The 42,037-nt window shown below is 42.7% G+C and carries 30 protein-coding genes (1 of these 30 running past the window's edge); 21 read left to right on the forward strand and 9 right to left on the reverse strand.

Annotated elements, in window-relative coordinates:
• Window positions 1-730, forward strand: partial view of an N-acetylglucosamine-specific PTS transporter subunit IIBC gene (gene nagE, locus ACYP5M_RS24820; protein WP_459735647.1) — the final stretch only. Its footprint begins 1,181 nt before the window's first position; the window shows 730 of its 1,911 coding nt (coding positions 1,182-1,911); its start codon lies beyond the left edge, outside the window; the stop codon is at window positions 728-730.
• A gap of 320 nt (window positions 731-1,050) precedes the next feature.
• Here the strand turns inward: nagE and ACYP5M_RS24825 are convergent, their stop codons facing one another.
• Genes ACYP5M_RS24825 through ACYP5M_RS24840 form a run of 4 tightly spaced genes read right to left on the reverse strand, consistent with a single transcriptional unit; the run spans window position 1,051 to window position 4,907 of the window.
• Window positions 1,051-1,872: an ABC transporter ATP-binding protein gene (locus ACYP5M_RS24825; protein ID WP_434168282.1), complete on the reverse strand. Its 822-nt coding sequence runs from the start codon at window positions 1,870-1,872 to the stop codon at window positions 1,051-1,053.
• 15 nt (window positions 1,873-1,887) lie between these two features.
• Window positions 1,888-2,910, reverse strand: coding sequence for a FecCD family ABC transporter permease (locus ACYP5M_RS24830; protein ID WP_101225698.1), 1,023 nt, complete (start codon window positions 2,908-2,910; stop codon window positions 1,888-1,890).
• On the reverse strand, window positions 2,903-3,910 hold the full coding sequence (locus ACYP5M_RS24835) for a FecCD family ABC transporter permease (RefSeq protein ID WP_101225699.1): 1,008 nt from the start codon (window positions 3,908-3,910) through the stop codon (window positions 2,903-2,905). The genes ACYP5M_RS24830 and ACYP5M_RS24835 overlap by 8 nt, the downstream gene beginning before the upstream one ends.
• A 22-nt stretch (window positions 3,911-3,932) precedes the next feature.
• Window positions 3,933-4,907, reverse strand: a complete 975-nt coding sequence (locus ACYP5M_RS24840) for an iron-hydroxamate ABC transporter substrate-binding protein (protein WP_459735648.1) — start codon at window positions 4,905-4,907, stop codon at window positions 3,933-3,935.
• Between the two features lie 502 nt (window positions 4,908-5,409).
• On the opposite strand from ACYP5M_RS24840, the gene ACYP5M_RS24845 reads away from it, so the two are divergent.
• From ACYP5M_RS24845 to ACYP5M_RS24890, 10 genes are all read left to right on the forward strand, one after another.
• Complete coding sequence (locus tag ACYP5M_RS24845) at window positions 5,410-6,264, forward strand: alpha/beta hydrolase (RefSeq protein WP_459735663.1); 855 nt, start codon at window positions 5,410-5,412, stop codon at window positions 6,262-6,264.
• Between the two features lie 212 nt (window positions 6,265-6,476).
• Window positions 6,477-7,262 (forward strand): 2,3-dihydro-2,3-dihydroxybenzoate dehydrogenase, encoded by a 786-nt coding sequence (locus ACYP5M_RS24850; protein WP_452445297.1) that lies wholly within the window; start codon window positions 6,477-6,479, stop codon window positions 7,260-7,262.
• A gap of 52 nt (window positions 7,263-7,314) precedes the next feature.
• A complete protein-coding gene (dhbC, locus tag ACYP5M_RS24855) occupies window positions 7,315-8,538 on the forward strand; it encodes an isochorismate synthase DhbC (RefSeq protein WP_459735649.1) in 1,224 nt (407 codons plus the stop codon).
• A gap of 20 nt (window positions 8,539-8,558) precedes the next feature.
• The gene (locus tag ACYP5M_RS24860; protein ID WP_459735650.1) at window positions 8,559-10,184 is read left to right on the forward strand and encodes a (2,3-dihydroxybenzoyl)adenylate synthase; all 1,626 of its coding nucleotides are present in this window, start codon (window positions 8,559-8,561) and stop codon (window positions 10,182-10,184) included.
• 37 nt (window positions 10,185-10,221) lie between these two features.
• Complete coding sequence (locus ACYP5M_RS24865; RefSeq protein ID WP_459735651.1) at window positions 10,222-11,136, forward strand: isochorismatase; 915 nt, start codon at window positions 10,222-10,224, stop codon at window positions 11,134-11,136.
• A 30-nt stretch (window positions 11,137-11,166) separates the two neighbouring features.
• Complete coding sequence (locus ACYP5M_RS24870; RefSeq protein WP_459735652.1) at window positions 11,167-18,366, forward strand: amino acid adenylation domain-containing protein; 7,200 nt, start codon at window positions 11,167-11,169, stop codon at window positions 18,364-18,366.
• Complete coding sequence (locus ACYP5M_RS24875; protein ID WP_133352763.1) at window positions 18,366-18,587, forward strand: MbtH family protein; 222 nt, start codon at window positions 18,366-18,368, stop codon at window positions 18,585-18,587. Before ACYP5M_RS24870 ends, ACYP5M_RS24875 begins: the two co-directional genes overlap by 1 nt.
• A complete protein-coding gene (locus ACYP5M_RS24880) occupies window positions 18,584-20,032 on the forward strand; it encodes a DHA2 family efflux MFS transporter permease subunit (protein ID WP_459735653.1) in 1,449 nt (482 codons plus the stop codon). The genes ACYP5M_RS24875 and ACYP5M_RS24880 overlap by 4 nt, the downstream gene beginning before the upstream one ends.
• Before the next feature lie 102 nt (window positions 20,033-20,134).
• Complete coding sequence (locus ACYP5M_RS24885; protein ID WP_459735654.1) at window positions 20,135-20,845, forward strand: 4'-phosphopantetheinyl transferase family protein; 711 nt, start codon at window positions 20,135-20,137, stop codon at window positions 20,843-20,845.
• Between the two features lie 109 nt (window positions 20,846-20,954).
• A complete protein-coding gene (locus ACYP5M_RS24890) occupies window positions 20,955-22,298 on the forward strand; it encodes an MFS transporter (RefSeq protein ID WP_459735655.1) in 1,344 nt (447 codons plus the stop codon).
• Between the two features lie 380 nt (window positions 22,299-22,678).
• On the opposite strand, the gene ACYP5M_RS24895 is transcribed toward ACYP5M_RS24890, so the two are convergent.
• A complete protein-coding gene (locus ACYP5M_RS24895) occupies window positions 22,679-24,412 on the reverse strand; it encodes an AAA family ATPase (protein WP_101225704.1) in 1,734 nt (577 codons plus the stop codon).
• Between the two features lie 249 nt (window positions 24,413-24,661).
• Between ACYP5M_RS24895 and def the strand changes: the two genes are divergently transcribed.
• Window positions 24,662-25,240, forward strand: coding sequence for a peptide deformylase (def, locus tag ACYP5M_RS24900; RefSeq protein WP_101225705.1), 579 nt, complete (start codon window positions 24,662-24,664; stop codon window positions 25,238-25,240).
• A 271-nt stretch (window positions 25,241-25,511) separates the two neighbouring features.
• Here the strand turns inward: def and ACYP5M_RS24905 are convergent, their stop codons facing one another.
• A complete protein-coding gene (locus ACYP5M_RS24905; RefSeq protein ID WP_101225706.1) occupies window positions 25,512-27,026 on the reverse strand; it encodes an MDR family MFS transporter in 1,515 nt (504 codons plus the stop codon).
• Window positions 27,027-27,155: 129 nt separating this feature from the next.
• Here ACYP5M_RS24905 and ACYP5M_RS24910 point away from each other — a divergent pair, with 129 nt between their 5' ends.
• The 4 genes from ACYP5M_RS24910 (at window position 27,156) to ACYP5M_RS24925 (ending at window position 31,796) form a co-directional block, all read left to right on the forward strand.
• On the forward strand, window positions 27,156-27,635 hold the full coding sequence (locus ACYP5M_RS24910) for a MarR family transcriptional regulator (RefSeq protein ID WP_230178679.1): 480 nt from the start codon (window positions 27,156-27,158) through the stop codon (window positions 27,633-27,635).
• A 187-nt stretch (window positions 27,636-27,822) separates the two neighbouring features.
• Complete coding sequence (gene efeO / locus ACYP5M_RS24915; RefSeq protein WP_459735656.1) at window positions 27,823-28,668, forward strand: iron uptake system protein EfeO; 846 nt, start codon at window positions 27,823-27,825, stop codon at window positions 28,666-28,668.
• Window positions 28,669-29,961 (forward strand): iron uptake transporter deferrochelatase/peroxidase subunit, encoded by a 1,293-nt coding sequence (efeB, locus tag ACYP5M_RS24920; protein ID WP_459735657.1) that lies wholly within the window; start codon window positions 28,669-28,671, stop codon window positions 29,959-29,961. It abuts the gene before it with no gap.
• Window positions 29,962-30,041: 80 nt separating this feature from the next.
• Window positions 30,042-31,796, forward strand: coding sequence for an FTR1 family iron permease (locus ACYP5M_RS24925; RefSeq protein ID WP_459735658.1), 1,755 nt, complete (start codon window positions 30,042-30,044; stop codon window positions 31,794-31,796).
• 42 nt (window positions 31,797-31,838) lie between these two features.
• Here ACYP5M_RS24925 and ACYP5M_RS24930 read toward each other — a convergent pair whose 3' ends face one another.
• The gene (locus ACYP5M_RS24930) at window positions 31,839-32,264 is read right to left on the reverse strand and encodes a DUF4395 domain-containing protein (RefSeq protein WP_101225711.1); all 426 of its coding nucleotides are present in this window, start codon (window positions 32,262-32,264) and stop codon (window positions 31,839-31,841) included.
• Window positions 32,265-32,973: 709 nt separating this feature from the next.
• On the opposite strand from ACYP5M_RS24930, the gene ACYP5M_RS24935 reads away from it, so the two are divergent.
• From ACYP5M_RS24935 to ACYP5M_RS24955, 5 genes are all read left to right on the forward strand, one after another.
• Entirely contained in the window at window positions 32,974-33,420 is a 447-nt protein-coding gene (locus ACYP5M_RS24935) for a MerR family transcriptional regulator (RefSeq protein ID WP_459735659.1), read from the forward strand.
• Between the two features lie 189 nt (window positions 33,421-33,609).
• Window positions 33,610-34,908 (forward strand): hemolysin family protein, encoded by a 1,299-nt coding sequence (locus tag ACYP5M_RS24940; protein ID WP_459735664.1) that lies wholly within the window; start codon window positions 33,610-33,612, stop codon window positions 34,906-34,908.
• A 325-nt stretch (window positions 34,909-35,233) separates the two neighbouring features.
• On the forward strand, window positions 35,234-38,038 hold the full coding sequence (locus ACYP5M_RS24945; RefSeq protein WP_459735660.1) for a response regulator: 2,805 nt from the start codon (window positions 35,234-35,236) through the stop codon (window positions 38,036-38,038).
• 28 nt (window positions 38,039-38,066) lie between these two features.
• On the forward strand, window positions 38,067-38,900 hold the full coding sequence (locus tag ACYP5M_RS24950) for a CheR family methyltransferase (RefSeq protein ID WP_101225713.1): 834 nt from the start codon (window positions 38,067-38,069) through the stop codon (window positions 38,898-38,900).
• A 285-nt stretch (window positions 38,901-39,185) separates the two neighbouring features.
• The gene (locus tag ACYP5M_RS24955; RefSeq protein ID WP_101225714.1) at window positions 39,186-40,328 is read left to right on the forward strand and encodes a PP2C family protein-serine/threonine phosphatase; all 1,143 of its coding nucleotides are present in this window, start codon (window positions 39,186-39,188) and stop codon (window positions 40,326-40,328) included.
• 92 nt (window positions 40,329-40,420) lie between these two features.
• Here ACYP5M_RS24955 and ACYP5M_RS24960 read toward each other — a convergent pair whose 3' ends face one another.
• Window positions 40,421-40,591, reverse strand: coding sequence for a CsbD family protein (locus ACYP5M_RS24960; protein WP_098866101.1), 171 nt, complete (start codon window positions 40,589-40,591; stop codon window positions 40,421-40,423).
• An 82-nt stretch (window positions 40,592-40,673) separates the two neighbouring features.
• Window positions 40,674-41,432: an alpha/beta hydrolase gene (locus tag ACYP5M_RS24965; RefSeq protein WP_459735661.1), complete on the reverse strand. Its 759-nt coding sequence runs from the start codon at window positions 41,430-41,432 to the stop codon at window positions 40,674-40,676.
• Window positions 41,433-42,037 lie beyond the last annotated feature (605 nt).

Here is a 42,037-nt window from a genome sequence, read left to right on the forward strand (position 1 = left end):
TATAAAGCTAATTGATAACTGTGCAACACGCTTGCGTTTACAAGTGGCCGATTCAGGAAATGTGAATGAAGCAGCCTTAAAACGGCATGGTGCGCGCGGTGTCATGAAGTTGAATAAATCGAGTGTGCAGGTCATTGTTGGAACGAATGTTGAATTCGTTGCAAATGCAATGAAACAACTTGTCAAGAATGGCGTCGACCCAAGCCAAGTGAAAGCAGTTCCATCTGCACAAGTGGCAGAGGATATTGTAGAGGAAAACCAAGCTTTGGGTGCAAATGACTTTGTCCTTCCAATTGAAGGAACCGTTTTACCGATAGAACAAGTTCCCGATCAAGTGTTTGCTATGAAAATGATGGGGGATGGCTTTGCTATCGAGCCAGTCAACGGAAAACTAGTATCCCCAGTCGATGGGGAAGTGCTAAGTATCTTCCCGACAAATCATGCACTGGGATTGAAAATGGATAATGGTCTGGAAATTTTGATCCATGTTGGTTTAGATACGGTTAAATTAAATGGAGAAGGGTTTACATCTCTTGTACAAGAGGGTCAAAGAATAACAAAAGGAACACCTCTTTTGGAAATTGATTTAGATTTCATAAAACGGAATGCCCCATCAACGGTCACTCCTATTATATTCACTAACTTACCTGAAGGAACGGCAGTGAAATTGCAAAAGTCAGGGATCCAGAAACAAAATACACCAGATATCATCAAGTTGGAAAAACTATAAATTTATCGAAAAAGGGATGTCGACATTGTCGACATCCCTTTAGACTGTGGACAAACTCAAAGAAAAGCGAGTTTGCCTGCAGTTTTTTTTATGGCTTGTACATTTTGGATGTTGATTTCCGCTCAAGAAACTCGCTTTCCGCGGGCGATCGTGGAGCCTCCTTGGCTTGCGCCTGCTGAGTCTCACACATTCGCTCCAATCAACTATGTTTTTAAAATTCAGATGGAAACCAAACTTGAGGAGTTGGTTTGGGTCAGTTGATTAGGGATTATCATTTGATGAAATATACGTTTTCCGAACCACTTTTAGAAGCACAACTTTCAATTGGATGAAACGGCTTCTTTATATACTTCTTGCTGTGATAAATTGTCATAACCAAAGCAAACGGGTGCCCCATTGGCAGGATCTATCATGACCCTTGCATGAATACGAAAGACTTCTTCTAAAACGGGAGGTGTAATGATTTCGGTGGGGGTACCGATTTTAACGATTTCACCTTCCTTCATCGTTATGATTTCATGTGAAAACCGGGACGCATGGTTAATATCATGCAGCACCATGACAGTCGTTATTTTTTGTTCTTTATTAAGCTTTTCAACTATCTGCAAAACCTCCAGTTGATGAGCCATATCAAGGTAGGTGGTCGGTTCATCCAATAATAAAATCTCCGTTTTCTGTGCTAAAGCCATCGCTAGCCAAACTTTTTGTCTTTGACCACCGGAAAGATTTGTGATCTCCCGGTTTCTAAATGAAAGGGTTTTGGTGATATCCATGGCCCATTCAATCGTTTCTTTATCTTCTTTCGTTAATTTATTTACATTATTGCGGTGCGGATACCTTCCATATGAAATAAGCTCCTCTACCTTCAATTGGGCTGGAGCAACCGGGTTTTGGGGAAGTAGAGCCAAGTGCTTGGCAATCTGCTTCGTATGGATCTTATGTAAATCCTGACCTTGTAAAAAAACGCTTCCGCTCTTTTGCTTTAGAATGCGGCCTATCGTTTTCAGTAATGTGGATTTACCACAGCCATTAGGACCAATGATGGTAGTGACCAGGCCTTCTTTTATTTCCAAGTTCAAGTCTTTGAACACCGTGAATTTCTCGTAATTCGTTTCTAGATTTTCCATGCGGAGAATACTCACTGATCATCTCTCCTTCTACGCTTTAGCTTTAATTAGTAAATAAAGAAAATATGGGACACCAATAATTGAGATGACGATCCCAACTGGCAATTCAGCCGGTGCAAAAACGGTTTTTGCGATAAAGTCGGATGCGATCACCAGCAATGCACCAATTGCTCCCGATACTGGAATTACCTGATTGTGATGGATACCTACAAGGTGCTTTGCTATGTGGGGAGCCATTAAACCTACGAATCCGATATTTCCCGATACTGAAACGGAGGCGCCCACCAATCCGATGCTGCAGAGTAAAAGGATGATCGTTTCCTTTTCTACTGAAACCCCCAAACTTTTAACGCTCGATTCTTCCAACTGATACAAATCCAGTAAATACGCCTTTTTCTTAATAATCGGAATCAGGACTATCATCCATGGTAACATCGATGCGATGTATTTCCAGTTCGCATCATATATCGTTCCTGAAAGCCAAACCGTTGCCATTTCAAAATCGGTTGACTTCATTTTTAATGATAAATATAAGGAAAGGGCACCAAATGCCGAGCCTATGGCGATTCCGGTCAGTAAAAGGCGGCCCATGTCCAGGGTGCCATTCTTCCAAGAGAAAAGGAAAATCAATAGGGCTGCCAAAAGCCCGCCCACCAAACCGAATAGCGGAAAACTCATAATGGATAACCAGTCCGAGCCGCTGTTTTGACCTTGATAGAAAAACATGAAAATGACAATGGCCGTACCAGCACCGGCATTAATACCGAGAATACCGGAATCGGCTAAGCCATTTTTCGTAACCCCTTGAATGACAGTCCCTGCAATTCCTAAGCTCACTCCCACCAAACCGGCGATCACAATGCGGGGAAGCCTGAAATCAAAGATGACCAAATCAAAATCGGAAACTGGATTCACCCTGAATAATGTCTGAAGGACAGCTTTGACGGTCATGTCGAATGTACCGGAGATCAAACTAAAATAACTTGTAATAACGATTAAACATAAAATGATGGTCATCGTGATGGTGAAGCGCCACCGAGTATTCTTATCCATTCTTTTCTCCGCCTCTCGTTCTAATTAAGTACAGGAAGAAAGGAATGCCGATCAGGGAAGTAACGACTCCTATGGGGGTTTCGAATGGATAATTAACAAACCGGCTCAAGACATCGCAAAGAGCTAGAAAAACCGCACCGATTACCCCAGCACATGGAACGATCCACTTATAATCTATCCCAATTAAAAACCGGGTGATGTGGGGGATGATAAGTCCAACAAAACCGATTTTCCCTACAAGCGCCACTGCGATTCCCGTTAAGCAAATGACGGAAAGGAGGGCCACAGCTTTTACTATTTTTGTGCGCTGACCTAAATTGATGGAAATTTCTTCGCCTAAAGATAATATCGTAATGGATTTTGAGATGAATAGGGCGAGGATGATTCCCACCATTCCACACGGTATCGCCAATTTTAGTACATTGGGATCGATCTGGTGCAATCTCGAGTTATACCAAAAACTTACATTCTGGGAAATTTGGAAATAGGATGCTATGGCAGCAGAAATACTGCTTAAAAATGTCCCGATCACAGTTCCGATTATGGCTAATCGAACGGGTGATAATCCATTTGGAAGCAGCGACCCAAAACCAAAGACAATTCCGGCTCCCAATGCAGAACCTAACATGGAAAAGAGGATCATTTGGAATGAAGACATACCTGGAGCAAATACCATACAAAGTGTAATTACGAAAGCAGAGCCATCCGTCACTCCCATGATTGAAGGGGATGCAAGATAATTTCTTGTCATCCCCTGCATGAGTGCTCCTGATATGGCTAAAAATGCCCCGACGAGTAGGGCACCCAAAACTCTAGGCAAGCGAGAAGCCATAATGATCGTATGGTCAACGTTACTAGAGTCATAGTGGAAAATGGCATTCCATACCGTTATGGAATCTATATTTTTGGCACCATATAAAATCGATAATACGATGGAGAAGCAAATCAATAGAGGTGCCATACAAAGAATTATTATTGGTAATGAATTTGTTTTTGCCATATCAATCAACGCACCTTACTGTTTATTTAGCTAATTCTTCCGTTGCAGCCTTCAGGAAAGCTGTTTTACTCCAAGCCGTTCCACCTTGGGCAAGGGGGTCAACCGAGTTTACAAACACTTTATTGTCTTTTACTGCCGTGATGCTCTTCCAAATGGAGTTGTTTTCCAAATCTTTTAACGCTTCCGGTTTTTGTGCATTTTCACTTTCCGAGAATTGCAAAAAGACATAATCTGGGTCCAGTTCTGCAAATTTTTCTAATGAAATCATTTCTTGTGCTTTAATAGGCTTAATTTCTTCAGGGACAGTCAAGCCTAGATCTTTATAAATTACTGGGTTGAAATATACATCCTCAGGATATAGGAATAGGCTGCCGTTCCGGATTCTCACCACTAAAGCCTTTTTATCCTTCAGTTTTTCACCAATTTCCAGTTTTGCTTTTGCGGCGTCATCATTATAGGTTGTGATGATTTTTTCAGCTTGATCTTTTTTTCCGGCAAGGCTGGCCATTAACCGCAGGTTGTCTTCCCAATTTGTCGAAATATGTGAATAAGGGAATGTTGGCGCCACTTTTTCCAATTGTTCCGTCACATTAGCTGGGGATTTAGAAGACCACATGATCACATCAGGTTTCATCCCAAGAAGAGTTTCATAGTTCGGCTGCATTTTTTCACCGATCGACTTAGCACCTTCGAGGTCTTTAGCCAAATATTCAGGTATTTCTCCACCTACAGTAACAACACCAGAAGGTTTAATCCCTAATATGGCTGCATCCTCCATTGATTCTAAACTAGCAGTGGCGATACTGGTGACTTTGGCTGGGATTGTATACTCCTTATCCAGATATGTGACGGTTTGGGTCTTTGCTTCTTTTTTCGCCGTATCTGTCACCTTGCTCTTCTGTGAAGCATCCTCGGAAGTCTTTTCGGCATTACCGCAAGCTCCAAGTCCTAAACTGAATACTGTTGCCATTCCAAGTACGAATAATTGCTTTTTCATTAGTCGATTCCCCTTTTTGAATATATTAAATATAATTTATCGCTGCTTCATAGGATCGAAAACAAATCCTTATTGGTTGAATATCTATTTCACTTCCTTTGCCGGTTGAAATTAACAATAGCTTAACAAAATGACGTGTGTTAGTGATAACGATTATCATTATCAATTTAACATGCTATTAAATATATAATTAATTTTCAATTATTTCAAGAATAATTTTCCATAGTAATGTTTTTGGTATGTCAAAAAGGCTTTGAAAATCGGTGGGGAAAGGGGGTGGGAAAGCTCCTTTTTGTAAAATGATAGGGAAAAATTATCGGTGTATGGTTGATATATTCATTGAGAAAGATTATCATTATCGGTGTCATGGTAATCTTTCTCAATTACATTCTTTTAAATTAGGCTGATATTAAAAGAGCTTAAATTATTTGAGAAGTAAAACATTGAATAAGATTACGAGTATTAGAGGTTGGGGGAATTCATTTAGATGATGCATAAAAAAATGGACAAAAGCGTAATGGACAAAACTACTGCCAGTACAGAGGTTACGATCAAAGGAACTCAACACTTTCTCATGCATTCGAGTACCGGGGAACGTGAATACCAAATCTTTGTATCAAAGCCAATGGAAGAGCCGCCACCCTCGGGATATCCGGTCATTTATTTGCTGGATGCCAATTCCGTATTTGGAACGATGGTTGAGGCGGTACGATTGCAATCGCGCCGGCCGGAAAAGTCAGGCGTGGTTCCCGCCATCATTGTGGGTATTGGATATGCCACCAATGCACCATTTTCTTCTGAACGTTATTATGACTTCACTCTGCCCGTTGCGGTTAGCGAGTTACCAGTAAGACCAGACGGAAGTCCATGGCCTTCACATGGAGGGGCGGAAAACTTTCTGAAATTCATAGAAGACGATTTAAAACCGGAAATCGGTAAAAGGTATAAGGTCGATTACAATAGCCAAACGCTTTTCGGGCATTCCCTTGGCGGTCTTTTCGCTTTATATGTTCTTTTTGAAAATCCGTATGCTTTCCAAACATACATAGCTGGGAGCCCATCTCTCCATTGGAACAAAAAGTGGTTCCGTGAGGAGGAGGATAGGTTTCTTTCCCGATTGAATCAAGGAAATGGTGATATTTCCTTATTGCTTGGCGTGGGTGAACTGGAGGGCACCCATAAAAGCGGCATGAACGAAAATGCTTTGGAATTATCAAAACGATTATCCTTAAAAGATAGCGGAATGAATGTTCAATTCAAGGAGTTTGAAGAAGAGGGGCATCTTTCAGTTTTGCCGCCTTTGATTAACAGGGCCATACGTTTTGCTTTGAAGAGAAATGTGCCTGGTAAGAAATAGGTCTTTCTCAGTAAATAAGTGGGGGGCACTTGACCATTAAGTTATAAATATATATCATTACCTGTAGATTCCAATTGATAATGATTATCATTATTAATTGGAATTTTACTTTTTAAGCATTTGCTAAAGCCATGTACCGCCCCTGTTTGCCAAGGGGATTGTATTTGGCTTGCTATACATTGAATTATTTGATTTGGAAAGGGAGTGTCAAGGTGGACTTTTTGGAATGTAAAGGGAAGGTTGCCCTTGTAACGGGTGGTGCTCAAGGTATTGGAGGTGCCGTGGTTCAGGCTTTAGCCAAGCTTGGCCTTATAGTGGCGGCCATTGATTATAATGCCGAAAAGCTTAATGAATACGTAAGTGAATTGAAGTCTCAAGGCTTGGAGGTATATGCCTTTCCAGCGGATGTGAGCGACAGTCATGCAATCGATGGCATTGTTGAAGGAATTGAGAATGATATTGGTCCAATAGAGACACTGGTCAATGTTGCCGGAGTGTTGCGCACTGGAACGATCGAGTCATTCAGTGACCAAGATTGGGCTAAGACTTTCGCAGTCAACTCCACTGGTGTGTTTAATCTATCTCGTTCAGTGAGCAAATACATGGTGACGAGAAAAAGAGGGTCGATTGTCACGGTCGGATCGAATGCCGCAAGTGTCCCTCGAATCTCATTGGCTGCCTATGCGGCATCGAAGGCAGCTGCCGTCATGTTTACGAAGTGTTTAGGCTTGGAGCTGGCCCAATATAATATCCGCTGCAATATCGTTTCCCCCGGATCTACGGACACGGAGATGCAATGGTCCCTGTGGAACGACGAGAATGGTGCCGAAGCTGTCATAAATGGTATGCCTGAAGCATTCAAGGTAGGAATCCCACTGAAAAAAATAGCCATGCCTACTGATATAGTGGACGCTATCCTATTTTTCATATCCAATAAATCGAATCACATTACAATGAGTAATTTATGTGTGGATGGTGGAGCCACTTTAGGTGCTTGACATGGCCATGCGCGGGAATCTGAATATTAAGTGAATTTGGAGGGGGTTTAATATGATGAAGTTTAAAGGCGTTTCTGCCGTATTGGAAAAACAGCTGTTGGACGAGTATGAGGTTGGTGACTTTTTCCTTGCATCGCCATACAGAACACTATTGGGAAAAGGTTCCTTCATAACGGTTCCAAGAGATGAAGAGAATGCAAATCAAATGGAAAGTCTCGCCGCAAGGGTGGCTGCTGCATTAAAAAAGGCAAAAGAGCAAGGGCATGCCAATCCAGTGGTAACCGGTGCTGTTCCATTCGATCATCAAAAGGACGCTCAACTTATTGTACCTGAAAACATAAGTTCCTCAGCCCCTTTGCAAGATAATCAAACAACCGTTTCAATGGAAACCCAAAAGCCAACTTATCAAATGGAATCGGTACCCGAACCTTCTCTGTATATGGAGGGCGTGGAACGCGGCCTTACGTATATAAAAAGCGGCCATCTTGACAAAATCGTCCTATCAAGAACGTTGCATCTTACTTCATCGGAAACAGTGAATATCAATCCGTTACTTCATAATCTAGCTCAGCATAACAAGAATGGTTATACCTTTGCAGTGGATTTACCCCAAAGCGCAAAGGGGAAAGATGATGCCACCTGCTCGAAAACGCTGATTGGGGCCAGCCCAGAATTGCTTGTTTCAAGATCGGGATTACAGGTTTTGGCAAATCCTCTGGCAGGGTCCAGGCCAAGGAGTGATGACCCTGTCGAGGATAAGAGGCGAGCGGACGAGTTACTTTCCTCCTCTAAGGATCTACATGAACATGCAGTTGTTGTCCATGCCGTAGCTGATGCACTTAGACCTTTTTTCAAAACGATGGATGTGCCGGAAAAACCAACAGTGATACATACCGAAACCATGTGGCATCTGTCAACGGAAGTAAAAGGTGAACTCAATGATCCCGCAACTTCGTCATTGGAGCTAGCGATTGCGCTTCACCCGACACCTGCTGTATGTGGATCACCGACTGACCTTGCACGAGAAGCCATCCAGGAAATCGAACCATTTGATCGTGGATTCTTTACAGGAATGGTTGGTTGGTGCGATGCAGAAGGAGATGGGGAATGGGTCGTTACCATCCGGTGCGCGGAAGTAGAGAGACAAGTTCTTCGCTTATTCGCTGGGGCTGGGGTGGTTGCAGAATCCAAACCAGAAGAAGAGCTTGCGGAAACATCAGCTAAATTTCAAACTATGCTGCGTGCAATGGGAATAGATGCAAAGTCACTAAATTAAAGTGTTTGGAGGGATAAAGGATGCTAAAAGGGTGTACTTCATGGCCTAAGGAATTTGCGGATTTATATCGAAAGGAGGGGTGCTGGAAAGGGGAAACCTTCGGGGAAATGTTGCGTGATCGTGCCAAGGAACTTGGTGAGCGCATCGCCATTACAAGCGGGGAAAGAAACATGAGCTATGCGGAATTGGACAATAGTGCAGATCGGCTGGCAGCTGGATTTCATAAACTGGGAATAAAGAAAAGTGATCGAGTGGTGGTCCAACTGCCCAATGTAATCGAATTCTTTGAGGTTTGTTTTGCACTATTCAGATTAGGAGCATTGCCTGTATTTGCTCTACCCACGCACCGAAGCAGTGAAATTAACTATTTTTGCGAGTTTGCTGAGGCAGTTGCCTACATCATCCCGGATATGCACGCCGGATTTGATTATCGTGATCTTGCAAGGGGTGCAAAAAGCAAGAGTGATACCTTGTTAAACGTGATTGTCATGGGTGAAGAAGAAGAATTCGTTAATTTTGCGGATTTATATATCAACCCAAATAAGAATGAAACAAAAGTGGATTCATGTGACATTGCCTTTCTTCAATTATCAGGGGGAAGTACGGGATTATCAAAATTGATCCCAAGAACACATGATGATTATATATACAGTTTGAGGGTTAGCGCTGAAATTTGCCAGCTGGACAAGGAGAGTGTTTATCTCGCCGTGCTGCCAATTGCCCATAACTATCCAATGAGCTCGCCAGGTACCTTTGGCACGTTTTATGCGGGTGGCCGGGTGGTCCTTTCACCAGGCCCCAGTCCTGATGAGGCATTCCCGCTTATTGAAAAACAAGGCGTGACGATCACCGCTCTTGTACCGCCTCTGGCCTTGAGATGGCTTGATGCAGTATCTACCCGTGACCATGATTTATCCAGCCTCCAAGTGATTCAGGTTGGAGGAGCTAAGTTCAGTGCAGAAGCTGCGCGTCGGGTAACTCCTGCCTTCGGCTGCCAGTTACAGCAAGTTTTTGGCATGGCTGAAGGTCTAGTTAACTATACAAGACTAAACGACCCTGACGAAATAATCATCAACACACAAGGCAGGCCGATGTCGGAATTTGATGAAATCCGAATTGTTGATGAGGAAGACCAGGATGTCCAACAGGGGCAAGTGGGACATTTATTAACGAGAGGGCCCTATACCATTTGCGGTTATTATAAAGCCGAAGAGCATAATGCGAAGGCATTCACCATAGATGGATTCTATCGAACTGGTGATTTGGTCAGCATGACTGAGTCAGGCTATATAGTTGTGGAAGGCCGCGATAAGGATCAAATCAATCGTGGCGGTGAAAAAATTGCCGCTGAGGAAGTTGAAAATCACCTCTTGGCTCATGATGGAGTACATGATGCAGCCATCGTTTCCATGGCGGACGATTATCTAGGGGAGAGATCATGTGCATTCGTTATTCCGCGCAATCAGGCACCGAAGGCAAGGGAACTTAAACAATTCTTGAAGGAGCGGGGGCTCGCCGTCTTTAAAATTCCTGACCGGGTTGAGTTCATTGATTCCTTCCCAAAAACGCCGTTAGGTAAAGTGAGTAAAAAAGCATTACGACAAATTATATCGGATAAGCTTAACAGTCGATTTACGATGAAGTGAATAAAAAAAATCTAAAAATCATAGAAGGAGTGATTTGATGGCTATTCCTGCTATCACACCGTATACAATGCCTGTTGAATTGGAGTTACCAAAAAATAAAGTTGCGTGGAAAGCGGATCCAAAGCGTTCCGTGCTTCTCATTCATGATATGCAACAATATTTCCTTAATTACTATACAGCAAGTGAATCACCGATCACTGAACTGGTAGCACATATTCAGTCCTTAAAAAGTCGATGTGTGGAACTGGGGATCCCTGTCGTTTATACAGCACAACCTGGTAATCAAAACCCGGAAGATCGTGCACTGCTTACAGACTTTTGGGGTCCAGGACTTGATGATGATATCAATCAAACGAAAGTGGTGGATGAGGTCGCTCCAAGCGAAGATGACATTGTACTGACTAAATGGCGTTATAGCGCATTTAAAAGGACAAACCTTTTAGAAATGATGAAAGAACAAGGACGTGATCAACTGATCATTTGCGGGGTATATGCCCATATTGGGTGTTTGTTGACGGCAAGTGAAGCCTTCATGCAGGATATAGAACCATTTTTGGTATTTGATGCGGTGGCGGACTTTTCATTGGAAGAGCATAAAATGGCGATTAAATATGCAGCTGAACGATGTGCTGTTACAACATCAACATCCCGTTTGCTTGAACAATTGAACGGCGAAGAGCAATCGTTCGCTACTTCTGTTGAAGAAAGTGATGAGCACGGTTTGACATTGCAAGGCCTAAGGCATCAGATCGCTGATCTTCTGGGTGAATCTCCATCAGATATTGATGATGAGGAGGATTTAGTGGGTCTAGGAATGGATTCGATTAGAATGATGAGCCTTGTTGAGATCCTAAGGGGAAAAGGGGCAGAGATTAATTTCATGCAGATGGCTGAAAAACCGACAATCGCTGCCTGGTGGGAACTACTGTCTTCACAAAAAGCGTTAGCGTGACTGAATCCAAAAAGAAGGGGGTAAAACGGAGTGCTTAATATTCAGGACCAAGATGTGCGCTGGCAATTGTCCGGCGCGCAATCCGGTATCTGGTTTGCCCAGCAGCTGGAGCCGGATAATCCGATTTATAACACAGGGGAATACATAGAAATCAATGGACGGATTAATATAGAACATTTTGAAAAGGCGCTGAAACAGGCGGTCATGGAGGCGGAGTTTTTACACGTCCGCTTTGGTGAGGATCATAGTGGACCGTTTCAGGTCAGCGGAAAATCGAGCGAAGTTCCTTTTGAATTCATCGATGTCAGTGGAGAGGAAAACCCACGGGAAAAGGCTATGCAATGGATGAAAAAAGACCTGGCTCAACCGATTGACCTGAAAAATGATCCACTCTTCAATCAAGCCTTGTTCAAAGTGGATTCAGATCACTTTTTCTGGTATCAGCGCATTCACCATATTGTAATGGATGCTTTTGGATTTTCACTTATCTCGCAACGAGTAGCCAAACTATATACGGCTCTTCAGAAGGGTCAGATTTTGGCGGAAGGTGCCTTCGCTCCTTTACATTTACTTCTTGAGGAAGATAAGGCGTACAGAAAATCCGAGAAGTTCGAACTTGATCGCAAGTTTTGGCAAGATCGTTTTGCTGATCAGCCAGAGGTCATGAGCCTGGCTGATCGAGCTCCTCGGACTTCTAAAGGATTCATTAGTCAAACGGGTTATCTATCATCTGCAGCTACAATATCTTTAAAAGCGAATGCACATAAATATTCAGGAAGCTGGCATGAAGTGGTGATTGCAGTAACGGCCGTTTACGTAAATCGATTGACAGGCTCAAAAGATGTCATCCTGAGTTTACCGATGATGGGCCGGTTGGGATCTTCCTCATTGAACATCCCCAGTATGGTCATGAATCTGCTGCCACTCCGGTTGTCTGTACAGCCTGATATGAGTTTTCAAGAGTTAGTGAAGCAAGTGTCGAAGGAAGTCCGTACCATCCGCCGTCATCAAAATTACAGACATGAAGAATTGCGTCGAGACCTTAAACTGCTCGGTGATAATCAGCGATTATTCGGGCCTCAAATTAATGTTATGCCGTTTGATTATGGTCTGGACTTTTCAGGAAGTAAAGCGATCACACATAAGCTGGCAACAGGTCCTGTCGATGATTTGTCGATTAACATTTATGACAAGTCCGATGGAAACGGGCTAAGGATTGATTTAGATGCAAACCCAGAGGTATATACTATTGAAGATTTGAGTACTCACCATAAGCGTTTCCTGAGTTTACTTGAAATGGTTGCTGCTGCAGAGAATGTCCAATCAATTGGGGAAATTGAACTGCTTTTACCTGAGGAACAGCAGCAAGTCCTGCATGAATGGAATCGAACGGAAACAGAGCTTCCAAAAGGACATTTACCTGGATTGTTCGAGGACCAAGTGTTAAAAACCCCTGATTGGACAGCTGTAATCGATGAAAACACGGTTCTTACATATAAGGAATTAAACAGGCGGGTCAATCAACTGTCACATCTCCTTTTGGAGAAGGGGATAGGACCTGAGAAATTCGTTGCTATAGCCCTGAACCGTTCGGTGGATATGGTCATTTCCATGTTGGCTGTGTTAAAGACAGGAGCGGCCTATTTACCTATAGACCCGGATTATCCAACGGATCGAATCGATTTCATGCTTGATGATGCAAGGCCATCTTCCATCATTACAAGTGAAGAATTATCTTCAAAACTATCCGGGGCCCATGGAACGGAGCACATCGTGTTGGATGAGGAAGAGACCATTATTGCGCTGGGGAATCAGCCGGATATAAATGTGGAGGATGAACAAAGGAATGGAGCGATGTCCCCGCTTAACCCGGCTTATATGATCTACACTTCGGGTTCTACAGGGAAGCCAAAAGGTGTCGTGATTCAAGCGGCAAGCGTTATCAATTTCCTTTATTCAATGCAAAACGAATTTTCATTGGACCATCGCGATCGGCTCCTTGCGGTTACAACCATTGCCTTTGATATATCAGGCTTGGAAATTTTCCTGCCGCTTTTGAACGGAGCAAGCTGTGTCATAGCTGCTAAGGAAACGATTCAAGACCCTAGAACTTTGTCCGAGATGATCGTTCAACATGAGATAAGCATCATGCAGGCCACACCAACGCTTTGGCATTCACTTGTGGCGAATTATCCTGATGTGATAAAGAATTTCAGGGTGCTAGTAGGAGGAGAGGCACTTTCGATCAGCCTGACAAACGCTTTACATGAATTAGGATGTGAAGTGACGAATCTGTACGGGCCGACGGAAACGACAATATGGTCATCATCGATTACCCTTGATCCGAACGAGAGCGGTATGCCCTCGATCGGCAAGCCCCTTTGGAATACACAGGTATATGTGCTGGATGCAGCTTTGAAGCCCGTTCCTAAAGGGACTGTAGGGGAGTTATATATTGCAGGTTTAGGGCTTGCACGTGGATATTTAGGCCGCCCGAATTTAACGGCTGAGCGGTTTGTCGCTAATCCGAATGGTCCAAAGGGTAGCCGCATGTATCGAACCGGCGATCTTGTTCGTTGGAGAGAAGATGGCTCATTGGATTATATCAGCCGGGCCGATCATCAAATCAAAATTCGGGGTTATCGTATCGAATTGGGTGAAATTGAAGCGAAACTTACCCAGCATCCTGACGTTGACCAGGCTGCAGTCATTGTTCGTGAAGATCAGCCTGGAGATAAACGTGTCGTGGCCTATATCGTCCCTTCTTTGAAAACGGCACCGGAATCTGTTGAACTTCGGGAATTTGCAGGCAGCAGTCTACCGGAATACATGGTGCCTTCCGCGATCATAACGATGGACGAGTTGCCATTGACACCAAATGGAAAGCTTAACCGGAAAGAATTGCCCGTGCCCGACCTCACTGCACTTGTATCAAATCGGGCCCCTGGAACACCGCAGGAGGAAATATTGAGCGATCTTTTTGCCGAGGTTCTTGGTCTTTCGCGGGTCGGTATCGATGATAGCTTCTTTAATTTAGGCGGTCACTCCCTTCTTGCTTCAACACTGATGGCTCGAATCAGAGATACATTCGGAGTCGAAATAGGCATTGGTAAACTGTTTGAAACACCAACAGTTTCGGGCCTTGTTAAACAGCTTTCCAATGGAAAAAGTGCAAGGTTACCTGTAAAGAAAGCCGAGAGGCCGGAAACGGTGCCCCTTTCCTTTGCACAGAGGCGATTATGGTTCCTTCACCGTCTTGAAGGGCCTAGTCCAACGTACAATATTCCGCTGGTTGTTGAATTGTCCGGTGAAATAGATACTAGGTCACTCGAGGCTGCGATCAATGATGTAGTCGAACGTCATGAAACGTTGCGCACGCTTTTCCCTGTCACCTCGGGCACTGCTCATCAATATGTGCTGGATGCCTCCGAAGCACAAGTGGAATTGTTGGTATCGCACATCAAAGAGTCCGAACTTGAAGCGGAAATCGCTACAGCTGCACGATATAGTTTCAATCTTGCAAAAGAACCGGCCATATGTGCGCAGCTTTTCACAATGGCCCCCAACAAGCATGTATTGGTTTTATTATTACATCATATTGCAGGAGATGGGTGGTCCCTGACACCGCTAACCCGCGATCTAACGGCAGCTTATGTGGCGCGATGTAAAGGTGAAGAACCTAACCTGCCTCCGTTGCCTGTACAGTATGCCGATTATGCTCTTTGGCAGGAAAGCCTTTTAGGTAGTGAGGGTGATGAATCCAGTTTAGCCATTGAACAAATGGAATACTGGAAAGAGACTTTGGCTAATCTGCCGGATCAATTGGAATTGCCCACTGATTATCCGCGGCCGCTTGAAGCTAGTTATAAAGGTGAAACCGTAGACTTTTCAATCAATCCTGAAATGCATCGACGTTTACTGGATTTGGCCCATGATAATGGCGTCAGCTTATTCATGGTCTTGCAATCTGGACTGTCGGCACTCCTCACTCGCCTTGGGGCAGGTAACGATATCCCAATCGGAAGTCCGATAGCAGGCCGAAGTGACGATGCCTTAAGCGATCTTGTAGGAATGTTCATCAACACATTGGTGTTACGGACGGATACTTCCGGTGACCCCACTTTCCGTGAACTTCTTGACAGGGTGCGAAGGGTTAATTTAAATGCCTATGAGCATCAAGACTTGCCTTTTGAGCGTTTGGTAGAAGTGTTGAATCCAGTCCGCTCTCGATCTAGGCATCCATTATTCCAGGTCATGCTGGCGCTGCAGAATACGCCTGATCCGAAATTGGAGCTTCCAGGGATACACTCCAACCTGAAGTTATATGGCGTAGGGGCATCAAAGTTCGATATGACGATCGAATTACGTGAAGACCATGCTGAAAATGGCAGTCCGGATGGGATAAACGGCTTCCTTGAATATAGTACAGATCTATTTAAGCGTGAGACCGCCGAGATGCTAATAAATCGATTAATAAAATTGTTGGACGGCGCCATTTCGGAACCGGACCGGCAAATTGGACATTTGGAAATAATGTCACCTGAAGAGCGCCAGGAAATCCTTGTGGATTGGAATGGAAGTTCCGAAGAAATACCGCATAAGAGCTTACCTGCATTACTGGAAGAACGGGTAAGCCAGTATCCTCACAATATTGCATTGGTATATGAGGGCACTTCATTGACTTATGATGAGTTAAACAAAAAAGCGAATCAGCTAGCCCATCTATTGATTGCTAAAGGTGTAGGGCCAGAGCAATTCGTTGCATTGGCCATGCCTAGATCATTGGAAATGGTTATAGGATTGCTGGCTGTACTCAAGGCAGGAGCTGCATATTTGCCTTTAGATCCTGAATATCCAAATGATCGGTTAACGTTCATGCTGTCTGATGCTCAGCCTGCTTGTGTTCTAACGAGTTCGGGTGTAGCTTCCAAGCTTCCTGAGATGCATGATATCAGGCAAATCATAATGGATGAAGCCAGTACGATAGAAGAATTGGCAGATCACTCAATCCTCAATCCAACGGATCGTGATCGCATTCACCCGTTATCACCTTTAAATTCGGCATATATCATATATACTTCCGGATCCACCGGTTTACCAAAAGGAGTAGTGGTCCCGCACCAGAATGTAATCAGACTTTTTGGATCGACGGAACATTGGTACCATTTCAATTCCGAAGATGTGTGGACGATGTTCCACTCTTATGCCTTTGACTTTTCGGTTTGGGAGATTTGGGGAGCTTTACTTCACGGAGGCAAGCTTGTGGTCGTCCCTCATTCCATCAGCCGGTCACCGGAAGAATTTTTACAACTGCTTGTTAAAGAAGGAGTAACGGTACTGAACCAGACACCATCAGCATTTTATCAATTGATGCAGGCTGATCGGAAAATGCCGGCACTAGGGCAGGACATTAAATTACGCTTCGTGATTTATGGCGGGGAGGCACTTGAACTGAGCCGTTTGGAGGATTGGTACAGTCGCCATCCGGAAAATGCGCCATATCTCATCAACATGTATGGAATAACGGAAACCACCGTTCATGTCAGCTATCTTGAGCTTAATCGGAATATAACATCCATAAAAGCAAATAGCCTGATTGGCTGTGCCATTCCCGATCTGGGCGTGTATGTGTTGGATGCAAGCTTACAGCCAGTTCCGCCAGGGGTAGTTGGAGAACTTTATGTTTCCGGACCTGGTCTGGCCCGTGGTTATTTAGGCCGACCAGGTTTGACGGCTGACCGTTTTGTTGCCAACCCATTCAGTTCAACAGGCAGCAGAATGTACCGCACCGGTGACTTGGCCCGTTGGCTTGTAGACGGATCTTTGGATTATATAGGCCGGGCCGATCATCAGATTAAAATCCGCGGATTCCGTATTGAATTGGGTGAAATCGAGGCATTGGTTGCTCAGCATGCCCATATTGAACAAGTTGCGGTAGTGGTTCGTGAAGACAATCCGGGTGATAAGCGTCTGGTCGCATATGTAGTGTCTGCGTCAAATGTCACCTTCGATCCGGCACATGTACGTCAATTTGTTGCAAACAGCCTACCGGATTACATGGTGCCATCAGCCTTTGTTGAAATGGGTGAATTGCCTTTGACACCGAATGGTAAGCTGGATCGCAAGGCATTGCCGGCGCCGGAATTCGGTTCCAATCAATCAGGGCGAGGACCGAGAACTCCACAGGAAGAGATTCTGTGCGACCTTTTTAAGGAGGTTCTCGATTTGCCCCATGTCGGAATAGATGATGGATTTTTTGATCTTGGTGGCCACTCGCTGCTTGCCGTCCATTTGATGAGCAAAATACGTGAAGCACTTGGCGTTGAATTGAGTATTGGTAACCTATTCGAGGCTCCGACTGTTGCAGGGCTCGCTGAACGGCTTGAAATGGGCACGAGCAAAAGTGCTTTGGACGTCCTGTTGCCGCTTAGGAAAAACGGGCCGGAACTTCCGCTGTTTTGTGTACATCCGGCTGGAGGACTAAGCTGGTGCTATGCTGGGTTAATGAATGCACTGGGGCCTGACTACCCAATCTATGGGTTACAAGCACGAGGAATATCACAGCGGGAGCTACTACCGCAAACGCTGACTGAAATGGCGGCGGACTATATCGATCAGTTACGGACAATCCAGCCGGAAGGACCTTATCATCTATTGGGATGGTCACTCGGAGGCAATGTCGTTCATGCAATGGCCACTCAATTGCAAAATGAGGGAGAGGACGTACGCCTGGTGGCAATCCTCGATGCATATCCAAGTCACTTCTTGCCAATGAAAGAGGCTCCGGATGATGAGGAGGCTTTGATCGCATTGCTGGCATTGGGAGGTTATGATCCTGATAGTTTAGGAGACCAGCCATTGGATAATGCCAGTGCCATAGAAATTCTCCGTCGAGATGGCAGTGCATTGGCTAGTCTAGAAGAAGAAACGATCCTTAACCTTAAAGAGACATATGTAAATTCAGTCCGAATCATGGGTGAGTATCAACCTACAACCTTTAAGGGGAATGTGCTGTTCTTCAGGTCGACGATCATCCCGGATTGGTTTGATCCCATTTATCCAGATTCATGGAACCCATATATCCATGGATTGATTGAACAGCATAATATTGAATGCCGCCATAAGGATATGTGCCAGCCGGAACCGCTTGCTGAAATTGGCCAGGTGATCGCTGCCAAACTATCCACCATGAAGAAGCTAGCAAGAAATAATGAAGGAGGACATATCTGATGACCAACCCTTTCGAAAATGAAAATGGCATCTACCATGTATTGATAAATGAAGAAGGTCAACATTCCCTTTGGCCCGCCTTTTTGGTTATTCCAGAAGGCTGGTCCGTCATATATCGGGAGGAAAGCCGGCAGGATTGCTTGGAATATATCAACAAAAACTGGACGGATTTGCTGCCCAATAGTTTAAAACTAGTTGCCAGCAGTGATGGAACAAAGTGAAATCCAGGATACAGCTAGACCCTAAAATAGTAGTGTGCATCGTTTATGTCATAGCGATGTTCATGGTTTCGATGGACGGGACGATTGTCAATGTGATCCTCCCGACAATCAGTAATGAATTTAAACTTGATCCTTCTTCAACCAGTGGCATTAATATTGGATATTTAGTTAGCCTGGCTGTCTTCCTTCCGGTAGCGGGTTGGCTTGGGGATCGTTTTGGGACCAAGAAGATCTTCTTGATTGCATTGGGTGTCTTTACGGCTGCCTCCTTTCTATGCGGATTTGCCAATAATCTGCAAACCTTGAACTTGTTCAGGGTTTTGCAGGGGGCTGGAGGCGGGGTCCTGACACCGGTGGGAATGGCGATTTTATTTAGAACGTTCTCTGCGGAAGAACGGCCAAAGGTTTCCCGTTCCCTTGTGCTTCCCATTGCATTCGCACCAGCCATTGGTCCGATCGTTGGCGGGTTCTTCACGGAGCAGCTGTCTTGGCGCTGGGCATTTTATATAAATGTTCCTTTCGGGATTATGGTCCTGTTAATCGGTGTACTGTTTTTAAAAGAACATAAAGAGCCCACGGCTGGCAGGTTGGATCTTCCGGGATTCCTGCTGTCAGCTGCAGGCTTTTCGATGCTGATGTATGCAATGAACATAGGTCCATCCAAAGGATGGGACTCCCCGGTTATCGTGTATACAGGAATTATCGGTGCAGTTCTTGTTCTCTCATTTATTCTATTGGAACTGCGAGTGGACAAGCCGATGCTTGATTTGCGTTTATTATCCGATCGATTGTTTCGGACATTGGGCATCATCTCATTATTTTCAATGGCCGGCTTATTGGGGATGCTCTTTGTGTTCCCGTTAATGTATCAAAGTGCGCTTCATGCCTCAGCCTTGGAAAGCGGTCTGACGACATTCCCGGAAGCCATAGGTTTGATGGTGGCATCCCGGATGCTGCCTTTAACTACAAAGAAACTGGGCATACATCAGGTGATCCGGATGGGGCTGCTTAGCACAATCATCATTTATACCTTGATTAGCCTTCTGGGACCGACGGCCAACCCGTGGTTCCTTCGGGCCCTATTATTTAGCGTCGGTGTATGCTTGGGACATACAGTTGTGGCCATACAGTACTCAACTTTCACTAATATCAACTCGGCTTCGATGGGGATGGCCGCCACATTGTTCAATGTTCAAAACCGGATTGGCTCTGCGATGGGTGTCGCCATCCTAGCCAGCATCCTGGGGGCAGTGGGCGCTGACACGATGGGAACGAATGGGCATGTTGACTTATCATCCTATCAATTCGCTCTCTTCGGTTCTGCCGTTTTGCTCGTCATAGCCCTATTATTTGCGATGCGCTTGAGGAAGGATGATTTTAAGGCCATCATACCGAAACAGGACAGGGCTAATTCCCTTGATGTAAAACCGGTCAAAAGCGGGTAAGTTCACTCATTCAGTTAATGTATCGGGTAGAGGGAGGTCACTGTGATTTTAACCAGTGGCCTCCCCTTCATTTTGCAGCAGTAAGGGGAAGGGGCAGGAGAAATGGTTGAATTATATATATGTAAATTGCCTCTAAAGAAAGAGGAGTCCGACTTAAATAAGCTGCTTGTCCATGTTTCAGCCGAAAGGCAAAATCGGGTGAAAAGGTTCGTCAAGTTGGATGATGCGTACCGTTCCTTTATAGGGGATTTGTTGGTACGGTTTGTTCTTAAAGAACGATACGGTCCAGTTAAGGAAGGACTGGATTGGATGACAAATTCATATGGGAAGCCTTTTTTATCCAATTTTCCATCGTTCCATTATAATATTTCCCATTCCGGTGAGTATGTGGTTTGTGCCGTGCATGATGCAGAAGTGGGAGTGGATATAGAGAAAGTTGGGCCGTTTGATTTACAGCTGGCCAAGGGTTTCTTTACGGAAGAAGAGTATAAGCAAGTATTGGAAGCAGAGGACGGACTTTCTTCCTTTTATGATATATGGACTTTGAAGGAAAGCTATATCAAAGCAAAAGGTAAGGGCTTATCCATACCTTTGCACAGCTTTAATGTGAGACGGCATGGCATGGAAGACATTCAGTTAACTGATCTACATGGCAATATACCAATAACGGACTTCACCTGTAGGCAGTATCAGGTAGACAGCGAGTATCGGCTTGCCGTTTGTGCATATCAGGTGAGTGCCAATAGTTTTAAGGATCACCACAGATCAGTCACTTTTCATCAAATTTGTGAGGGTCTGATAGATCACTCTTGAATGAGAGAACACGGATTAAAGGTGTTTCAAATGAAAATACGGTAGTATTCCATTGGCTTTCGGCGGCTTGGTATGGCAGTGGAAACTATCGAATACGGAGGTATGGAATTTGCGGAATATTAATATAGCACACGTTATCGAGGGTAGTAAATTTAACTCATTCCATCTTTCCGTTTTACTATGGTGCATTTTTCTTATTCTTTTTGATGGCTTTGATCTTGTAGTTTATGGAGCGGTCATACCGAGTTTAGTTGAAGAATGGGATACAGCGCCAAGCGTTTTGGGCCTGATTGGAAGTTTAACTTTGGTAGGTGGCCTGATAGGTTCACTATTTTGCGGGATTTTAGCAGATAAAGTGGGCAGGAAGAAAATGATCATTTCTTGTGTCGCACTTTTTGGCACATTTACGTTATTGACAGGTTTTGCTCAAGGGCCGGTTGATTTTGCAATTTACCGGTTTACGGCTGGGGTGGGCCTTGGGGGGATTCCTCCATTGTTGGTCGTTCTTACTTCGGAATATTCACCTAAGTCCATTAAAAATATAATGGTGGGCGTCATGTTTAGCGGTTATTCGATCGGAGGCATTTTGGTGTCGCTATTAGGAATGAAAGTGATTCCGGATCTAGGTTGGCAGTGGATGTTTTTCATAGGTGCCATTCCGCTAGTATCGATACCCTTTTTAATTAAATACTTACCCGAATCCCTCTATTATTATGTTGAAAATGGAGAATATAAAAAGGCTAAAGCGATAGTGAAGCGCTTGGACCCTTCCTATGTCCCTCATGAACATGATAGATTCAAAAATGATTTAAAATCAGCGACGGGCGTCCCTGTAGTCAAGCTATTTGAAAACCGGCGAGGAAGAACTACCATCATGTTCTGGATTGCTTGTTTCATGGGATTATTAATGGTCTATGGATTGGGAACCTGGTTGCCTCAATTGATGGTTGAAGCAGGTTATCCACTAAAGTCCAGTTTGCTATTCCTTTTTTCCTTGAATATCGGGGCGATAATTGGGTCGATATGCGGAGGATGGTTAGCGGATCGGATTGGGTCGAAAAGAGTTCTCATCAGTTTATTTACGTTTGGCGCCATTTGTTTAATTTTACTTGGTTTTAAACCGGGAACAATCGTTTTATATTTCTTGGTTGCAGTAGCAGGGGCGGCATCCATAGGATCGCAAAATTTAAACAATGCATATATTTCAACTTTCTATCCAACTTATATTAAATCGACCGCACTTGGCTGGGCACTTGGAATCGGCAGGTTCGGTGCCATTCTGGGACCTTCGATTGGCGGAGTATTAATAGAGTTAAAGTTGCCCATTTATATGAATTTCATCAGTTTTGCACTTCCAGCCTTAATTGCAGCAGTGGCAATAATTTTCATTCAGGATAAATACAACAGTTCGAGGACCTTGGAGTTCCAACAACGGTACGAAAAGATAGATTGATAGAAGGCTAATGTTCGTTAGCGTGATATGGAGGATATATAATGGCCAATTTCGTTTGCCAGATATGTGGTCGTGGATTTAAAAGTTATAACGAAAATGCTAAATACTGTTCCCAGATCTGTAAAGGGACAGCCTACATAAAATATGAATTAAAGAAATGTAGTCAATGCGGGAAGAAGTACAAACCAAGAAAGGCAAATAGCAAATATTGTTCTTTGGATTGCAGCAGCAAGGGCAGGAAAAACCGTAAAGGATCTGGTTAATTTCCCAGCATTCATTTCTGCTTTGCGGATTGCTTCCGTATATGGTCAAAAAAAAGAGCCTGTTTTATTGAAAACAGGCTCTAAATATTAGGTCTTAAGACTCAGCGGAAAAGAGTATTATGCATTCGAGCATATGCTGGTTATTTCTGCTGCATCAACGATACGCTGAACTTCAGATCCCTCAAGTGTTTCTTTTTTCAATAACTCTTCAACAAGCTCTTCATACTGTAGGCGATTCGAGTCAATCAACATTTCCGTTTCAGAAATCGCTTTCGTGAATAATTCCTGCATCTTTTGCTCCTTCTCGCCTTTATTAAAGGTGAGGGTAAATCCATCTTGAAGCATTCCGGTATCGACCATTTGTTCAAGTAGATGTTTCGCCTGCTGCACATCCCCGCCTACACCGATGCTATGTTCTCCTAAATACATTCTTTCCGCCACGCCGCCTGCTAAAATCATTTTGACTTGATCAAGCAATTCACTGGCTGTTGCCAGATGGAGTTCTTTAGGTATTGGCGCTACATACCCAAGGGCTTCCCCACGCGGAATGATGGTTGCCTTTCGAACGGAACCGGGCTTTGTCAAAGCTGCGATCAGGGCATGTCCACTTTCATGGATGGCCACGCGACGCTTCGTATCCACATCATTCAAGGTACGTGATGTCGCTCCAAGTATCGTGCGATCAATGGCGTAATCAAGATCCTGTTTACGAATCATATCCTGTTCATTCCTCAGGGCATGACGTGATGCAGTATCGAACAGGGAGCTTAAGTCAGCACCGGAGAAACCGGATGTACTTTCAGCCAACTCATCCAGGGAAGCAAGGACATCTGTCGCCAGACGCTTACCCTTCGTATGGATATTGATGATTTCCTTTCTTCCTTGTGTATCCGGAAGTGGAACTTGGAAAGAGAAATCGATCCTGCCTGGACGTAGAAATGCCTCATCGAGCATATCTTTCCGGTTGGTCGCTGCAATGAATAAAATCCCTTCATTTGGATGGCCCCCATCCAATTGCACTAGCAGTTCAGTTAACGTTTTTTCGCCTTCTTCACCGCCATGAGCTTTCCTTTTACCAGCCAATGCGTCGACTTCATCGATGAAAATGACAGCTGGCGATTGCTTACGTGCATTTTGGAAAAGGCTGCGGACACGGGCTGCACCGACTCCAACAAACATTTCGTTGAAGGCTGAACCGCTCGTTGAGAAGAAGTTTGCACCAAGCTCTTTTGCGATTGCCTGTGCAAGCAAGGTTTTCCCCGTTCCAGGGGGGCCGTATAATAAAATGCCTTGAGGCGGCTTAATTCCAATTTTAGCTGAACGCTCAGGTTCCTTTAGTGTAGTGAGTGTCTGCAGGATTTCCTGTTTGATTTCGGATTGCAAACCGCCTACATCATCCAAAGTTATCTCTGGCAGGGGCTTTGGGGTGGAAAGGCTTTGTTTTTTACTGCCGATCCGCAATCCGCCCTTTGATTTTTTCTGTATAATGACAGCGGTTGTGACGAGAGCCGCCATTAATCCGCCTAAAATCCATAATGCTGATTTATTAGTTGATGAAAAAGAATATTGAACGTTATAAGTTTCGACAAGTTTATTGATCATTTGACTGTTGGGAGGAATACTGGAAACGTATTCTCCATCTGGTGTGGAGATGTGAAGAGTGCCATTTCTTTTTTCTTCAATGGTGACAAGGGCTCCATCTTGGGCTTTAATCGTCTTTTCCACCGAGGAAAAAGGAATGACCATATCCTTTGACTGAGTAACAACATACCAACTGATTCCAGAAATTATCACAATGAGAGCCGTCAGGAACGGCAGCAATTTCGAAACTAATTTAGAGTTCGAGTTCAATTTTTCATCTCCTTTAAGTATATATATTCAGTATAAAATTTTTAAACATGTTATCTATAGGTCTTTATGCCTTAAATTAAAGGTAAATAATGTTAAAGTCAAGAAATAATATTTATTACAAAAGTTTAAAGAGTCCGGAATTTAGAAATATTTAATCTAACCGGCATATTAGACTTTTTAAATGCGAAATGCTAAAGTGAAATGGTCTAAGTCATGAAAAAATAAAATGGTAGAAGAGTGTGAAGTTCTATGAGTAAATTTATAAAAGACTATATGATTACGATGAAGGATATCGTTAGAGAAGGTGATCCCATTCTGCGTCAGGTAACGGATGAAGTTAGCCTGCCGATTTCGGATGAAGATCGTGAAACGTTGGAATGCATGATGCAATACCTGAAAAACAGCCAGGACCCAAAACTCCAAAAGAAGTACAACTTACGTGAAGGAGTTGGGTTGTCTGCAAATCAGATAGGCTTGAATAAACGCATGTTCGTCATGTATTTTCCCGATGAAAAAGGGAAGCTGTTTGAATATGCCCTTGTGAATCCGAAAATCATCAGCCATTCTGCCACAATGATCTATTTACCGCAAAGTGAAGGCTGCCTTTCCGTCGACCGTGACATTAAGGGGTATGTACCTCGTTATGAACGGGTTAAAATCAAAGCTTTGGATGGTAATGGTGAGGAAATAGAGATGCGGCTGAAGGGCTTTGCTGCAATCGTGTTTCAACATGAGTTAGATCATTTAAACGGGATGATGTTTTATGACCGGATCAACACCGAAAACCCTTTCAAGCTTCCGGAAAACGTGGAAGTGAAAAGTCTGTAAGGAAAAAAGGCAAAGCGACATGCTTTGCCTTTTTACTGTTTTATGGCTGCACAAGCATATCCTCTTCCATATGCTTGTGCAGATCACTGAGTATGGCAAGGTTCTGTTAGCTTAGCTAAGAGTTCGGATAATGTACCCTAATATAAGAAATGCCTCTGGTTTAACTGTCTCCAAAACATACGTCCTTCAAACTTCTCACCTCGGTATCTTCACTTCCTATTATAGAAGGGAGATGAAAAACAAAAAGCGCTGCAAACGCAGCGCTTTTTGTTTATTGTAAGTATTCCTTTTTTGAAGGTGTTTCCACTCTTGTTTTACCCATGAAGAATACCGTGATTGCTGCAAGACCGATCGGAATGAGAGCCAAGGTGAATATCAATGATATCGAATCGGACATCGCATGAACGATTTTATCCAGGATAAAGTCCGGAATCTCGGCACGTGCATCCGATTGGAAGAGCTGACGTGGGTCATCCATCAAGCCGGCTGTATCCGGACCTCCTTGCATTCCTTTAAATGCATCCGTCATTTTACTTTGGAATACATTGGTCTGAATCGCTCCATAAATCGTTACACCGAGTGTCATCCCAAATGAACGGAGGAATGAGTTTGTTGAGTTGGCCGACCCCCTGAATCTAGGTTCCAAGTTGTGAATGGACGCAATAGGCAAAAGGGAGAAGGAAAAGCCCATGCCAAATCCAGTCAGAATCATATACAAAGTTAATAAAGTCCTGCTGGTATCAGGGGTGATGGTTCCTAATAGAAGCATTCCTGCAAAATAACAGATGACAGAAACCGTCATTAAGTTGCGAAAACTTGTCTTTGTATTGAATATCCCGCCAACTGCACTGCCGAATACAGAACCAAGCATCATGGGAGTTAGGATCAATCCGGCATTCGTTGCAGAACCACCGTAAACTGCCTGCACGAAAATCGGGATATAGACGGTTAATATAATGAATGTACCGCCATAAAGAATGGCTAAGATCTGAGAAGTGGCAAATAATCGCCTTTTAAACAGCCATAATGAAATGATTGGATCTTTTGCCCTTTTTTCGAAAAAGAAAAATGCAACGAAGAAAACCAAAAAACTGGCAAACAGGCCTATGATGGGAGAGGAACTCCAGCCATACTCCCCGCCCAGTTCGAGAGCGAACATTAAGCTGATAACGGCAATGACGAGTGTTGCTGCGCCACCCCAATCAATTTTTTGCTCTTGGTTGTTGGGTGACTCCTTGTAGTAATTCCAGATGAAAAATAAAGAAATGATCCCAATCGGAACATTGACGTAGAAAATCCAGTGCCAGCTGGAATATTCAGTAATATAAGCGCCTAAAAGTGGTCCCAATACGCTTGATGCCCCAAACACAGCACCGAAAAGTCCAGTTAATTTTCCCCGTTTTTCAGGTGGGAAAATATCAAAAATGATCGTAAAGGCTATAGGCATCAAAGCGCCTCCGCCTATCCCTTGGATTGCACGGAAGATACTTAACTGCACTATGCTCTGGGCCATGCCGCATAATGCGGAGCCGATTAAAAAGACTATAAGTCCAAAAATAAAAAACCTCTTTCTTCCATACATATCGGAAAGCTTACCGAATATCGGCATACTTGCCATCGTGGCGACCATATAGGCAGATGTCACCCATACAAACTTATCGAATCCGCCTAAATCAGAAACGATCGTTCCCATTGCAGTCGCAACAATCGTATTATCCATTGCTGACATCAAGATACCCAATAGTAAACCGGCAACAATGAATTTTTGTTTCTTTTGAGCGTTCATTTATTTTCCTCCTTCGTATCAACCAGCTCATGAATTTCCTTTACATGGTTGAAGGGTAAACGTTAAGATGAAACAAAACATTTATCTTGAAAATCAAGATAAATTTAAGTGTAAAAGGGGTGGCATTTTATGTCAAGCGATAATAAGGTGAATGGAGCTCTGCTAAAGAGCTTAACACACAGATTGCAGCGGTATGGAATGAGATCCGTATTATTTCAACAAAATATGGCCCACAAAATAGGTGTATCCCATACGGACTTAAAGAGTGCTGAAATATTGAATGAAACTGGACCGATTACGGCCGGTGAATTATCCAAAATTACAGGATTGAGCACGGGATCGGTCACGGCACTGATCAATCGCCTTGAGAAATCCGGTTATGTTAAAAGAGAACGAGATCAATTGGACGGAAGACGGGTGATGATTGCACCGATACCCGAAAGGCAGGAACAGATTAAATCGCACTATCAATCGCTTTCTATGGCCACCAAGGAGTTATGTTCATCTTATAATGAACAAGAGCTAATATTGATCAATCAATTTGTTGAGGATATCACAAAAATCATGGACAAAGAAAATGACAAATTAATGAGTGAGCGGGAAAGGTAGCCGGTATGCAGGCTGCCTTTTTTATTTTTAGCCAGCTGGCAGTTTCTTATCAATAATAAAAGGAGTAGAGTGAAATTTATTTAAAAGAGAATGAACAATGTCACGTTTCCAGTAAAATATATATTGATAATGATTTTCATTATCTGCTAATATGAATCTACAAATCATTTCAAAGGGAGAATACACTATGAAAAAAGCAATGGCGTCATTAGCGGTCTTACTATCAACCAGCCTATTATTTGGCTGTGCGCAGGAAAAGGAAGAAGCCAAGCCGGCAGATGATAATGCCAAAGAAGCAAGTGCGAGTAAGCTTGATGATGTATCTAGCGAGTACCGGGAATATGCCATCGGTGAAATAGAAGAGTTCGTAAACGCAACGGAAGAATTCACTGAGGCCGTATCTGCCGGTGATATTGAAAAAGCGAAGGAATTATACGCACCAGCCCGTATGCATTATGAGAGAGCGGAACCAATCGCTGAAGTATTTGGGGATCTTGATCCCAAAATCGATGCGCGTGAAGGGGATGTCAAAGATGAAGACTGGGGCGGTTACCATAGGATTGAAATGGGGCTATGGCAAGAAAATACAACGAAGGGCTACGAAAAGTATGCAGAACAATTAATGAGCGACGTCAATTTGCTTCGAGCCAAAGTTGAAACGGTTGAGGTAACACCTGATTTGTTGATCACGGGTGCGGTGGATTTATTGAATGAAGTTTCCACGAGCAAAGTGACAGGAGAAGAAGACCGATACTCCCATACCGACCTGTATGATTTCGTTGCAAATGTTGAAGGTGCAGAAAAGATCTATGAACTGCTTACTCCAGCGCTGAAAGAAAAGGACGCGAAGCTTGCTGAGGAAATCCAACAACGTTTTGACGATGTATACGGCTTGCTTGAAAAGCATAAAGAAGGGGATGGCTACATCTCATATACGGATTTAAAGAAATCTGAAGTCAAGGAGTTAAGTCAGGCAATTGATGCATTGGCTGAACCACTTTCGCAAATAGGGATTGTAACGGAGGAATCTTAATTGAAAGAACATACGCCTAAAGATGAAACCGGACTTTTTACAAAAAAAGTGAGTCGTCGAAATATGTTGAAAACGGCAGGAGTTGGTGGAATCGGAGTCGTGATAGGGGCTTCTGGATTTGGCGGGCTGCTGACACTTTCTGAACAAAGGGCAAAGGGACAAACTAAGGATATCGTTCCTTTTTATGGAGCACATCAAGCCGGTATCACCACTGAGGCGCAAGATAACCTTTACTTCGCATCATTGGAAGTAACCACAGATAAAAGGTCAGACCTAATCCAGTTATTTAAGGATTGGACAGAGGCTGCGGCTCAGATGACTGAGGGGAATTTGATTGGTGAAGCATCACTTAATACGAATATGCCCCCAAAGGATACGGGGGAAGCGAAAGAATTATCACCCTCCAATTTAACGATCACTTTTGGAGTGGGTCCGACCCTGTTTTCGAAGGATGGCAAAGATCGATTTGGTTTGAAATCGAAAAGGCCTGCAGAATTAAAGGATCTGCCTCAATTCCCTTTAGATGCTTTAGAAGAAGAATGGAGCGGTGGGGATATTTGTATTCAAGCATGTGCAGATGATCTCCAAGTGGCTTTTCATGCCGTCCGGAACTTAGTGAGGATCGGAAGAGGGAAAACGATCATTCATTGGGCACAAACAGGTTTTCAACGGACTAAACAAGCCGATTCACAAAAAACGACACCTCGTAACCTTTTCGGGTTTAAGGATGGGACTGTCAATCCGGATACGAATAATCTCAATGAAATGAATGAGCATGTTTGGGTGAAGGGTGAGGACGGTCCTGACTGGCTTGTTGGGGGCAGTTATATGGTGGTGCGCCGAATCCAGATGTACATTGAAGTTTGGGACCGGACAATATTGAAAGAACAAGAAAATACGTTTGGCCGTCATCGTGACAGTGGAGCTCCATTAGGAATGAAGAATGAGTTCGATACCGTGGACCTTGAAGCTAAAGATCCAAATGGAAATCGGGTCATTCCGGAAGATTCGCATATGAGTCTCTCCAGGGGGGACGGAAAAGCAAAGATATTGAGGCGTCCATATTCATATGCAGATGGAATGGATCCTAAAACAGGGAGCTTCAATGCAGGCTTGCTATTCATTTGTTTTCAGCGAAATCCAAGTAAACAATTCATTCCCATACAAGAGCGACTGGCGAAAAATGATAAGCTCAACGAATATATCGTTCACAAGGGCAGTGCCATGTTCGCTTGTTTACCAGGTGTGAAAAAGGGTGGCTATATTGGGGATTCCCTTTTTGGAAAAATATAATCTCAAATGAGGACGTGAAAATCGCCAGCATGGAAATTATCCAGTTGGCGATTTTAGTTCATGAATAAGGAGGGACCAGTATGACCGTTTCTAAATGGAAGAGTGGTATATTGGTTTTAATCGTCAGCCTTTTATTTCTTTCGACGGCTGTAAGGGTTGTTTCGGCGGGTGAAAACCATGATCAGCTTTTTGTTTATATTGGCGATAGTTTAATGAAGGTAAAATCCGGAGACCTTGAGGAAGTATCGAAAAATATCGATCTTTTCGAGAAAGATTGGCAAACGATAAAAACGGACAGCAAGAGGGCGAGGGAAGTCGACGAGAGGCTTTCTGCGGTAAAAAGTGCTGTGAGAGACGAAGCCTCCACAGATGAAATCAAGAAGCGATTATCGGCATTATCCAGTACTCTTGTTATTTATGATACCAACGAAAACCCTGTTGACAAGACGGACTATGAAGAACGCTTAGAAGCAATACTTCCTTTAATAGATAAGTTGGAAGCTTCGATAACTGAAGGTGACTTTGATCAAGCTAAAGTTCAATATACCAGCCTTCTGAGTCAATGGACCGACGCAGAGGTCATTGTCAGGGAGAAAAGTGTTGCTGCATATGGTGAATTTGAAACGAAAATGGCCTTTGTGCGGATAGCGATTACTCAAGACCCAGCTGATTCGGAAAAAGCCCAAAAAAATCTAGCTGAATTGAAGGGCCTAATCGAGGATTTCCTTGCTGGTAAAGTTGAAGAGGGAAGCCAGGAGAATACCTATTCCCTTGGGGATATAACGCAACTTTTACAAGGAAGTGCAACGGATATTGAAAAGGGTGACATCGATTCTGCCGTTGATCAGCTAAATGAGATCTTGACAATTTGGCCTAATGTCGAAGGGGAGGTCTCCACAAGGGACAGCAAGCTTTACAGCGATATGGAAACGAAAGTCCCGACCGCAATCAGCCTATTAGAATCGAAAAAGGTAAAAGCGGAGGAAGCGAAGGGAATCGTTTCCGATTTAAACACAAGGTTACTCCCTTTAATTAATGATACGGGTTATACGACATGGGATGCCGCTTCGATCCTTTTGCGGGAAGGGTTGGAAGCACTCTTAATTGTAGCTACATTGCTGTCTTTCCTAAAGAAAATCGGGCAAGCGGAGAAACAAAAATGGATTTGGACAGGGGTTGGTGCGGGTTTAGTTGCCAGTTCCATATTGGCGGTCATAATCAATATCGTTTTCTCTCAGATTACGGCTGCGTCAAGCCGGGAATATATTGAGGGAATCACTGGGATAATAGCCGTATCGATGATGTTGACAATTGGTCTTTGGCTTCATGGTAAATCGAATGTTCATGCATGGAACCGGTATATCGACAAGCAAATGAACCAAGCCGTTGCGACGGGAAGCATTGTCTCTTTCGCTTTAATCAGTTTTCTATCCATATTCCGTGAAGGGGCCGAGACGATTATCTTTTATGCCGGTATGGCTCCTTATATGGAATTAAAGCAGCTGCTGAGCGGGATTTTCCTTGCCTTCCTCATTTTAGTGGTAATTGGTTTCATCATGCTGCGCTATAGTGTGAAATTACCGATGACCCTATTCTTTAAAGCGGCTACGGTACTCATATATGCCTTGGCTTTCAAGATTCTTGGAGTCTCCATTCATTCACTTCAGGTTTCACAGGTGATACAGACAAATACGATCAGTTCCTTTCCGTTTGTAGAAACGATAGGTCTTTATCCAACAATGGAAACGCTGGTGCCGCAAGCTGTATTAATTTTGCTGATTGTTTTGGCGACCATTTGGGTCAAAAAGAGTAATTCCTTACGTACAATCGAATAATATAATGGGACTGATGCATGTCAGTCCCATTTGTGTATGGTATTAGCGAATAGATCGGCGATAGGAATATTGCTTCCATTGATAAAGGATAAAGCAGCCGATGCAGAATCCAAGGATGGCTATGAGAGAAGCCAATCCGACCATCAAGGTGAATATATAACCGGTAACATCCCAACCCAGCAAAAAAGATATGAATCCAAGTCCTAAGCAAACGACAGCTATTGCTTGGTTGAACTGTTGCTGTGAATGATCTTCAGGAATATAATCGGAGGGTTTCTTTTTAAGAAAGAGCTTGGCGAGACGCATTACTGGATTGAAATTAAAGAGAAGACCTAAAAGTCCTGCAGTTAAAGGAATCACTAATATCCACATTTGTCCCGTTAATAAGGCGGTGGCTACGCTTAACAAAATGACCCATTGATTCGTTCGTACTAAAGGACGGGGAATGGAACGAATTTCACTCGTCATACTAATACCAACCTTCCTGATATGTTTTGTTTATATTTTATCTTTATTTTAATCATATGTGAAGTCTAACAAATTAAAGATAAAACCTTATTTATAATAATTTTAATTTAGTATTGATTATCATTAATAAAGTAGTATAATATGTATAACAAGCAAATAAAGTGAGGAGGACAGTATAAATGGTAGCAAAAGTTTGTGAAACATGCGGAACACCAATAAAAAAGCTAAAGCATTCTGCCCTTTGCCAATGCGGTCCTAAGATATTGAGCAATCAATTCTCAGTTAAAACAAAAAAATAAATCTGTGGAATAGATCATAAATTAAACCATTAATCGGTTTGAGTTTGTAGACAAAAGGGGTTCCATATTAATTTTTCATACAAAGTTGATTGGAGCGGGTGTTCGAGGCTCTAGCGGGAAAAGCGTGCTCACGGAGACCCCGCAGGCAAACCGAAGAGGCTCCCGGACCGCCCGCGGAAAGCGAGTGCCCTACGTTCCAATCAACGTTCATATTTTATACACTCTCAAAAATGCAGGCAAACTTAATTAATATCAAGTTTGTCTACAGTCTGAACCGATTATTCAATTAATCGGTTTTTGTTTTTCCAATGAAGGGTAAAGAGGTAATAAATATTTTCCATTTCAATTAAAATAATGTACGATTAGGGAATAGAATAAAACGTCATGGAGGAAAAGGACATACTTTCAGTTTGTCAAACCATCACGTGACGGTTAGGAGGGGTTATGTTGGGAACGAGACTTTAAAAATTGGCGAGTTGGCGGAAATGGCGAATGTTACGAAACGAACTGTAGATTATTATACAAACCTAGGCTTGCTTAAAGCAGAACGTTCCGCCTCTAATTACCGTTATTATTCAGTCGGTGAACTTGAAAGACTTCGCCGTATCGAGGGATACAAAAGAGAAAACCTTTCATTGGAAGATATTAAAGAATTACTTAAGAAGGATAAGGAAGACGCATCAGCAATTGAGGAAAAAGGTCTTCAACTCAAGAATAAAATGGATGGCCTGAACGAGGAACTTCAGGAATTCATTAGCTTGATTGAAAAGGACGGAAAAAGTGAGCTTCTTCTAAAAAAACAGATATCCCGCGAAAGCATGGCCTTAATCCAATCATTGCTAGTGTTGCTGGTATGATTAAAATTTATCCCTATAGTTTTTTGCACAAAGGTGCATATTAACGAAATAGGCTAAAGGGTTTTGATTAGGCAAAAATCGCTTTTTGAAACGAAAATAACCATTTATACAGGAGGTGCTTGGGATTTAGCCGTACATGTCTAATCCGAAGGTCAGAAGGATGGGCACAATATGGCGAACCCGCACATATTGGAGATATTTATAAAATTATTAGCAGTAGCTGTATTAATAGCATTAACCGCATTTTTCGTTGCATCGGAATTTGCAATCGTGAAAGTCAGAAGTTCCCGAATCAATCAATTGATTGAGGAAGGGCATAGAAATGCCCTTGCAGCCAAGAAAGTGACATCACATATCGATGAATACTTATCTGCCTGTCAATTGGGGATTACGGTAACCGCCTTAGGTTTAGGGGTATTGGGTGAACCGACGGTCGAGGCCATCTTAAAACCATTGTTCACTAAATGGGGATTAGAGGAGTCCGTAGGCCACATCATCTCGTTCCTGATCGCCTTCGGTTCTGTAACATTCCTTCATGTTGTTGTCGGCGAACTTGCACCGAAAACGGTTGCGATTCAAAAGGCAGAAGAAGTAACCTTGCTATTTGCAAAGCCGCTAATCCTCTTTTACCGCATTTTGTACCCATTCATTTGGTTACTGAATGGTTCTGCACGTCTCCTGACGGGCATGTTCGGATTAAAGCCTGCGTCTGAGTCCGAAATGGCCCATTCCGAAGAAGAGCTGCGCATCATTTTATCGGAAAGCTATAAAAGCGGTGAGATCAACCAATCAGAATATAAATATGTCAATCAGATATTTGAATTTGATGAGCGCATTGCCAATGAAATCATGGTTCCTCGTACGGAAATGACCGTTATCGAAAAGGGCATGCCATTATTGGAAGTTGTTGAACTGATTCAGGAAGAGCAATACACAAGGTATCCGGTCATAGACGGTGATAAAGATAATGTCGTGGGAATGGTCAATATCAAGCGACTTTATACAGCGACGATTACAGAAGATAATGTAACAGCTTTGACGGTGGATTCCTTTGTAACACCCATTATCCGTGTTCTTGAAACGATCGCCATTCATGATTTGCTGCTGAAAATGCAGAAGGAACGGATCCATATGGCTGTTTTGACTGATGAATATGGCGGAACTGCCGGTCTTGTTACGGTTGAAGACATACTTGAAGAAATCGTCGGGGAAATCCGTGATGAATTTGACCAGGATGAACGTCCGCTCATTCAAAAGATTGATGAAGGGCATTATGTATTCGACGCAAAAACATTGGTTGAAGATGTCAATGATACCCTTGCGATCGATTTGCCGGAGGAAGATATCGATACATTGGGAGGTTGGTTCCTGACAGGCAGATTCGAGATTGCTGTCGGGGATAAAATCGAATACGCCGGATATGAGTTTACTGTAAAGGAAATGGACGGCCACCATGTTTTATATGTTGAAGTGAAGAAGATTAAATAAAACAGGATTACAACAAGAGCCGAAAGTGGAAACTTTCGGCTTTTATTATGTATGAAGATGTCTATTCGGTGTTTAGAACAATGGTCAAGGCAGACTGTTACTTAATTGGAAAATGAATTCATTAAAAATAACACTGTAGGTAACTATTTTAGCTTGGAAAATGTTAAAATTGACTTTGAGCAATGAATCTATCTATATATCATTTTAAGTTTCAAAGAATATAAGGAAATTCTTCAAAAGTAATACTAATGATAGTATTAAGATTTATTTTGCAATGCCGTTTATTTATGGCTGGTATAAATAAGTATTGAAGGTGGGCGGGAAAATGGGTTTTAAGAAGAAGCAAATGTTGGGATTTGGTTTGATCTTGCTTTTCTTGGCTATTTTACTTTCTTTCATGATGGTTACTCTTAACAATTTAAAGAGCAGCATGACTGAGATAGTTGAAAATCGCTATGAAAAAGTTTCAGCTTCGATGGAAATCCGTCAGCTTTTTTCCAGGTCGGACCGTGAGATCCTGTTTGCAGCTAATGATGCAAACAAAGAAGAAAGAGCAGACAGCCTCGAAATCATCAATGAGAATCATAGTTTGATTGAATCAAAAATTGCCGGGTTATCAGGTTCGTTAAATAAGGCGAAAGCAAAGCAATTATTGAAAGAGTTCGAGACTCAATATGCTTCTTACTCCATAACGGAGGCTGAAATCATCCAAAAGATAAAATCGGGAAACTCTTCGGATGATCTTTCAAGCCTGATGGAGGACCAAAGGGAAAAACGAACGAAAGTCATCAGTACGATGGATGAATTTAAGGATTACCAGGAAGGTGTCATGAACGATACCTTAAACAATTCGAAACAAACCTATGAAGATATGATTGGTTTTGTGATTTTTGCGGTTATTCTCAGCATTTTGGTTATTTCAGTAACGGTTGTTTGGATGATCCGCAGTACATCGAAAGATCTGCAATCGATTACGAAGGTCATCAAAAATATCGATTATAAAAATTTATCGGTCATACCGAGAGTTCCGGTTCGGACTACTGATGAAATTGGTGATATAGCGAGATCGTTCAACGAAATGGCGGGATCGCTTGAAATCTATAATCAAAAAGAGAAAGATTTCACCGAAAAGATCAGTGAACAGAACTGGATCCAGACCCGTGTTGCAGATATAGCTACGATGTATCAGCGCATTGTTGATGTGGAGGTGCTGGCTGACCGGTTCATTACAAGACTTGCACCGATGATGGGAGCTTCAATTGGAGCTTTTTACGTCAAACGGGGCGAGGGCGTGGATATGCGTTTTGTGAAGCTTGCAAGCTTTGCGGGAGATGGCGAAGATTCAGGCAGGCGTGAATTCCGTCTTGGCGAAGGTTTGATAGGACAATGCGCCCTTGAAAAGGAATCGAAAGTCATTGAAGATATTCCTGAAGATTTTCAATTGGTTACGACAGGATTAGGGGAAGTAAACCCGAAAAGCATTGTCATTGCGCCGGTCGTTTTTGAGGGTGAAGTGGTGGCGATGGTCGAACTGGCGAGTTTGGAGAGCTTTACGAAGCTGCAAAAAACTTTCCTGAACCAGGTTCTTGATACTCTGGGCATCACGATTAATAATGTTGAGGGCCGGATGGAAATAGAGCGTTTATTAAAAGAATCACAAGCACAGACCGAAGAGTTACAGGCTCAATCGGAAGAATTGCAATCACAGTCAGAGGAAATGCAAGCCCAATCGGAGGAACTGCAAACACAGGCTGAGGAATTGCGAATGATCAATGAACAATTAGAAGAAAGAAATCGTGAAACTGAAGAAAAATCGAAAGAGCTTCAAGTCGCAAAATTGAATCTTGAAAAACAAGCGGAGGAATTAAAGTTAAGTTCCAAATATAAATCCGAGTTCATGGCAAATATGTCCCATGAATTGCGGACACCGCTCAATAGTATCCTGATTTTATCAGAAATGCTTTCAGATCCGAATGATAGTAAATTAAACGAAGAGCAACAGGAATTCGCTCGGGTCATTAACTCATCAGGTCAAGATTTATTAACGTTGATCAATGACATTTTGGATTTATCGAAAGTCGAAGTCGGAAAGCTTGAAGTAGTCTTTGACGAAATGAATTTGAGTGAGCTTCCAGAGCAATTGCACCGTAATTTCGATCATGTAGCGAAGAAAAAGAACATTGACTTTATAATAGAAAAAAGTAAAAACGTTCCGGATATTTTCTTTACGGATGAACAGCGCTTCCAGCAAATTTTGAAAAACCTATTATCCAATGCATTTAAATTCACGGAAAAAGGTTCTGTGACTGTCCAAATCAAAAAGGCTGATGAAGAAAATGTAGCACAATGGATACAGACAAAAGGAGCTAGCAATTGGGTTGAAATTAAGGTGACGGATACGGGCATCGGAATTTCTAAAGAGAAGCAAAAACTTATCTTTGAAGCGTTCCAGCAAGGTGACGGAGCTACAATGAGAAAATATGGCGGTACAGGACTAGGGCTATCGATTTGCCGGGAGTTCGCCAAACTTCTGGGAGGCTGGGTCATTGTAGATAGTGAGGAAGGGCAAGGCAGTACCTTTACTTTCTTTATTCCAAGCATGCCAGAAGGCTTCAAAAATGTCGGCGAAGCAATGGCTGCTTCTCCAGAAGTGGCAGCAGCCAACAACGATGATTCTGCCGCCGCACCTTTTGACGGTCAGGGAGAACCGGATGTAGTTATAGTGGATGAAGAAGATCGAGATAAGGCCAAACCATTCTGCAATAAAACAGTACTGGTCGTCGATGATGATCACCGTAATATATTTGCCCTGAAGAATGCGCTGAAGCATGAGGGGATGGAAATCCTTACAGCTGAAAACGGCTATGAATGTTTGGAACTCCTTGAAAAAGGAAACAATATAGATGTCATTTTGATGGATATCATGATGCCAGGCATGGACGGTTACGAAACGATGACCAGAATTCGCGAGCAAAGTAAGTTCGAGGATCTTCCAATCATCGCGCTAACTGCGAAAGCGATGAAAGGCGACAGGGAAAAGTGCCTGAAGGCCGGCGCTTCCGACTATGTCAGCAAGCCGTTAAAATTGGATCAGTTGCTATCAGTCCTAAGGGTATGGCTGACTAATTGATTGATAGTACGGGTAAGGAAGGTTTTGCATGAAGGATACATTAACGATTGAAGAAAGAGAAGACTTGGAAATCGAATTATTGTTAGAGGCCGTCTATTCCGTTTCGGGCTTTGACTTTCGCAAATATATGCGTTCTTCAATAAAAAGAAGAGTTGAAAATAGAATGAGACTGGACCATGTTCGCAGGATCAGCGGAATGATTGAAATGGTTTTATATGAAAAAGGGTATGTCGAGAAGCTATTGAGAGATTTTTCAATAAATGTCACTGAAATGTTTCGCGATCCGGATTTCTTTAAAGCCTTTCGTTTAAATATTGTACCGCTCCTGAAAAAACTTCCGGAAATCAGAATTTGGCATGCGGGATGTTCAACCGGTGAAGAAGCCTTTTCCATGGCGATCATCCTCAAGGAGGAAGGACTTTATGATAAGGCGAGGATTTATGCCACTGATATGAATGATGAAGTCCTCCGTCATGCGGAAAAAGGAATATTGCCTTTAAATAGAATGCAGTCTTATACGAAAAACTATTTGCAAGCTGGAGGCAACCAGGAATTTTCGGAGTATTATACAACCGATTATCAAAATGCTTATCTTGATTCGAATCTCCTTAAAAACATTGTGTTTTTCCAGCATAATTTAGTTACTGATGGTTCGTTCAATGAGTTTCATATCATCATGTGCCGGAATGTGATGATTTACTTTACCGGTGAATTGCAGACCTATGTTAATCAGTTGTTTTATGACAGCCTTTGTAAAGACGGCTTCCTTGCGGTTGGCAGCAAGGAAACACTTCATACATCATCCTTTTCGGAAGATTATGAGGACTTTGACTCAAAGGAACGAATTTATCGGAAATTGTAAAAAGAAAAAGAAGGAGTCCGCATATAAGCGGACTCCTTCTTTTTAATTTAGTGCATTATTTTTCGATTTTTTTCATTTCTATGTTTAAGGTGACGGAAGAAGGGGTATAAATAATGAGTTGGTCTCCAAATAGAATAACTGCCGTTGTTTATTATTATTAAAAGAGACTGAACTTCGTTATAATATAATAGGGAAATCCCTATTAAGGGAGCTTTATGAAAGTACTGATCCATATAAAAAAGATAAATGTTGCCGCTCGATATAAGCCAAAAGGGGAATGAAAGAATGACGATTTTAATCGTAGATGATAACCAGGTTAACCTTTTCGTTATAGAGAAAATTCTAAAACGAGCTGGCTATACGGATTTTCTATCATTAACTTCAGCTGTTGAGATGTTTGAATATTTACAGGTGGATAGTCCGCAACCTAAAGAGACTTCAGTTGATATCATTCTGCTCGATATCATGATGCCGGAGATCGATGGGATAGAGGCGTGCAGGAGACTTCAAAGCATTCCTCACCTTAGAGATATACCCGTAATTTTTGTGACCGCCCTTGAAGATTCAAACAAGGTTGCCGAGGCACTTGATGTTGGCGGAATTGATTACATTATGAAGCCTATCAATAAAATAGATTTACTTGCGAGGATTCGCGTGGGGTTAAGACTTAAATATGAAAAAGATTGGCATAAAATGCAGGATGAAAAAATCCGCAATGAATTGGATCTTTCCATGCAGGTTCAAAGCGGTTTATTAAGTGAACCCATTATAAATGATCACTTAACCATAAGGGCATCATACTTACCTGCGAATAAATTGGCAGGGGATATGTACTATTGGCATCGCATCGATGAAAGTCGGTATGGGATCATCCTGCTGGATATGATGGGGCATGGCATATCCGCCTCACTTGTGTGCATGTTCATTTCCTCCGTATTGAGGGATGCCATCAGGATACATACTGATCCGGTGGCAGTAATAAACGAAATGAATCGCTGGATGAGTACCCTTAATAAAGAAGATAATCCAGTGCATTATTATTTTACCGCGATTTATATGGTCATTGATACAGAGCAAAAGACTGTGGAATATGTGAATGCCGGACATCCTCCGGGCTTTGCTTTAATGGACGATGGAAAAGTGGCCTCGCTTTCAAAAGGGACATGCCCTGTTGGGTTCTTCACCGAAATGAAAATAGAGAAGTCAGTCATTCATTATGAAGAGAAGATTCAGCTCATGCTATTTACGGATGGAGTCATGGAAGCGATAGATCGAGAAGGGACGGAAGGACTCGACCAAATAAAAGAAGCGGTCTCGACGAGATGGTTCGATTGTAAAGAATCTCCCCCTATCGATTTTTTGATGTCCCCGGAAATGCAGCAAGATCAACCGGATGATATGTGTGTTGTTGTTATTCAAGCAAATTGAACAAGGAAGAGGCGGCAGATTATCTGCCGCCTCTTCTCTATAAAAGGGGGGGATATGTTAAGAGAGTGAATCATATATTCGGCTATTTGCAATTAACGGTCATTTTTTAATTTACCAATGCCATCTTGGAGATTGCCTTTTAATTTATCGACTTTACCTTCTGCTTGTAAGTGAGGATCATTTTTCGCGTTTCCGACTTGGTCTTTCGTTTCACCTTTAACTTTATTTACAGCACCTTTTACTTTGTCTGATAAACCGCTCATCATGTTACCTCCTTTTTCTTTATATACTGTATATACCCATGAAGTGTACGGATAAACCTGTTTTATATGGAGAAAAAGGAGTTTAAGAAGCGATTATAGCCCTTTTGCTTAACCTTTGAATGAACTGATTTGACCGTTCAATGATATGATCCTTGTCATGATCCAACGAGGCCACATGATATGAATTTTCAAGGGGCGCCATCTCTTTATCCCCGGACATGACCGTATCGTAAATCTGGTAGGAACATGAGTCTGGTACAACGTGATCTTCTGGAGAATGGAAGATAAGAATCGGGCACGAAACGTCTATTAGTTTTTGACTGGTATGTTCCATTATATCAAGCAATTGATTAATCGCTTTTAACGGAACCTGGTCATTTGTGATTTCTTTAGTTGTATCGTCTTTTATGTCAGGTTTGCCCTCAGGAACGAAGCGTGGAACCGATTGGTTACGGTATATTTCATATTCAGGGACTTCGAGAGCGGCATTGATGGTGAGAATTCCATCACAAGCCACTTTTGTAGCTAAATCGAGAACAAGGGCGCCTCCCATTGATTGTCCGATGGCGAATACATGGGTGCAGGTTCGTTTTAATTTTGCATAAGCCATTTCAACATCTTGTATCCATTCCTGATAAGTACTCGTTTCCATTTCATATTCATCCGTCCCGTGGCCCGCCAGTCGAGGAGCGAAGACAGTAAAGCCTTTGGTGGCAAATTTTTCACCTAAATATCTTACGCTTTGTGGCGTTCCGTTAAAGCCATGGCAAATAAGAATGCCGATAGAATTGCCGGGTAAGAAAAAAGGTTCCGCACCTGGTATTACCATTGCTGCTGTCATAATCCCATCTCCTTTAATTTGCTATGCTTAAATTAAAATTAACTATTCCGATTATTTTACTTGGTTATATAATATCATAATGAAAATTATGAAGTCAACTTGGTTATATGCCAAATTTCATTATAAACAGGCATTAAAAAAAGATACAAAGATACTTAGTTAGGTCTATCCCGTGTTTGTTGCCATTCTTACCATTATATAAGGACTGTCCTTGCATTGTTGATAAACAGAAGAAGCTAAAATAACCGGTTGCAGGGTATAAATAAAAGAAAAGGAAAAAAGAGTTGACTTTAAACTGAAATGGGATTAATATAAATAAGCACCAACTAAGACAAACGAAAAACCTCATCGCCTTTTGGCTGATTGCTGAAAGAAATAATAACTATTGACTTCTTACTATGAGAATGATAAGATGAAATGGTCGCTGAAAAACACAGCGATTTAAAATTAGTTAAAAACTTCGCAGAAGTTGACAACTAATCAATAAGATGTTATGATGAATAAACAGCCGTTCGAAAGAACGATTGTGAAATTGCTCTTTGAAAACTGAACAAAACAAAGCGCCAACGTTAAATTTTAAGTGAGCACACACTATCAAAAAAGCA

Source organism: Peribacillus sp. N1, assembly GCF_054600815.1.

Bases quoted from the DNA above. Each gene is read 5' to 3' on its own strand.
- ACYP5M_RS24830 (WP_101225698.1), bottom strand. From the start codon at position 2,910: ATGGATAAGAATACTCGGTGGCGCTTCACCATCACGATGACCATCATT.
- ACYP5M_RS24835 (WP_101225699.1), bottom strand. From the start codon at position 3,910: ATGGCAAAAACAAATTCATTACCAATAATAATTCTTTGTATGGCACCT.
- ACYP5M_RS24840 (WP_459735648.1), bottom strand. From the start codon at position 4,907: ATGAAAAAGCAATTATTCGTACTTGGAATGGCAACAGTATTCAGTTTA.
- ACYP5M_RS24845 (WP_459735663.1), top strand. From the start codon at position 5,410: ATGGACAAAAGCGTAATGGACAAAACTACTGCCAGTACAGAGGTTACG.
- dhbC (WP_459735649.1), top strand. From the start codon at position 7,315: ATGATGAAGTTTAAAGGCGTTTCTGCCGTATTGGAAAAACAGCTGTTG.
- ACYP5M_RS24860 (WP_459735650.1), top strand. From the start codon at position 8,559: ATGCTAAAAGGGTGTACTTCATGGCCTAAGGAATTTGCGGATTTATAT.
- ACYP5M_RS24865 (WP_459735651.1), top strand. From the start codon at position 10,222: ATGGCTATTCCTGCTATCACACCGTATACAATGCCTGTTGAATTGGAG.
- ACYP5M_RS24875 (WP_133352763.1), top strand. From the start codon at position 18,366: ATGACCAACCCTTTCGAAAATGAAAATGGCATCTACCATGTATTGATA.
- ACYP5M_RS24885 (WP_459735654.1), top strand. From the start codon at position 20,135: ATGGTTGAATTATATATATGTAAATTGCCTCTAAAGAAAGAGGAGTCC.
- def (WP_101225705.1), top strand. From the start codon at position 24,662: ATGAGTAAATTTATAAAAGACTATATGATTACGATGAAGGATATCGTT.
- ACYP5M_RS24905 (WP_101225706.1), bottom strand. From the start codon at position 27,026: ATGAACGCTCAAAAGAAACAAAAATTCATTGTTGCCGGTTTACTATTG.
- ACYP5M_RS24910 (WP_230178679.1), top strand. From the start codon at position 27,156: ATGTCAAGCGATAATAAGGTGAATGGAGCTCTGCTAAAGAGCTTAACA.
- efeO (WP_459735656.1), top strand. From the start codon at position 27,823: ATGAAAAAAGCAATGGCGTCATTAGCGGTCTTACTATCAACCAGCCTA.
- ACYP5M_RS24925 (WP_459735658.1), top strand. From the start codon at position 30,042: ATGACCGTTTCTAAATGGAAGAGTGGTATATTGGTTTTAATCGTCAGC.
- ACYP5M_RS24930 (WP_101225711.1), bottom strand. From the start codon at position 32,264: ATGACGAGTGAAATTCGTTCCATTCCCCGTCCTTTAGTACGAACGAAT.
- ACYP5M_RS24945 (WP_459735660.1), top strand. From the start codon at position 35,234: ATGGGTTTTAAGAAGAAGCAAATGTTGGGATTTGGTTTGATCTTGCTT.
- ACYP5M_RS24950 (WP_101225713.1), top strand. From the start codon at position 38,067: ATGAAGGATACATTAACGATTGAAGAAAGAGAAGACTTGGAAATCGAA.
- ACYP5M_RS24955 (WP_101225714.1), top strand. From the start codon at position 39,186: ATGACGATTTTAATCGTAGATGATAACCAGGTTAACCTTTTCGTTATA.
- ACYP5M_RS24960 (WP_098866101.1), bottom strand. From the start codon at position 40,591: ATGAGCGGTTTATCAGACAAAGTAAAAGGTGCTGTAAATAAAGTTAAA.
- ACYP5M_RS24965 (WP_459735661.1), bottom strand. From the start codon at position 41,432: ATGACAGCAGCAATGGTAATACCAGGTGCGGAACCTTTTTTCTTACCC.